At 46.7% G+C, this 45,059-nt stretch carries 36 protein-coding genes; 20 read left to right on the forward strand and 16 right to left on the reverse strand.

The features are described 5' to 3' along the window. From QUA70_RS20030 to QUA70_RS20040, 3 genes are all read left to right on the forward strand, one after another. Window positions 1–2,169, forward strand: a 2,169-nt coding sequence (locus tag QUA70_RS20030; protein ID WP_333349411.1) for a diguanylate cyclase domain-containing protein, incomplete at its 5' end; no start/stop codon positions are given. A 67-nt stretch (window positions 2,170–2,236) separates the two neighbouring features. Further along, window positions 2,237–2,731, forward strand: coding sequence for a phosphohistidine phosphatase SixA (gene sixA / locus QUA70_RS20035; RefSeq protein WP_333324393.1), 495 nt, complete (start codon window positions 2,237–2,239; stop codon window positions 2,729–2,731). A gap of 233 nt (window positions 2,732–2,964) precedes the next feature. Beyond that, window positions 2,965–4,110 (forward strand): citrate synthase, encoded by a 1,146-nt coding sequence (locus QUA70_RS20040; RefSeq protein ID WP_333324395.1) that lies wholly within the window; start codon window positions 2,965–2,967, stop codon window positions 4,108–4,110. A gap of 353 nt (window positions 4,111–4,463) precedes the next feature. On the opposite strand, the gene argZ is transcribed toward QUA70_RS20040, so the two are convergent. From argZ to QUA70_RS20055, 3 genes are all read right to left on the reverse strand, one after another. After that, window positions 4,464–6,578, reverse strand: coding sequence for a bifunctional arginine dihydrolase/ornithine cyclodeaminase (argZ, locus tag QUA70_RS20045; protein WP_333324397.1), 2,115 nt, complete (start codon window positions 6,576–6,578; stop codon window positions 4,464–4,466). Between the two features lie 377 nt (window positions 6,579–6,955). Next, window positions 6,956–10,108 (reverse strand): PAS domain-containing protein, encoded by a 3,153-nt coding sequence (locus tag QUA70_RS20050; RefSeq protein WP_333410640.1) that lies wholly within the window; start codon window positions 10,106–10,108, stop codon window positions 6,956–6,958. A gap of 571 nt (window positions 10,109–10,679) precedes the next feature. Further along, window positions 10,680–11,618, reverse strand: coding sequence for a glycosyltransferase (locus QUA70_RS20055; protein ID WP_333349415.1), 939 nt, complete (start codon window positions 11,616–11,618; stop codon window positions 10,680–10,682). A gap of 308 nt (window positions 11,619–11,926) precedes the next feature. Here QUA70_RS20055 and QUA70_RS20060 point away from each other — a divergent pair, with 308 nt between their 5' ends. Beyond that, window positions 11,927–13,135, forward strand: a complete 1,209-nt coding sequence (locus QUA70_RS20060; RefSeq protein WP_333324402.1) for an argininosuccinate synthase — start codon at window positions 11,927–11,929, stop codon at window positions 13,133–13,135. A gap of 618 nt (window positions 13,136–13,753) precedes the next feature. Here the strand turns inward: QUA70_RS20060 and QUA70_RS20065 are convergent. Both QUA70_RS20065 and QUA70_RS20070 read right to left on the reverse strand, forming a co-directional pair. Then, window positions 13,754–16,396 (reverse strand): polynucleotide kinase-phosphatase, encoded by a 2,643-nt coding sequence (locus QUA70_RS20065; protein WP_333349417.1) that lies wholly within the window; start codon window positions 16,394–16,396, stop codon window positions 13,754–13,756. Window positions 16,397–16,411: 15 nt separating this feature from the next. After that, window positions 16,412–17,890: a 3' terminal RNA ribose 2'-O-methyltransferase Hen1 gene (locus QUA70_RS20070; RefSeq protein ID WP_333349419.1), complete on the reverse strand. Its 1,479-nt coding sequence runs from the start codon at window positions 17,888–17,890 to the stop codon at window positions 16,412–16,414. A 323-nt stretch (window positions 17,891–18,213) separates the two neighbouring features. Here QUA70_RS20070 and QUA70_RS20075 point away from each other — a divergent pair, with 323 nt between their 5' ends. Together QUA70_RS20075 and QUA70_RS20080 are read left to right on the forward strand one after the other, a co-directional pair. Then, on the forward strand, window positions 18,214–19,152 hold the full coding sequence (locus QUA70_RS20075) for a serine protease (RefSeq protein WP_333349420.1): 939 nt from the start codon (window positions 18,214–18,216) through the stop codon (window positions 19,150–19,152). Between the two features lie 154 nt (window positions 19,153–19,306). After that, window positions 19,307–19,543 (forward strand): hypothetical protein, encoded by a 237-nt coding sequence (locus QUA70_RS20080; protein ID WP_333324409.1) that lies wholly within the window; start codon window positions 19,307–19,309, stop codon window positions 19,541–19,543. A 124-nt stretch (window positions 19,544–19,667) separates the two neighbouring features. Here the strand turns inward: QUA70_RS20080 and QUA70_RS20085 are convergent, their stop codons facing one another. From QUA70_RS20085 to QUA70_RS20095, 3 genes are all read right to left on the reverse strand, one after another. After that, complete coding sequence (locus QUA70_RS20085) at window positions 19,668–21,137, reverse strand: GTP-binding protein (RefSeq protein WP_333349422.1); 1,470 nt, start codon at window positions 21,135–21,137, stop codon at window positions 19,668–19,670. Between the two features lie 180 nt (window positions 21,138–21,317). Continuing rightward, window positions 21,318–21,728 (reverse strand): hypothetical protein, encoded by a 411-nt coding sequence (locus QUA70_RS20090; protein WP_333410641.1) that lies wholly within the window; start codon window positions 21,726–21,728, stop codon window positions 21,318–21,320. Window positions 21,729–21,854: 126 nt separating this feature from the next. Beyond that, window positions 21,855–23,963 (reverse strand): hypothetical protein, encoded by a 2,109-nt coding sequence (locus QUA70_RS20095; protein ID WP_333349426.1) that lies wholly within the window; start codon window positions 23,961–23,963, stop codon window positions 21,855–21,857. Window positions 23,964–24,178: 215 nt separating this feature from the next. Here QUA70_RS20095 and QUA70_RS20100 point away from each other — a divergent pair, with 215 nt between their 5' ends. Both QUA70_RS20100 and QUA70_RS20105 read left to right on the forward strand, forming a co-directional pair. Next, window positions 24,179–25,009: a type II CAAX endopeptidase family protein gene (locus tag QUA70_RS20100; protein ID WP_333349428.1), complete on the forward strand. Its 831-nt coding sequence runs from the start codon at window positions 24,179–24,181 to the stop codon at window positions 25,007–25,009. An 81-nt stretch (window positions 25,010–25,090) separates the two neighbouring features. After that, on the forward strand, window positions 25,091–25,465 hold the full coding sequence (locus QUA70_RS20105) for an S-layer protein (protein ID WP_333349430.1): 375 nt from the start codon (window positions 25,091–25,093) through the stop codon (window positions 25,463–25,465). 81 nt (window positions 25,466–25,546) lie between these two features. On the opposite strand, the gene QUA70_RS20110 is transcribed toward QUA70_RS20105, so the two are convergent. From QUA70_RS20110 to psbH, 4 genes are all read right to left on the reverse strand, one after another. After that, a complete protein-coding gene (locus tag QUA70_RS20110) occupies window positions 25,547–25,813 on the reverse strand; it encodes a DUF3146 family protein (protein ID WP_332958583.1) in 267 nt (88 codons plus the stop codon). Beyond that, window positions 25,810–26,472: an aminoacyl-tRNA hydrolase gene (pth, locus tag QUA70_RS20115; RefSeq protein WP_333349432.1), complete on the reverse strand. Its 663-nt coding sequence runs from the start codon at window positions 26,470–26,472 to the stop codon at window positions 25,810–25,812. Before pth ends, QUA70_RS20110 begins: the two co-directional genes overlap by 4 nt. Further along, entirely contained in the window at window positions 26,473–26,730 is a 258-nt protein-coding gene (locus QUA70_RS20120; protein ID WP_333349434.1) for a TatA/E family twin arginine-targeting protein translocase, read from the reverse strand. Between the two features lie 151 nt (window positions 26,731–26,881). After that, window positions 26,882–27,085, reverse strand: a complete 204-nt coding sequence (gene psbH, locus QUA70_RS20125; RefSeq protein WP_015176007.1) for a photosystem II reaction center phosphoprotein PsbH — start codon at window positions 27,083–27,085, stop codon at window positions 26,882–26,884. Between the two features lie 212 nt (window positions 27,086–27,297). On the opposite strand from psbH, the gene psbN reads away from it, so the two are divergent. The 7 genes from psbN (at window position 27,298) to QUA70_RS20160 (ending at window position 34,172) form a co-directional block, all read left to right on the forward strand. Further along, window positions 27,298–27,429 (forward strand): photosystem II reaction center protein PsbN, encoded by a 132-nt coding sequence (gene psbN / locus QUA70_RS20130; RefSeq protein WP_006633693.1) that lies wholly within the window; start codon window positions 27,298–27,300, stop codon window positions 27,427–27,429. 244 nt (window positions 27,430–27,673) lie between these two features. Continuing rightward, window positions 27,674–28,774 carry a chorismate synthase gene (gene aroC / locus QUA70_RS20135; RefSeq protein ID WP_190659307.1) on the forward strand — a complete coding sequence of 367 codons (1,101 nt, stop codon included), beginning with the start codon at window positions 27,674–27,676 and terminating at the stop codon, window positions 28,772–28,774. A gap of 1 nt (window position 28,775) precedes the next feature. Next, window positions 28,776–29,687 (forward strand): MBL fold metallo-hydrolase, encoded by a 912-nt coding sequence (locus tag QUA70_RS20140; protein ID WP_333163148.1) that lies wholly within the window; start codon window positions 28,776–28,778, stop codon window positions 29,685–29,687. A gap of 632 nt (window positions 29,688–30,319) precedes the next feature. Continuing rightward, window positions 30,320–31,243, forward strand: a complete 924-nt coding sequence (locus tag QUA70_RS20145) for a hypothetical protein (protein WP_333311473.1) — start codon at window positions 30,320–30,322, stop codon at window positions 31,241–31,243. A gap of 869 nt (window positions 31,244–32,112) precedes the next feature. Then, window positions 32,113–32,712 (forward strand): class II aldolase/adducin family protein, encoded by a 600-nt coding sequence (locus tag QUA70_RS20150; RefSeq protein WP_333349436.1) that lies wholly within the window; start codon window positions 32,113–32,115, stop codon window positions 32,710–32,712. A 262-nt stretch (window positions 32,713–32,974) separates the two neighbouring features. After that, on the forward strand, window positions 32,975–33,529 hold the full coding sequence (locus QUA70_RS20155) for an Npun_F5560 family protein (RefSeq protein ID WP_333349438.1): 555 nt from the start codon (window positions 32,975–32,977) through the stop codon (window positions 33,527–33,529). Beyond that, window positions 33,522–34,172, forward strand: a complete 651-nt coding sequence (locus QUA70_RS20160) for a hypothetical protein (protein WP_333349440.1) — start codon at window positions 33,522–33,524, stop codon at window positions 34,170–34,172. The genes QUA70_RS20155 and QUA70_RS20160 overlap by 8 nt, the downstream gene beginning before the upstream one ends. A 44-nt stretch (window positions 34,173–34,216) precedes the next feature. Here the strand turns inward: QUA70_RS20160 and QUA70_RS20165 are convergent, their stop codons facing one another. After that, on the reverse strand, window positions 34,217–34,561 hold the full coding sequence (locus QUA70_RS20165) for an STAS domain-containing protein (RefSeq protein ID WP_333349442.1): 345 nt from the start codon (window positions 34,559–34,561) through the stop codon (window positions 34,217–34,219). A gap of 355 nt (window positions 34,562–34,916) precedes the next feature. On the opposite strand from QUA70_RS20165, the gene QUA70_RS20170 reads away from it, so the two are divergent. Beyond that, window positions 34,917–35,540, forward strand: a complete 624-nt coding sequence (locus QUA70_RS20170; protein ID WP_333295025.1) for a DedA family protein — start codon at window positions 34,917–34,919, stop codon at window positions 35,538–35,540. 562 nt (window positions 35,541–36,102) lie between these two features. Here QUA70_RS20170 and QUA70_RS20175 read toward each other — a convergent pair. Together QUA70_RS20175 and QUA70_RS20180 are read right to left on the reverse strand one after the other, a co-directional pair. Further along, entirely contained in the window at window positions 36,103–37,017 is a 915-nt protein-coding gene (locus tag QUA70_RS20175; RefSeq protein ID WP_333349444.1) for a PPC domain-containing protein, read from the reverse strand. Between the two features lie 216 nt (window positions 37,018–37,233). Next, on the reverse strand, window positions 37,234–37,662 hold the full coding sequence (locus QUA70_RS20180; protein WP_333349446.1) for a hypothetical protein: 429 nt from the start codon (window positions 37,660–37,662) through the stop codon (window positions 37,234–37,236). A 148-nt stretch (window positions 37,663–37,810) separates the two neighbouring features. On the opposite strand from QUA70_RS20180, the gene QUA70_RS20185 reads away from it, so the two are divergent. Then, the gene (locus QUA70_RS20185; RefSeq protein ID WP_333349448.1) at window positions 37,811–38,596 is read left to right on the forward strand and encodes a pentapeptide repeat-containing protein; all 786 of its coding nucleotides are present in this window, start codon (window positions 37,811–37,813) and stop codon (window positions 38,594–38,596) included. 422 nt (window positions 38,597–39,018) lie between these two features. On the opposite strand, the gene purM is transcribed toward QUA70_RS20185, so the two are convergent. Beyond that, window positions 39,019–40,047: a phosphoribosylformylglycinamidine cyclo-ligase gene (gene purM, locus QUA70_RS20190; RefSeq protein WP_333349449.1), complete on the reverse strand. Its 1,029-nt coding sequence runs from the start codon at window positions 40,045–40,047 to the stop codon at window positions 39,019–39,021. A 468-nt stretch (window positions 40,048–40,515) separates the two neighbouring features. On the opposite strand from purM, the gene QUA70_RS20195 reads away from it, so the two are divergent. The 3 genes from QUA70_RS20195 to QUA70_RS20205 all read left to right on the forward strand — a co-directional run bounded on the left by QUA70_RS20195 (window position 40,516) and on the right by QUA70_RS20205 (window position 44,956). After that, on the forward strand, window positions 40,516–41,616 hold the full coding sequence (locus QUA70_RS20195; protein WP_333410642.1) for a septal ring lytic transglycosylase RlpA family protein: 1,101 nt from the start codon (window positions 40,516–40,518) through the stop codon (window positions 41,614–41,616). 195 nt (window positions 41,617–41,811) lie between these two features. Beyond that, on the forward strand, window positions 41,812–43,404 hold the full coding sequence (locus QUA70_RS20200; RefSeq protein WP_333349453.1) for a bifunctional pantoate--beta-alanine ligase/(d)CMP kinase: 1,593 nt from the start codon (window positions 41,812–41,814) through the stop codon (window positions 43,402–43,404). A 616-nt stretch (window positions 43,405–44,020) separates the two neighbouring features. Beyond that, on the forward strand, window positions 44,021–44,956 hold the full coding sequence (locus tag QUA70_RS20205; RefSeq protein ID WP_333349455.1) for a polysaccharide deacetylase family protein: 936 nt from the start codon (window positions 44,021–44,023) through the stop codon (window positions 44,954–44,956). Window positions 44,957–45,059 lie beyond the last annotated feature (103 nt).

Below are 45,059 nucleotides of genomic sequence, written 5' to 3' on the forward strand. Positions count from 1 at the left end.
AACTTATATTGCCGAGGAGAACTCGAATTCACTCATCTTTCTAAATGCTGTTTTCTCACTTTTTCAGCAAGCCCTACCTATGAAGAAAACCTGCGGATTTACCATCCCGAAAGTGCCAAACAGCTACACCTGCTAGTTCAACGAGCACTCACTCACGGGCAGCCTTATCTATTGCGGCTCAAAATCCTGCGCCCGAATGGTTCTATCCGCTATACCGAAGCGCGAGGACAAGCCGAACTTAATGCAGAGGGACAAGTCCTTCGGTTGTTTGGTACATCCCAAGACATTACGGATCTTGTCAAGGCGGAAACAGAACTCAGAGAAATGAGTACAGCTCTTGCTAATGCCGTCGAAGGCATCTCGCGGCTGGATGTTTTCGGACGCTACATCACCGTTAATCAAGCCTACGCCAATATAGCGGGTTATCAGCCTGAAGAAATGGTTGGTATGAATTGGCAGAAAACAGTTCATCCCGACGACTGCCACAGGATGATGACGGCTTATCAAAAAATGCTAGCCGAGGGCCGAGTCGAGGTTGAGGCCCGTGGTATCCGAAAAGATGGCTCGATTTTTTACAAGCAATTGGTGATGTTGGCAGCTTACGACTCGCAGGAGCGATCGATCGGGAATCACTGCTTTATGAAGGATATCACCGATCGCAAGCAAGCAGAAGCAGCATTGCAACAAGAGTTCGAGCGTCTGGCTGTGGTGATTGCCACCCAACAGGAAATCGCCATCCGCAATCCTAACCTAGATGCAGTGATGGCGGTGATTACCGATCGAACTCAAAAATTGATCGGCGCCGATGGGGCAGTGATTGAAATCCTGGAAGGGGATGAATTGGTGTATCGGGCAGCCAGCGGTATCGCCAGCGCCTATGTTGGATTACGGATCAAAGTAGGGACAAGTTTATCGGGAAAATGTATTGCGACCGGCCAAATTATGCTTTGCGATGATTCACAAACCGATGCACGGGTGGAGCAGTCTGTCTGTCAGCGCATTGGTATCCGGTCACTGGTGGTTGTTCCCTTGTTCTATCAGGAGGATCGGGTTGGCGTCTTAAAAGTTGTTTCAGCTAGACCCTGTGCCTTTACAGAGTCAGATATTCATACCTTACAACTGATGGCCGGGTTTTTGGCGGGTAGCCTGCATCTGGCTTCAGAGTTTGATGCTAAAAACATTCTCCTGAGTCAATTGCAGGAAAGTGAGGAACGGTATCGTTCTGTGATTACAAGCATGACTGAAGGCGTCATACTTCAGCTAGCAAACGGACAAATTACTACCTGTAATGCTAGTGCCGAAAGGATTATAGGGTTGACACCCGAACAAATGATGGGGCGTACATCCAGAGATTTAGAGTGGCGAATCGTTCAAGAAGATGGCTCTCCCTTCCCCAGCGAACAGCATCCGGCAATGATCACCCTACGGACGGGAAAACCCGTATCAAATGTGGTGATGGGCATTCACAAATCGGATAAAACGCTGACTTGGATTTCGATTAATTCGCAACCGCTGTTCCAAATGAATCAGTCTCAACCCTATGCAGTAGTGACGACTTTTGCTGATATTACAGAACGCAAGCGGGCCGAGGAGATGCTCAGACACCGGGCGGAACAAGAAAGATTAATTGCTACGACAGATGGGTTAACACAAGTAGCAAACCGCCGCTGTTTTGATGAGCGATTGCAGTCGGAATGGCACCGGCTAATGCAGGGGAAACAACAGCTTTCGTTGATTATGTTGGATGTAGATTATTTCAAGCGATATAACGATTGCTACGGACATCAAGCTGGGGATACTTGTTTGGTGCAAGTGGCTTCATCGGCTGCACAAGCGGTTAAACGTTCATCGGATCTGTTTGCACGTTACGGGGGCGAAGAATTTGCTGCTATCCTGCCGACTACGGATGCTGCAGGGGCGATCGCGGTTGCTGAGTCGATGCGTCAGGCAATTCGAGATTTGGCAATTCCTCACGAGCAATCTGATGTGAGCGTGATCGTTACCGTTAGCATGGGAATTGCGACTGTTATTCCCACTGCGGAAACATCACCGGATGAACTCGTTGCCCTCGCCGATCGAGCATTATATGATGCGAAACGACAAGGGCGCGATCGCTACATAAGCGCCAACCGCATGACGGCGCCTGAGGTCAATCCAGTTGTAGAATAGGCAAAAGCTAGGTAGCTCGTAGACCGCTCCTAGAAAAACGGGATAAAATTCCTGGAAGTATTGATATATGGTTATTTACCTGATCCGTCACGGTATCGCAGCCGCACCCGAAGAATATGATACAGACTCAGAACGACCGCTGACTAAAGAGGGCGATCGTAAAACCCGGAAAATTGCCCAGCGGCTGTACGAACTCGAAATTCAGTTTGACCTGATTCTCACCAGTCCCCTACTGCGGGCGCAGCAAACCGCCCAAATCCTGCAAACAGTAGGTTTGAGTTCCCAAATAGAAGAATCCCCCGCCCTCGCACCTTCAGGAGACATTGGGAACTGGCTGAAGTGGTACAAGGAGTGGCAGGAAACAGGTAGTCGCAACTTGGCCCTGGTGGGCCATCAACCAGACTTGGGCAACTGGGCAGAAACTTTGCTTTGGGGTCGATCGCAAGATGCCCTCATCCTCAAAAAAGCAGGCATCATCGGCTTAATCCTTCCCGAAATAGGCTCCCCGGTAGGCCGCAGCCAAATGTTCTGGCTGACTCCACCCAAGTTTTTACTCCCCTAGAAACCGCGAACAGGCCCGACATTAACAGGACGCGCCAGCCCTCTTAAAACGGCATTCTGGTAAGGCGAAACCGGGAAAAAGGGGCGACAATACGCAGCGGTGCGATCGGGCTCTATGTTGAAAAACTCGGTGTTTGAACCGCCATTAAAGGATTATTTGTCAAGACTGTGACACTATCTTCGTTTCTGGTAATGTACTTTTAGTAGATTGAACTCACACAAAACGGTATCGCAATGGTCGTCGGCGAATTCAAACCAGGTTTAGAAGGTGTTCCCGCCACCTTGTCCAGCATTAGCTACGTCGATGGACAAAAAGGGTTGCTGGAATATCGCGGGATTAGCATCGAGGAACTGGCACTGAAAAGTTCCTTTCTCGAAACTTCATATTTATTAATCTGGGGGGTACTTCCGACAAAGGAAGAACTAGAAGCTTTCGAGCATGAAATTCGCTATCACCGCCGGATCAAATATCGCATCCGGGACATGATGAAATGCTTTCCTGAAAGAGGACATCCAATGGACGCCCTGCAAGCTTCAGCGGCAGCCTTGGGCTTGTTCTACTCCCGCAGAGCTTTGGCTAACCCAGCATACATTAGAGAAGCTGTCGTGCGGCTGCTAGCTAAGATTCCCACAATGGTAGCAGCGTTCCAGCAAATGCGACGGGGAAATGACCCGGTGCGGCCGAGGGATGACTTGGACTACTCGGCTAACTTTCTTTATATGCTCAACGAGCAAGAACCCGATCCGCTGTTAGCTAGCATTTTTGACACTTGTCTGACTCTCCACGCCGAACATACAATTAATGCCTCTACATTTTCGGCAATGGTAACAGCTTCGACGCTGACAGACCCTTACGGAGTGATTGCTTCAGCAGTTGGCACTTTGGCGGGGCCACTGCACGGGGGAGCTAATGAAGAAGTGATTGATATGTTGGAGCAAATTGGTTCGGTAGAAAATGTGCGGGCTTTTGTCGAGAAGAGCGTTGCAAATAAGGACAAAATCATGGGCTTCGGTCACCGAGTTTACAAGGTGAAAGATCCGAGAGCAACTATTCTTCAGAGGTTAGCGGAACAGTTGTTTGAGAACTTCGGCCACGACGATTATTACGACATTGCTGTCAAGTTGGAAGAAGTGGTTGAGGAGAAATTGGGTCACAAAGGAATTTATGCAAATGTAGATTTCTATTCTGGTCTGGTTTACCGAAAAATGGGAATTCCGCTCGACTTGTTTACGCCGGTTTTTGCGATCGCCCGCGTTTCCGGCTGGCTGGCCCACTGGAAGGAACAACTAGAGGCAAACCGCATTTACCGCCCGACTCAAATATATACGGGGACTCACGGTGCTCCTTATATTGCGATCGAGGACAGGCTCCCATCCTAAAGCACAATGATCAACCCAGATATGACAATGGCGAGAGGAATTGTTTTGCTTTCGTGAAGTGTTGAATTAAAAATTGCTTTCGCGTTGGGAGTCAGGAAGCAATCTCTGTCTACCAAAAGCTGCCGTGCTGGGTTGCACCCCTCTTGTAGGTTGTGCTGTTTGTTGGCGACAATAGTAAGAAGTGACGATTTTCAGGAACTCCGGTCCTCAGGCTTGCGGGTCTGAGGCTTTTTATTGGAATATCAAAGTTGCAGCCGATTTAGGGGCGAATTCACCAAGTAGGTAAAATTGGAGGCAGAGCCTCCGCATCGGCGTTACCAGGAAGAGCCTGGTAACGAGTAGACTAGCTAAATCTAAACAGATTGAGTTACATGATGGCGGCTAGTCAATTTATCCAATTGATTCACCAACAAACTTAGGAACAATCCCACATCGGTAACAACTCCAGTAGATTCGATCGAACCCCGATCGCTCAATTTCGTCACCACCGCCGGATTAATGTCCACACACACCATCTTCACACCCGCCGGCGTCATATTTCCCACACCAATTGAGTGCAGCATAGACGACAGCATTAACACCATATCCGCACCGCGTAACAGCTCAGTATATTCTTCTTGAGCCTTAACTAAATCCATTTGCGTGTCGGGAAGTGGCCCATCATCGCGGATCGAACCTGCTAGGGAAAACGGGATATTATGCTTCACGCACTCGTACATGACACCGTTAGTAACCAGCCCGGCTTCAACAGCTTTTGCAATACTCCCGTAACGCCGCACAGTGTTAATTATTTTCAAGTGGTGCCGGTGTCCGCCACGCACAGCAACACCGCGTTTCATGTCAACCCCTAAAGAGGTTCCCATATTCGATTGTTCCATGTCGTGAACCGCGATCGCATTTCCACCTAAAAGCGCTTGTACGTAACCTTCACGAATTAAGTGCGCTAAATGTTCGCCACCGCCGGTGTGGATAACAACAGGCCCCGCCGTAACTACAACTTTGCCACCGCGATCGCGAATTTGGCGCAATTCCCACGCTACTTGTTCCACCACCAATTCTACACGGCGCTCGCTAGAAACGCTGCCAGACATAAAGCTGAATTCTTGAGAATTGCGCTGTTCCCGCGATTCCGTTTTGCGGATAGTGCGGATGCCGACCACATCAACAACGACTTTTTCTCCTACTTTTAAATCGCGCAATAATTTGCATTTAGCCACTGGGCCATCAGCAGTTTCAGTAATAGCAACGGCACCGTCCATCCGCTGATTTTGCGCTTTCACCCACTGACCATTTACCCGCACTTCCGTGGGATAAATTGTACTCACATAAAAGTCGTCCGGGCCGACACCCTCTTGCACTACGGGTTCTAAAATAGCGTCGCAAATTTCTTGTGGCGGGGGAACTGCACCCAAGTCAATCAACATTCCCATCATTTCTTCCATCACATCGTGGGAAGGAGCCGAAACTTTAACGTCGGCAGATGATGTGCTTTGCCGCTGCTCTCCTAAATTGAAATTGAGCACTTGGAAACTGCCGCCGTTTTCGATAATTAAGTCTAAAGCGCGGCTGATTAAACCAGCATCGAGCAGGTGGCCGTCCATGCGAATTGTGCGGCTTTCTACCATGACATTTGCCGATCGATCTTCTTGCACCGGTTCCGTTACCCGCAGCGTCAAACACTTACAGGCGCCCCCCGCTTTCAGAAATTCGCTCATCGGCGTTTCAATTACTTGAAAACCTGCCTTAGTAATGCGCGTTTTCAAGGCTTCGCTAACCTTGTTCATTACCACAACTTTGTCAATATTGACGGCATTGCAGGCAAAATTTGCGGCATCGGCTTCTTCAATGGCAATGCGTTTTTCCGGCGCCACTCGCATTTCAATTAAGCGGTTGGAGTAGGAGTCAAATGCTGCTGGATAGTAGAGCAAATAGCCGCCTGTCAAGGGACAAAAACAGGTGTCTAGGTGATAGAAACGTTCGTCTACTAAACGCAGCGAAAGCACTTCTATGTTGAGCCATTTTGCTAGTAACGGGTGCGAGTCGAGTTCGGAACGGAAGCCGTATCCGGCCCACAACCAGCGTCCTTCCCGATCGAGCAAAGCATCGCCAGCGCCCTCAAACGGCAAGTCTTTCGGAAGTTCGTGCACGGTGAAACCTTTGCTTTCAAACCATGCTTTGAAATAGGGTTCTTCGCCTTGGCGTTCTTTGTGATAGAAACGGCTGAGGACGAAGGTATTGCCTAAAAGTAAGCCTGCGTTGGCGGTGAAAACCATATCCGGCCAGCCTTTTTCGGGCGGTACGAGGTCTACAACGGCGTTGTCTTTGAGGACGTGGTAAAGTTTTTCCCACTGTTCGACGGCGCGATCGCGCGATGATTTGTGGACATTTCCCTCCATCCACGGATTAATCACGTAATCCACATCGTAGTGGTCAGGAGCACACATGAGGAAGCGAATTGAGTCAGTCATAATTCAGTTAAAATGTGGTAGACGCTACAGCAGACGTATGTTGACAGAGTTTGTATAATAGCAACTGTAATATTCACTACTAATTTTAGCAGCCCAACCTCTGGAGCCTCAAAAGGCTAACTCTTGATTATATCATGTTTAAGATGAGATTACACTAAATGACAGACCGTTCGCAGGAAATACGGGAGAAAATGTCAGGTTATGACGCACTCTAAAATAGGTTCTGATAGACGATTAATATGATATCCGTTGAATTGCCCCCCATCTTCCGGTCGGGGCGGGTTTACGCTCTTCTCTGGTCTATATTAAAGATTGTTGGTGAACCGGTCCCCACAAGAATTATCGTTAATTTACCGCCCATGATTTCACAGCTTATCCTAACTTTTAACTTTTAACTCTTGCGAAATCGGCAGTTCGATCGCAAATTCTGTTCCCCGGCCAACTTCGGAATAACACTCCAACTTACCACCGTGGGTGTCTTTAACAATTTGGTAACTAATCGACAATCCCAAACCCGTGCCACTGCCGATCGGTTTGGTAGTAAAAAACGGGTCAAATATTCTTGACTGAACTTCGGGACGGATACCGGGCCCGGTGTCAGAAATCCGCACACACACTTGATTTTCTCGGCTGACTTCAGTAACAATGCGAATCTGGTTAACTTTGCAAGTACAGTTTGCTGATGACTCTTCCACAGCGTCGATCGCATTCAACAACAAATTCATAAATACCTGGTTTAATTGAGCCGGATAACACTCGACTTTTGGCAGTGTGCCGTAAGTTTTAATAAGTTCAATTTCCCGACGCTTTGGCTGTGACTGAAATCTGTGCTGCAAGATAACCAAAGTGCTCTCTATCCCTTCATGAATGTCTATTACTTTGCACTCTTTTTCGTCGAGTCTCGAAAAGTTTCGCAAAGACAGCACGATCTGCTTAATTCGGTTAGCACCTTCTTCCATTGAAGCCATGATTTTTGGGAAATCTTCAGCGATAAAATCTACCTCGACTTCGGCCAGTTCTTGGGCAATTTCGGGAACTGGTTCGGAATAGTGTTGCTGATAAAGACCAAGCAATTTTACCAAATCACGAGCGTACTGTGCTGCGGGAATAATATTGCCGTAGATAAAGTTGACGGGGTTATTAATTTCGTGGGCTACTCCCGCTACCATTTGCCCGATACTTGACATTTTTTCGGCTTGAATGAGCTGAGATTGAGCCTTTTTTAAGTCAGCCACAGTTTTTTCTAACTGTTTCGATTTTTCTCGTTCTCGCTGTTCGCTAAATTGCAAATCTACTTCTGCTTGTTTGCGATCGCTAATATCAATATGCGTGCCCGTCATCCGCAAAGGATTTCCCGAAGCGTCGCGTTCCATCACCTTCGCTTGAGTTAAAATCCACTTCCACTCGCCGGCTTTGGTCAGCATCCTAAATTCCACTTCGTAAGTAGGATTTTTGCCTTCCAGGTGAGCCTTTAGCGCTGCTGTAGCCGGAGATAAATCCTCTGGATGTACCAGTTGCTCCCAGGATGGAAAACTATTTGCTATTTCCTCTACTTCATATCCCAGCATCGTTTTCCACCGCGGATTAAAATAGACTTCTCCCGTGGCAAGATTCCAATCCCACAATCCCATCGCACTGCCTTCAAATGCCAGATAAAAACGTTCTTCGCTAAGAAGCAAAGCTGCTTCGGCTTGTTTGCGATCGCTAATATCCATGACTGTTCCCAACAGTTTGATTACTTCCCCGGTTTCGTTAAAAACAGCTTCTCCCCTTCCTTCCACGTATAGGATTTGACCGCTGGGATGCAAAAATCGGAACTCTTTTTTGTAGGAAATTCCTTGTGAGATAGCGAGGGTGACAGTTTCTTGAAACAAGTCTCTGTCGTCGCGATGACACATCTTTAAAAGTTGGGCAGATGTCGGTTCAGGTGCACTTGAGTCAAGACCAAAAATGCGGAATACTTCTTCTGACCAAATACTTTTATTTGTGACGACATCAAATTCCCAACTGCCGATATGGGCAATTTTTTGGGCTGCTGCTAGACTAGCTTCGCTGTGCTGAAGTTTAAGTCGCTGTTGTTTATCTTGTTCGAGAAGATTGGCTTGAGCGATCGCAATTCCTATTTGTGCAGCCACAGTTTTCAATAATCCGATCTCATCTTGCGTCCAGTGGCGGGGGCGATCGTACTGGTGCAGGCATATCATTCCGTTGGCTTTTCCCTGATAGGAGGTGCGTATGGAGATCATCGACTTCAAACCTATTTGACAGTACAAATCTCTGACGTTTTCTAGCAGGGGTTCGGCCAAAACATCGTCAGAAACTACAGCTTGATCTTGGGACAATAAAAACTGAACGTGAGGATTGCCCTTTACGGATATTTCTAAATCTAAAAGCGATGTTGATGCGGCTTTTCTGTACTCAGCGACATTAAAAATTCGGGGAACAGGGTTTTCTGTGTAGGTGTGAATCAAGCAGCAATCGGCATTAAAAATTCGACCTATTTGGGCCGTCGCTGTTTGAAAAACTTGATCTGGATTTAAGCTGTAGCGGATTTCGAGAGTAATTGTTTCTAGCAGAAATCTTTGCTTGATTTGCCGTTCCAAAGCAGCTAAAGCTGTTTTAAGTTCGAGTTCTGCTTGTTTGCGATCGCTAATTTCAGCAGCAGTTCCCAAAATTTTCCACGGTTTGCCCTGCGCTGTTCTGGCAAACACGCTCTCCCGGCTGCAAAACCACCGATATTCACCATTCTTGTGCTGTATTCGGTATTCAAAATCAAAGCTTTCGCCATCTTTTGCTGTCTCAAATTTTTTTCTTTGTTCGGAGAATGCAGGGATATCGTCAGGGTGTATTAACTTAGGAATAAATGTGGCTGCCATCTCCTGTATTTCTTCAAACGTGTAGCCAATATCGCTATAAATTTCGCGGTTGACGTAGAGACTTCTCTCTTCTATCAAATCGTAAACGTACAATAGATTAGGATTCGTTTTAATTACTGCCGACAGCCAGTGCTGGCTTTCTCGTAGTTGTGCTTCGATCCGCTTGCGTTCTTCTATTTCAGCTTCTAGCAGCGCATTTTTGGCTAAAAGTTCCTTAGAAAGCCGACTGAGTAGCAGTTGATTTTCGACGCGAGCCACGACTTCTTCTATTTCAAACGGTTTAGTAATGTAGTCTACCGCCCCCAACGAGAAAGCTTTGACTTTATCAAAAACTTCATTTAAAGAGCTGATAAAAATCACAGGAATATCTTTGGTTTGCGGACAGGCTTTTAGCTGTTCGCAGACTTGATAGCCATCCATACCGGGCATCATGATGTCCAGCAAAATCAAATCCGGTGGACTCGATAGAGCAAAGTTGAGAGCTAATTTGCCATTTCGGGTCGGCCGCACTTTATATCCCCGCTTAGACAAAAGCTGGGATAAAAGCCGCAAGCTTTCTGGATGGTCGTCCAGCATTAAAATATTTTCTTGTAAGACAGTGTTTTGAAGTCTAAGTGTTTCTAGTCTTGGATTTTTATTGTCAGTTGTATTCACAGCAGACCCTCAAACTATTCAATTTGTATATGTGGGAATATTTTTAAGTCATTAACCGTTTGTAGCTAACACTCTCCGGTAAACCAGCACAACTATTGGGTAGATAGCACACTCCTAAATTATCTCTAATTATATCAAAAATAAGGATAGTTTGAAAATGTGTGGAGTTCTAATTATCGCAGTCGCTCAAGAAAACAGCCGAGATTCCTCAAATCACAGGCTAAGCAAGCAACTTTCATTAAAGGTAAAATTTTTACAATGTCTAGAACCGGGTTTCGCCTGCCTTTACCTGGTGGCTCGCTATTGTGTTTTCTAAGCAAATATCCTTAGTCGAAATGACAACTAAAACACCGCCTGACCAGTGGTGTCAACTTAAGACTAAAATCCTTTGTTTATCTGGTTTGTATCCAAGTCTTGAGTCCCGTAAATCCCCTTCCTTAAGCAAAGCTAGGAGGATTTAGGCATAAGTGTCAACCAGTATACCGTTACTACATTTGAGCTTAAGTTGACACCAATGGGCCCTGAAACACTCCTAAAATATCTTATATTTTATTTGCACCGTCCGGCTGATTTATGGTATCTTTGTCTCGGCCTGCAATTCCCCACAAGCGGCGTACACGGCTTTCACGTTATACCAATTCAGAAAAATCCGAGCAATTTCTAAAGCTAACTGCGGCTTGCCTTGGTCAATCAACCACTGCAAAAAAGGAGTCATCGTTCGCTCGTTCAGCATCCCACCCAATGATAAAACTCCCCACAGGATTTGGTGCAAAAAAGTCATTTGAATCATCATCCGCACTTCCCAATTAGGGTGCTTTTGATAAAACAAAACTCCCATTCTCCCGCGCTGAATTTCTCGGTCAATCATGCCCGGAATTTGCTCTAAACTAAAAGGTGGATGCCAGTGATAGCCGACAGCAGCCGGACATTTAATGAGTTTTAAACCTAAATTTTTCAACCTAACTCCCAACTCTAAATCTTCCCATCCATACAGTTGAAAGCGAGTGTCAAAGAGTCCAGCAGCCAGCAGCCAGTGGCGCGCGATCGCCACATTTCCCGTAGCAAAATAAGCAGCAGAAAAATCCGTTATTTTGTAAGGTTCCGAAGTAGGATTCTCGAAATTGCAAGTATTAATCACGCTGCCGTAAGTAAAAACCGCATCAGTATCTTTGTAACCCTGTAGCAAAGCATCTGCGTGTGCTTGCAAAAAATGCTCTGTTACGACCAAATCGCTGTCAATAAAAATAATCGTATCGCCCTTAGAATCTTCAACGCCCAAATTCCGGGCAGCGGCGGGGCCTTGGTGACATTGGGCGATCGATCGCACATGAGGCAATAAGTCGGCATCTGCAGCCAACCACTCCAGCGTCCCGTCCGTCGAGCCGTCGTCCACGACTATTACTTCATACTCTCTGACAATCTCACTGAACTGCTGATTTTCCAAAGCCTGTAGACATTTTGCCAAAATCGGTTTACGATTATACGTCGGAATCACAACACTAAAAAACACGGTTTTTCCCCATCGCCACAGTTACCGTATCCCACGGTAGCAGATTTTTCGCAGCAACTCCCCCGGTAAATAGCCAAGTTTAGCAAAAAAAGAATATATACATCTGTACTATTTCTGACAAGAATCGATCTCAATTAGGTGCATAATGAAAAGTCGGTTAAACCTCACATTAGGCACCATTCTCAAGAACAGGCAAGATGCCTGTTCCACAAAAATGATATTTTTTTGTGGTGTGGGCATCTTGCCCGCCCTGAAAAGCTTAGTGACAAGGGTGCAAGATGTCAGTTAAATTCAGGATGTAAATAGCAATGAGTCGCGCTAAAAAAGTTGTGCTAGCATATTCCGGCGGAGTCGATACCTCCGTCTGCATTCCTTACCTCAAAAACGAGTGGGGTGTGGAAGAGGTAATTACTCTGGCTGCGGATTTGGGACAGGGAGACGAATTAGAACCGATCCGCAAAAAAGCTTTAGCATCCGGTGCTTCGGAATCTTTAGTTATTGATGCTACCGAAGAATTTGTCAAAGACTATGCGTTTCCAGCGATTCAAGCTAACGCACTTTACGAAAACCGTTATCCCCTTTCGACTGCCCTGGCTCGCCCGCTGATTGCTAAATTGTTAGTAGAAGCTGCGGAAAAATACGGTGCAGATGCGATCGCCCATGGTTGCACAGGTAAAGGAAACGATCAGGTGCGGTTCGATGTGTCGATCGGCGCGCTCAACCCCAAGATTAAGATTTTAGCACCCGCGCGGGAGTGGAAAATGAGCCGCGAGGAAACGATCGCATACGGCGAGAGATGCGGCATTCCGTCCCCGGTGAAAAAGTCTTCTCCTTACAGTATCGATCGCAACTTATTGGGAATGGCAATCGAAGCCGGAATCCTCGAAGATCCGTGGGCGGAACCGCCGGAAGAGGTGTATTTGATGACAAAGGCGATCGAACAAACTCCCGACACACCCGAATACATAGAAATCGGTTTCGAGTGCGGAAATCCTGTCAGTTTGAACGGCAAAGATTTATCACCAGTCGCCTTAATTTCCCAACTCAACGAAATAGTTGGAAACCACGGAGTCGGCCGAATTGACATGATTGAAAACCGCTTAGTCGGGATTAAATCGCGGGAAATTTACGAAACACCAGCGATTTTAGTTTTGATGCACGCGCACCGAGACTTAGAAAGTTTGACGTTGACAGCAGATGTGACGCGGTACAAGCGCGGCATCGAAGAAACCTACAGCCAAATGATTTACAACGGCCTTTGGTACAATCCTTTGAAAACTGCTTTAGACGCATTTATTCAGGACACACAAAAGCGAGTAACTGGAACCGTGCGGCTCAAACTATTCAAAGGCAATGCGACAATTGTTGGCCGCAAATCTGACAATTCTCTGTACAGTTTCGACTTGGCAACCTACGGCGCAGAGGACGAATTCGATCACAAAGCTGCCGAAGGATTTGTCTATGTTTGGGGGCTACCAACCCGCATTTGGTCGGAGAAAAATAGAGGTTATAAATAGGAGCGAATTAGGGTTAAAAACTTGATATTAACCCGCCGAATCGAATTCGGATGAAAAATTCGATGTTAACTAAGAGCAGGGTGGGCTTTGCCCACCTGTTTCGTGGATTAAAAGTGGGCGCGCATCGCTCTTTTCTACCTATGCCTGACTGAATATTTCCAAAAAATCTTGCACCAGTAGATTCGGTTGTTCGCTGCATCGGGTAGCGTCGTAATGTTTGACAAGACAGATGCCAGAATCTATCAAAAGCCGATCGCGCATTTCATCTTCTGTTGCGTTTTGATAGCAGGATTCACTGTCTATTTTCAGTATCCCGATCTTTTTTTGGTGGAAGATCGGAAAGTCAGCTTCTTGGTTTTGTCTCCCTGCGGCTGTTGTCAGTTGGAGTTGGGGGTTGAGGTTTAGGAATCCTCAAATACTAGAGTTTCTCAAGACTTACCAGCAATCCGAACTAGCACGGCTGGCGGCCGAATCAGCCTTGCGCGAGCTTGTTTCTCAACTGTTAAATTCGGGTATGAATTTAGAATAAGTGGCACAAATGATGAATTTATCGACATTGGAAGTACAGCGATTAGTAGGAGGAAATGAATGAGCGATCGCCTGCTTTCTACCTTCAAATTACAGCCTCGGATCGACAGGTTCGCTCTCCATCGCTAAAACTCCGAAAACGCACTCGTGAACTTGTCTCAAAGGAGCACCCGCAACAAATCTCTCCAATGCTTCTACACCGAGAGCAAACTCTCGCAACGCCAAAGAACGCTTGCCGGAAAGTCCGCGCGATCGCAATTTTTCTAAATGTTCCGGCAAAGAATATTCCAGACCATAAATAATTCGCAAATACTCTTTACCGCGACATTTCACCGCAGGCTGTACGAGTCCTTTGCTATTTTTCACAATAAAATCCATTGGTTTAACAACCATTCCTTCGCCTCCCGCCGCCGTCATTTTTTCCCACCATTGAATCCCCGCCAATTGGCTGTCAAAATCTGCAATTTCAACTATTTTGTATTCAGTAGCTAACAGGAATTCTGGGTCAGCTTTACAAATTTGTGAAATTTGTTCCATGTGCCAACAGTGATTTTTGTCAGTGTGAACAGTTCCCTCGGTTGCCAAGATGTGGAAAGGTGCTAATTTGAGGTCTGAGAGCGATTTCACTGGCCAGCAGTAGCGCTGGTAGGCATGAACATAGCGATCGGCTAGTTCGGCTCGCTCTTGATAGCTGGTTAGCAAAGAATTAATTTCAACTCCCCGCTGGTTTGCCTGTTCTAAGTTCTTAATCGCCTCCGCAAACCCGTGACGAGATGCTGTTCCCACGGCGGCGTATTGCTCTTTCAATAAACCTTGAGCTTTGGCTGACCAAGGCATTAATTCGCAGTCCAAACACACCCAATCGGTTTGAAATTTCTCCCAAAAGTTGCTGGCAGTGAGAGCGACATTTACCCGCGCTAAAAATTCTGTTTCTAAGGTAGAATTATCGAAAAAATGCCGTCCCGTGCGGGTGTAGCAAATGCCCATACTCTCGCTGAGAATGCCAAAGCGGCGTAAAGCTGCCGATGCGTCGCGGCAAACAATTACAACTGCACGGGAACCCATGTGCTTTTCTTCGCACACAACTGTCGATATGCCCTGCTGTTGGTAGTAGCTAAATGCTTCGGCTGGATGTTCTAAAAGTCCAGGTTCTTTGGAGGTAGCAGCGGGAGACATCGTGGGCGGCAAATAAATCAGCCATTTGGGATTGGCGGCAAACCGACTCATTACTTCTAGGGCTGCGATCGCATTTTCTTCTTTAATCGTAATGTTACTTTGCAGGCGAGTTGAAATGATGCGCTTTCCGAGTACGTCGCTAATGTCCAGTACATCATCAAACTGCTGTTGGGCGGTGAGATTCACTGCCGCGAAACCGCTATCGATCGCGGGTGAATTAATGTCTCTATTGTTAAGGGGAGTTGGGCTGTCTTGAAAGAGGATCGGTTTGGCAGGTTCGCAGTAAATTCTAGCAGCAGGAACACTGACAAATTCTCTTTCGGGATACCGCAAAGCTGTTAGTTTGCCTCCGAAAACGCAGCCCGTGTCAATATCAACAGTATTGTTCAACCATTCTGTTTCTGGAACGGGGGTGTGTCCGTAAACAACTGCTGCCTGACCTCGATATTCGGCGGCCCAATTGTAGCGGACGGGCAAGCCGAATTCATCGATTTCGCCAGTTGTTTCTCCGTACAAGGCGAAATCTCGAATGCGGCCCGATGCGCGTCCCTGAAATTCAGCTTTCATCCCGGCGTGGGCGACGACTAATTTTCCCCCATCGAGGACGTAATGCCCAATCAAACTATCTAAAAATTGCCTAATTTCTCGTACTGCTGATTCGCGCAATTCATCCGGTAAAGCGGCAATTTCTGCTAAGGTTTGTTCGAGTCCGTGGTTGATTTTGACATTTTTGCCGTTGAGTTTTCGCAGCAGTTTGATGTCGTGATTTCCAGGCACGCACAAAGCTGTTTCTGCGAGTACCATATTTCGCACGAGTTTGAGGGTGTCGAGAATGCGCGGGCCCCGATCGACCAAATCGCCCAAAAACACGGCTTTACGGCTCTCCGGGTGCGCGTAGGTGGGAAAATTCCCCAAATCCGATTCGCTGGATTTTTCGATAATTTGATAGCCCAACTGTTGCAGCAATTGTTCCAATTCGTCGCAGCATCCGTGAACGTCGCCGATGATGTCAAAAGGGCCGGAGTCGCCTTTGCGATTGTTCCACAAAGGTTGTCTCTCGACTTCCACCGCGTCGATTTCCTCTGGGGAACGGAGGACGTAAACGTACCGAAATCCTTCCCTATCTAGAGATTTGAGCGATCGCTTTAAATTCTGAACGTGGTGGCGAATTACATGATTTCCGAAATTGCGGTTTGCACGTTGTTGATTGCGATCGCCACACAATTTTTCGGGTAAATCTAGCACAATAGCAACCAAAAAGCAATGGTATTTTCGGGCTAATTCCAACAAAGATTTGCGGCTTTCCGGCTGAACGTTGGTGGCATCAATCACAGTTAGCTTACCCGCGGCCAGACGTTTAGCAGCGATTAAATGCAATACTTCAAAAGCATCAGCGGTAGCCGCTTGATTGTTTTCGTCGTCGGAAACCAGACCGCGGCAGTAATCCGAGGAAATGATTTCTGTAGGTAGGAAATGTTGGTGGGCAAAGGTAGATTTGCCGGAACCGGATGCACCAATTAGAACGACTAGGGATAGTTCTGGAATGGTAATTTTCATTGTTTAATAATATTATTATTCATCAAGCAGGACATCATCATTTTGCTCTGCCATTTTTGCAAACGCTTCCTCCCAGCCTGCACGCGGTTTTAGGCCTGCACGAATGGTGAATATTGCCATTTGCGTAGGCGAACCTACTTCTAAATCTTCGGTTCCCACACAACGAAACTCTACCCCACAGCCAAACCGTTCGGCAACCCCTTTCGCCCAAGTTTGAAATTCGGCCCTTGTCCACTCAAAGCGGTGATCCCGGTGGCGAAATTGGCCCGCTGGCAAGTTTTCAAAGCGAACATTATATTCAATATTTGGAGTTGTGACGATCGCACTTTTGGGTCGGATAAATTCAAACAAAACCCGCTCAAAAGCAGCTAACCGTTCTAAATCCAGATGTTCGATCACTTCAATTACCGCCGCCGCATCAAAATCAGTCAAGCGGCTGTCCCGATAAATCAGCGAACTTTGAATTAGTTGAATGCGAGATTGTTGCGCGGGAGACAATCGATCGATTTGCAAACGTTCCCTGGCAATTTCTAATGCACGAAAGGACACATCGACGCCTGTAATTTGTTCGATCGAGCTTTCTTTCAAAAGCAGTTTCAGCAGTTTTCCCTCACCGCAGCCCAAATCAACCACTCGCTTAGCACCACTTTGCTTTAAAACCTCCGTCACAGCTTCCAAACGCTGTTCGTTCAGGCTAATTCGCTGTTCTAAAACTTCCTCTTCTAAAGCCTGAGAAACTTCCCGATCCTCCGGGTCAATATTATCTTCTTCTGTTAACTGTGCCACAGCAATGCGCGTCAGACGGCGCTGGCGTTTCAGATAGCGGTTGGCAATTTGTTCGCGGGCGGGATGCGCGTTCAACCAACCTTCGCCGTGACGCAATAACTTCTCAATTTCATCATCGCCCACCCAATAATGTTTGTCGTCATCCAACACGGGAATTAGCACGTAAAGATGGCTTAACAAATCCGCCAAACGAACTGTATTTTGCAGTTCCACAGACAAGTAAGGACTCGCGCCCCACTGGGGAAATTGCTCGTCAAGAATCAGGGGTTTTGCTGCGACTTGATAGCCCAGCGGCTCAAACATTTGCCGCAGGAACTTCTCGCCACCGCGACAGGGCAAAACCGGCAGATTAACTGTCAAAGGAATTGCTGTTGCTGCGAGTTCTGGGCGGTCTTTGCAGCGACCGGATAGAGCTGTACTAAAGACTTTGGCGAGGGCGACACTGAGAAAAGAAGAGGCAACGTAGGGGCGATCGTTCACGTATTGTTCGAGAGGGCGATCGCCTGATTTCGACTTGCCCCGCACCAAACCAACCGGATCGACATCCAAGAGTAAAGCCGCCGTGCACCTTTCTGCATTTGCCTCTGGATAAAACACGCTGGCTTGCCCGAAAGTCATCGGAAAGGATTGATGGCGATCGGGATGTTTGTGCAGCAAATAACCTAAATCTGTAGCAGGAACGCGAGTTGTAGAAATGGTTAATAACATAATATTGTACCTCATTTATTTGAGGAAGGCTATACTGAAAGTCTTAATCGTTAAGCATTATACTTCTGAATCCTGACTCCGGCTATATAACTATCAACTTTGCCAAGAAAGCTACAAACTTTGGCAACTAAGGGTAATTTGTTGCAAAGTCTTCATAATCCTATACGCGGATCCTCGTATTGTTTCCTAAGTTTATTTTGAGGAGTATTAGATCAGTTACGGGATGATTTTATCTGGTTGTGAACGAGAGTTTAGAACTTACACTCATCAATTCATCCCCTGATTTAGCAACTCCCCAATTTCTTATCCAAAAGGAGATTAATATGTCGAACCATGAAAGCGTCTCATCCGAAAGTATACAGAACACAGAAGCAGAAGGACACCAAGCGGTTTCAAGTGAGCCTCAGTCACAAGAAATGGCAGATGATCTAGTTGTCGCCGAGTTCGCAGGAACTGCTGGTATAGGCGAGATTGAGTCAGTAGCTGGTTTCGATCCTTCTCGAGCATTACGAGAAGGCACTGAAGCAGAAGAAGTACCAATTACAAAAGAACTCGAAGCATTGCAAGATGCTGCCACTTTGGAATTTTTAGAACCAGAAACAGTCTGCGGTCAAGACGATCGCGTTCGGATTTCACCTGCTACTAATCTCCCTTGGCGATGGATATGCCAACTCCTGATTACATTCCCTGGGGGACAGTTTATTGGCACAGGATGGTTTATTGGCCCACGAACCGTGATGACGGCAGGACACTGCGTTTACAGCAAAGGTGCTGGAGGATGGGCGCAGAAGATTGAAGTCATTCCTGGCATGGATAGTGCCAGTCGTCCTTTCGGATCGCAGGTTGGTACTGCCTTCCGCAGTGTAAAAGGCTGGACAGACAGCGCGGATCCTAACTTTGACTATGGGGCGATTATTCTGCCGAATAATGACCTAGGTAATCGGGTTGGCTACTTTGGGTTTGCGAATGTAGCAGACAGCGGACTAAAAAACCTCACAGTGAATAATTCTGGCTATCCAGGTGACAAGCCATTTGGCACTCAGTGGTTCAATGCTGGTAGTATCACTCAAGTTACCGATCGTAAAATCTATTACATGGTTGACACCTATGGTGGACAAAGTGGTAGCCCAGTATGGCGTTTCTTGAATGGCGAACGACATGGGGTTGGCATCCATGCTTATGGTGGCTGTCCTAACTCAGCTACTAGAATTATTAAACCAGTATTTGACAATATGCTGGCTTGGCGAAATCTCGGGTTCTAGTGGGGAACTTGATTAGAGATATCCAGAAATTCCCGATCGCTCTTAAGATAGTTAACTGTTGACTGTTAACAGTTGACAGTTAACTAGATGTGAGAATTCCGATCAAGCGCCGATTTGATATCATAAGTTGGCGAAAGTATGTACTTAAACAGCTATGGAAATTGAAGGCAAGATTATGACGGTTATGGAAAGCTGGCCTTTGCAGTTGACAGTGCAGACTCAGACAGCTCTCTATCATGTTGTACTTCGTTCAGACACTCAAATTACTCAGCAGGGAAAAGAGGTCAATCCAGGTAGCTTACGCCCTGATTTACCAGTTAGGATCGGAGGTCAAGTCTCTAGTTCAAATCCTCTGGCTATGAATGCTGAGGCGATCGAGGTTTTGGAATAGCTTTGTTGTATGGTGCAGGTGCGATCGCAATCAGTAGCAGCAAGAGTTCTTGGCCACCAAGGAAAGTTAAACCACGGATCGAGTCTTGTTCTCGGTTGAGATTGCTCCTTCTTCCTTCTTCTCGCTAAGATTTCTGTTTTTCCACACTTCCCAAATCCAACTTAGCCCGCAACTCTTCCTTAATCCGATTTAAAATAGAATCCTCATCCAAAGAAGACAAAATCTTGCTCACCACAGCCTTTGGCCCGTCATCTCCCCAAGAAGCACCATTAGCCAAATAAGCCTTAGTAACTTGACCGATTCCGTAGGAAGAAACCCCCGCGATCGCAGCTTGCGTCACCGCCACAGACAAATAAGGCCCTAAAGCCAGACCCCCCGTCGCCGGCGTCGCCAAACCCAACAATCCCTTCAAAGAACTCAAACCAAAATTAGCCAACAATTCACCCGCAGTAATTCCCCCCATACTAATCGCAATCTTTTGCAGCAATTCCACCGCGCCGGCTTCCGTCATCGCAATGCCGTAAACTTTAGATAAAGTTAATATCATCACCACATCAATTACTGCACCACTAAGAATATCAACTACAGTAATTGGATTAAGTGCGATCGCCACCGCTTTAGTCATTACCCCGTTCCAGATAATTCGATTAGCCGCGTCATCTCGAATTTCCATTTTTCGCTGCACTAACTGCTCGTTAATATCCCCCGCACAGAGCATCGTATTCAGCGCGACCAAAGATTTGCCTTCTCGGTCTAAAATCTCCAAAATCTTTAATTTTAAATCTTGCACTTGTGGCAAACTGCGAGTCATTTGCACGCCCATACTTCCGTCAGGACGGCGCACCGCCCTCGCCGTCAAAGGCGAAGCTGCCGCCATCACAATTTCATCGGGAGACAACAATTCTCTCACGCGGTCATCTCGAATTTTATGATAAATTGCCAGCCTGTCTGCATCAGGATACTGGTCAATTTTATTAAACACTAATAACATCGGTTTTCCGGCTTCCCGCAACTGCGAAAGTGCTGCGTATTCGACCTTTGTAATGTCGCCAGCAACTACAAACAAAATCAAATCTGCTTGTTTAGCAACGCGGCGGGCTAAAAGTTCGCGAGTTTCGCCGTCAACTTCATCTATTCCCGGAGTATCGATTAATTCAACTTGCGACAAACGGTAAATAACTGGCGAAAGTCGTAGCGTAGCGGGGCGTAAGCCATCGGGCAAATTCTCATCAATACCGTCTCCGACATCCCACTGCCCGATGGTCGTCGTGCGAGTCACCCCGTGAGTCGGGCCAGTTTCAAACACATTTTGACCTAGCAGCGCGTTCAAAACCGAAGATTTTCCCCTTCCCACCATCCCAAACACAGCGATTTGCACGCAAGCGCGCTCTAGCTTGTCGAGCATTTTCTCCAACCCGCCAATTTCCGGTTCCAGTCCAGTTCGCTCTTGAAGTGTCAAGTCGAGATTTTCTACTATATCTCGCAGAGCATCTTTAGCGTGGCGCAGGTTGAGTTCTGCCTGAATGTCTGCGAAGCTTAAAATTGTGTCATCTAATTCTCGATCGACATTGGAAAAATCCGAGGCTTCAGTCATTGTTACCTTGTTTTATAGCTTTGTTTTATCTAAATTTGCAACCGATACAATGCCATTGTAGCTGTTTCTGTCGGCTTCGTACAGCCCGCACCAGTTGGCAGCGCCCAAAAATCGGTTTTTGACAATTAGGAAATAACCGCAAGATGTCAATGTTTAATTTCCTGTGGAATCGGCGAGTTGCTAAAGCATCGGCATCTCTTCCTTTGATGCTCGCAACTCCATTTTCCCGCCAACAATCCAGACATCAACAAAAGGAGTCTCTTGCACCCGCACTTCCTTTGTTTCCGTCTCACCACCCTCCACCGCAACCTTCAACTTAACTGTGGATTCCTCCACAGAAATTTCCACGGCATCCGCGAAGGAAATCGTCAAATCCGTACTCACCCCAGACTTACGATAGACTTCCTTTTCATTCACTTCTACAGTCACGGTGTTATTGCTGAAACCGTCGCGAAGTTTGACAGATAAACGCATAGTGGTACTCGCTTGGTATTTGTAAGAGGTAAAAATCTCGGCTTGGGCGCGATCGGGTACGCAGGTAGACCCGATCGCCAAAATTGCCAACAAAATTATCAGGTGTCGAACCAACAACAGACTTATCCTTAATGCTGTGAGGTTTTTGTCGGTAGTGTTTTGTACAAACTAACAAAAATTGCTTTACTTATTTAGTTTAGAATAAAGTAAAGCAATCTTCAGGGTGATTCACCAATTTAATGTTTACTTCTTGTCGGCCGATCGCACTGTCTTGACTTCCATTGCTGAGATTTGGCTCAACGTTTTGTTGACCGCATCCTCATCCCCGCTTTTAGCCTGAACCTCAGCTAAACACGAAAGAGACATCTGTGCCGAAACAGGATCGAGAATCTTGGAATCGGCGACTGCTGTCAGCAACTTGGCGCTTTCCTCCAACTTCGCTGGGCGTACAATCACCCGGTTTTCACGATCGTCCGTGATCGTTTTAAACTCACGGCTAGCGTTGATACCCTGCACCATCCGAACATAGTTTGCCATCGCGTGTTTCGGATATTTTGCTAGAACTTCCTCAAAAGCATCGTTACCGCTTCGCAATGACTCGTCATCCGAACCCAGCAGATAAAGCAAAGAACCCTGTTCGTCGCCCATAAACAGAGCGGCCAGTTCTTCCTCAATTGGCGTCACAGGATAGCGAACGCGAATAGTCAGGATATCCGAGAATACCTCGGAACCGTCCAAAGCTCCATAGACCGCCCGTACCCGGTAATTTCCGGGTTGATCGAAATAGAGTCCGTCTTTGCCATAGCCGATATACGCGCTTTCAGGAATCACATCATCGCGGGCGATCGTACTTTCTCGCTGACCAACTAAATGATCGATTAGCGGTTCATAAGTAACGACTGCGCCGCTAGGCTTGCGAATCACGATTTTGACCAAGCCGCAATTCGGATGCAGCCAAGTATGCACCCGGCGCCCGCCTGCAGACGTCGTTCCCAGCATTAATTCCAGTACCACAGGCTCACCAAGCGCGAAGCTTTTTTGGTTGGTTGAGATCCTGAAAGTCAGTCCCGACTCATCGCGAATTGGATCGGCCATCACTTCCTGACCCAGACCAGAGCCGATAGCAAAGTCGTTTCCACCCACAATAATATTGTTGCGGAACGCATGGCGGAGATGGATGACCTCCTCATTGTCGAACTGAAACGCAAATTGGCTCCAGTAGGTAGCCTCGCCACCCGGCGCTGGGTAATTAAAAGGATAGTTCATCCAAGACAACGCCTGGGGGCGATTCGTACCGGGGGGCGTCGCCAAGGATTTTTGCCACGAGTGCAGCAAGTTAAAACTATGCCCCAGCTCGTGAACGTAGGTATAGAGCTGCAACCGCAGTTTTTCGGCAGTTTCTCCGCCTATACCTTGATGAAATACGGCGCAGCCTTGCCGCTGCTTCCCTTGCTGGTCAAACATGATGCCGAACAGCCCAGGGCCGATGTCGTGGAGTTGAGCAACTACCTGCCAAACAGCCCACTGTGGCAAATCCTGCCACAAGGTGAAGTGTTTCTGCATCGAAGCGTGCAGTTCGGAGTTGCTCCATTTAGCGCCAGCACCAGCTTCATCGATGTTGATGACGTTGTTTCCTGCTGTTGCGATCATCTCGATCCCAGCTTCTGCATAGGAACTGACGACGCTGAGGTTGCGCGCTGGCCCCCCCGACGGCAGCGAGCCGGTGTTGTAGCTGCTGAATACGGGAGTGACAACATCCGAAACCCGGTCTGTTTCGAGTCGCAGACTGCGGAAATAGACAGACTCAAAGGCGCAAATATAAGTTGCTCCGGCGACTCCGCCATTTGTGAAAAATTGTACCGTTGCTGGCGCCTGTGGCTGGAAGATGAACTTTCGCTGGATTGTCACCTCAATTACCGGAGATCCGGCGGCAAAGGTAAAACTTCCGAGGCCCTTGACGACGACTTGAGAGGCTGTCACGGCGATCGTCGGCGCATCGACTATAAAGGAGCCAAAATAGGTGGTTGTACCGCCGCTAATTTGGAAGAAGTCGCCGCTTAACCGCTTCATCGGTCGAGTGCGATCAACGTCTACCCGGAGTTCAAGTTGAAAGCTGCCTAATGTACCGCGGTAGCGCCCGCTGACGGGTCGTTTGGCGATCGGAAATGGGCTCGGTGCGATCGGTAGCGGTGGGATGCTAGGTATTGGTGCGGTTTCGCCCTGGATGGGATGCGTTGGATCGCTAATTCCCGCCTCTATTGCGGCGATCGCGGCGATGTCATCAACTGACATTTCTCCAAACGAAAAATCACTACTGATTACATCGATACTTGTAGGATCTTGCTGAGACATTTTTATTTATCCTTTCATATTGTGATACTCCATATATAAATGGCAGTGTTGGCGAGTGCACAGTCGCTTTTTCGAGTGACACTTATTTGTGCTACACCATTTGAGTGTCACTCATTGAAGCGACAGTGTTGTTGACTGTTTCACTCATGCGTCCGACCCATGTTATGTTTATTTTTACTAAAAATTAACCTCTCTCAGCAAGTAACGTGTAACCAATGACTACCCGGAGCAAAATAGCCACATATCCATTTCTTTTACGCAGCGCAATTTTTCTGTTAATTTTGCTTTCAGTCTGGTTGCCATTAGCAGCACCAATTTATCTCTTAGTTAAAGATAGTAACCTAGCAACTATTCTGACAATGGGATTGTTGTTTACTGAGTTTCTGTTCCTAGTGTCGCGCTGGGGAAAAAAGGTTTACGGACAAACCCAATTACTCAAAAGTTACGGTTTAATCAATACCCGAAAAAACGGTTTTGAGCTTTTAATCGGATTGGCGATCGGGCTTTTGCTCACTTTCAGCTTATTTGCGGTGCAAGGGCTGTTCGGCTTAGTCGCGTGGCAAAATTCTGATAATTTGCCTAGAATCATCGCAGAAGGGCTGTTAAGCGCCCTTGGAGTCGGTTTTGCGGAGGAGTTGGTATTCCGTGGTTGGTTGCTGGACGAGTTGCAGCGGGATTACAATTATAAAATATCTCTGTGGGCCAATAGCCTGGTGTTTGCCCTATCTCATTTTATCAAACCTGTCGCGGCAATGCTGGGGAGTTGGCCGCAGTTTCCGGGGTTGTTGTTGCTGGGTTTGATTCTGGTTTGGGGAAAAAGATCGCGCCAAAATCGCCTCGGTTTGTCGATCGGGCTTCATGCAGGTTTAGTCTGGGGATATTACATGATTAACATCGGGCAGTTAGTGCGATATTCGGCATCTGTTCCCGACTGGGTGACAGGAGTTAACGGCAATCCGCTAGCTGGGGCGATCGGGCTATTGTTTTTGAGTGTCTTGGCCTTGGGAATGCGAAAAATGTCTGAACATTCCAAAGGTTTCGAGTAAGGACGAAGAGTCCTTATTTGCCACAACTTTGAGGACTAAAGTCCTCACTACCGCCCAACTAATTCAAAATTTTATAAACTTATGAAACTCAGCATCTTTGGCACTGCTACACTGTTAATGTATACAGGTTTGTTAGCTCCGGCAAACGCACAAAATACCGCACAAGTCAAGCCCAATAATTCTTTAGTTCAAGTGCAGCCAACGCCAGAACAAGTTCTCAATGCTTGCGTGCAGAATCAGGTTGAAACCCTGCCAAATGCTTTTACCGATGTACCTTCCAATCACTGGGCTTACAAAGCTGTTTTGACAATGTATTATTGCGGGGCTTACCGAGAAGGGATGCCACCTGCTTTAATTAAAGAATCACTGGAATCGGGACCTCCTATTAGAGAAAGTTTGCCTTACCGAGCACCATTTCCCAATTTCCCATTAGAGCCTTTTCCCGTGATTAATTAAAGAATTACTGGAAGCGGGATATCCTACTAGAGGAAGTTTTTATTCCCGATTACCTTTGCCGCATTTCCCATTACCAAGATTTTAAAACTCAGCCCGAACCGTAAACGAATAATCGCCACCTGGTTCTAATTGATAATCCCATTTTTCCAGGAAACGGTGCAGCGGTTCCTGAATCAATGCCCTACCCTGAGAAGGCTCAAGTATCAGTGTTTTTTCTGACGTGAAACGCCACTGAAACTGCCACTCAAAATTGCCCGCAGTCACTTCACCCTCAATCGTGCCTTTTTGCCAAGATTGACCCGTAACCCGGACATATGCAGTTGTTTCAGGCAAACGTCTCGAACTCACCTTTTTGTTTCCGCGTTTGTTTCTGCAATTGTGCGACTATTGTAAAGGCTCATGGCTTTTTCTACTCCTTGGTGCAGACTTAGTTCCACAGCTTCTACAACCAGTTTAAGCACTTTCTCTACTAACTGACTTTCCTCTGAGGAAAATTTTCCTAACACGAAGGAAATGGTATCTTTCTCATTTTTAGCAGCATCGTTTTGAGGTTTGCCGATGCCAATCCGCAAGCGGGGAAATTTGTCTGTGCCTAAATGAGAAATTGTCGATTTCATGCCGTTGTGTCCGCCGGCCGAACCGGCAAGTCGCATTCTCAATTTCCCGATCGGCAAATCCATATCATCGTATACTATTAATACCGACTCTGCAGGTATTTTGTACCAATCCGTCGCCGCCCGAATCGCTTGACCCGACAAATTCATGTAAGTAAGCGGTTTCAGCAAGCGGATTTTCTGTCCCCGCGGCCAGTTTCCCTCGCCAAATATGCCTTGAAATTTGCGATTTTCCGACAGGGAAATCTGCCAAGATTTAGCCAAGGCATCGACAGCATTAAAACCGATGTTGTGTCGGGTGCGATCGTATTTAGGTTCGGGATTGCCCAACCCAACTATTAGCTGGGGAATCACTAACTCCGCTGGTGTTTCCGACTTCTGAGTGTTGTTCATTTAACTGTCTGTGCTATCTTCCTTGGGAGTAGCCGCTGCGAGTTTTTCAGTTTCCGGTTTGCTACTTGCTACTGCTTCTTCTAACTGCTTAGCTTCTCGCGTGAACTCCGACTCAAAATCCCGCGAAGCATCTTGAAAGCCCCGAATTGCCTTTCCCATACTCCGACCGATTTCAGGTAGTTTTTTGGGCCCAAATACCAATAGGGCGATCGTAAAAATAACTGCCATTTCCGGCAAACCAATGCCAAAAATATTCATGGTTTTTCTCCTGCAATCTATTTAATTAGTTACTGTTTAATGAGGGAGCGAGCAACTTGAAAGGGTAAGGGAAAATGGGGCAACTTAACTTTTGCCCTTTCTCCTCTACCCTCAATTTTTACTTTTAGCCTTACTGTTTCGCGCTCAATTTTTAGCGGCCTAAGCTCGACCAATCCATATCCACACTCTCCAGAATCAGCGAAGAGTTGTAGATTTGCAAAATAATCAACAAGAACACGAAAAACAGTCCAATGAAAACGCTCATCAACAGCGTGGTGCCCCAACCCGGAGCGACCTTGCCGTATTCCGAGTTAAGGGGTTTGAGTATATCTCCTAACCAAGTCCGTTGTGCCATAAGTCACCTGCAATGAATCTCTACAGAGAAGTTTGACATATTTTCACCGCTAATTGCGATCGCAATTTCTCAGAAATGCTGCAGGGGGACTCGGAAAATGGGGAGTGGGGGTTGGCAACCATACCGTACAGCGCCTAAAATCACTAGAGTTTCAGACGGATTGTTATTTTTTGTAATATTATAGAGTGGAGCACTCATAATCGATCAAAAATATGGAACCCGCAGCAGTTCTCGGCATTTCACTGGGCGTGTGTCTGGTGGCAATCACCGGATTCTCGATCTACACCGCTTTCGGTCCCCCTTCTAAGGAATTGAGAGATCCTTTTGAAGAACACGAAGACTAAAGAAGAAGGAAGGCACAACACGGATTCGGACACGGATACACTGATGAATTTAAGTGTGTTTCCAGATATCTCTTATTCTCTGTCTCTCCCTCTCTCCCTGGTAGATATTCTTCTAGGGGTGGGAAGGGAGTGATTCTGTGAGGCGATCGCCTGTGTCCTTCTGGTCAATGGTATATTTTTCAGAAATACAGTAAATCTCTATTCCATTTAAGCTAAAAATTATTAGGTTTCAGGCTAAAGCATCATGGGGAATACATTTGGGCATTTATTTCGGATCTCGACATTTGGGGAATCTCACGGCGGCGGTGTCGGAGTAGTAATTGATGGTTGCCCGCCCCTAGTATCGATCGACGCATCGGAAATTCAAGCCGAACTCGATCGCCGCCGCCCCGGCCAAAGCAAAATTACGACACCTCGCAAAGAAGCAGATACCTGCGAAATTCTGTCGGGGGTGTTTGAAGGCAAAACTTTGGGAACGCCGATCGCAATTTTAGTCCGCAATCAAGACACTCGCCCCCAAGATTACGGCGAAATGGCAACAACTTACCGCCCTTCCCACGCTGATGCTACCTACGATGCCAAGTACGGAATTCGTAACTGGCAAGGCGGCGGTCGATCGTCCGCGAGAGAGACAATAGGTAGAGTAGCAGCAGGGGCGATCGCTAAAAAAATTCTTAAACAAGCAGCAGGAGTCGAAATAGTCGGCTACGTCAAACGCATCAAAGACTTAGAATGTGTCGCCGACCCGGACACTGTTACCTTAGAACAAGTAGAAAGCAACATCGTCCGCTGTCCTGATGCCGAATGTGCCGAAAGAATGATTGAACTGATCGAAAAAGTTCGCGATAGCGGAGATTCGATCGGCGGTGTAGTCGAATGCGTCGCCCGCAATGTACCCAAAGGGCTGGGAATGCCCGTATTCGACAAACTAGAAGCCGACTTAGCCAAAGCGATCATGTCCTTGCCCGCCAGCAAAGGTTTTGAAATTGGTTCCGGGTTTGCCGGGACTCTGCTCAAGGGCAGCGAACATAATGATGAATACTATACTGATGATAAGGGTGTAATTCGTACAGTGACGAATCGCTCTGGCGGAATTCAGGGTGGCATTGCTAACGGCGAAAATATCATTTTGCGGGCGGCATTCAAGCCAACTGCGACAATTCGCCAGCAGCAGCGTACAGTTACCCGAGAGGGCGAAGAAACCCTGCTGGCTGCCAAGGGACGGCACGACCCTTGCGTTTTGCCAAGAGCTGTGCCAATGGTGGAAGCGATGGTAGCTTTAGTTTTGTGCGATCATCTGCTGCGCCATCACGGACAATGTGGAACCTTAAAGCCTGAATTTTAAAATGGAAATCAGCTTGTCCTCTGTAGCGGCAACTCCCGTTGATTGCCCTCAACCCTCCGAATCAATAAAAGGTATAGATGATTTTGTAGTACAGTTCTGGGGCGTGCGGGGCAGTGTTCCGACACCCGGACAGGAAACTGTTCGCTACGGCGGCAATACTTCTTGCTTGGAAATGCGAGTCGCGGGCAAACGCTTGATTTTTGACGGCGGAACAGGCTTGCGGATGCTGGGAGACCAGTTGGTGCAAGAAATGCCTGTGCAAGCTTATATGTTTTTTACTCACTATCACTGGGATCACATTCAAGGTTTCCCGCTGTTCGCCCCAGCTTTCATCCGCGGCAATAGCTTTGATATTTATGGGGCGACTCCGCCGGATGGAGATTGCATGAAAAGGCACTTCGTCGAACGGGTGCTCCACTCGAATTCGCCGGTGCCGCTGATGGGTTTGCAGGCAGATTTGAATTTCTACGAACTCAATCACAACCAGACGATGATGCTGGACGATATTGAGATTAGGACGGGTTCTCTGAATCACCCGAATACTGCTATGGGATATCGGGTGACTTGGCAGGGACGATCAGTTGTTTATTGTTCGGATACTGAACATTTTCCCGATCGGCTAGATGAGAATGTCTACAATTTAGCCCTCGACGCTGATGTGCTGATTTACGACGCGATGTACACAGACGAGGAATATCACAACCCCAAGTCTCCGAAGGTGGGTTGGGGACACTCGACTTGGCAGGAAGCGGTGAGAATGGCTAAGGAGGCGCGGGTGAAACGAGTGGTGATTTTTCACCATGATCCGGCTCACACTGACGATTTTCTCGATCGCATCGCCGAAGATGTGCAAATCGCTTTTCCGAAGGCTGTCATGGCCCGCGAGGGTCTTATTTTGCCGATCGGCTTCTGAACCTTCGCCTCTGACGGTCGATCGAACCATCAATCGATCGAACCATAATTGTTATGTGAATATGTGGATCTGGGGCGAAACCAGCTCCACAATTTTTTTTAATACGCAGCAAACTCTTAACTGCATGGTATAATTCTTGCTTGTTAAGTTTTTAGCCAGATTATTTAAGGTTTTTTTTATTCTTCAACCGCGTCCGCAAGACGCCAAGACGTAAGATAATTGGAGGATTGCCAAGGGTGAAAAGGAGACTGTTTTGAATGTCAACAAACACGGGGAGGCGAGGATATCGCACGCCTGAGTGCTAGTCTGAGGCCAGTAGACTTCCAGAAGCCTTGTTACAGATTAATTATTAAGGACAAAAACTGAAGTTATAGCTCGGATCAAATAAAAGCGCGATCGGTTTTTTCGGCTCATGAATATTGACAACTCTCAAAAGCTAATAGCTTTTAGGTACAAACTGAGAAAATTTTCAGCAGTCAATTTGACTAACCAGAAAGAAACGATCGCTCTTGAGTTTGGCAGTAGCTGCGGCAAGCGAATGTTATGACTTGACTATCAAAATGGGAAATTTACGTTTTAGATCTTCAGCACATCAATACAGATGGATTGCCTTAGGCAGTTTTGCTGTAATTATGGGTATTTCAGGCGCCCTGGCCTACCGCCTCGCCCCGCCCCCCGGATTCATGGCTCAAGGCACTCTTACTTCTAATAATCCGCCAGTCAAATTTTCGACCACGGGCACGACAATTCTCAAGCAGGGAGAGCAACTCACCCCGGAGGTTCTCCTAGCAGATAATGTGGTCAAAGCAGTGGCAGATGCAGTTAAGCTGTCGCCCCAGCAAGTTCGACAAAATGCTAGTGTCAAGATTTCTAAGCCGGAACAACCCCTACAAATTGTGGTTGGGTATCGCTCTCTCGATCAGGAGCAAGCAATCCAAACGGCGGATATGTTGATGAAGGGCATGGTTGAAAAAAGCCGCCTGATTAACAGATATCGGTGGCAATCAGTCAATCAGTCGCTCAACCAACGCTTGGCACAAGTCACTCAAGACCTGAAACAAGCTCAGCAAAAACTCGACCAATACGAAAGAGAGCGCGCTCGCCTGTTGCAGCAAATGAAGCTTCAGCAAGACTTTTACAACAAAACTCAGCTTGCAATGGCGGATACGCAAGCGTCGGAAAAAGAAATGGTTAGCAGTTTGGCCGCCGCTACAGTGCCGCAAATTGTGGCGACGCCCACGAGTGATCCGACAGTGCCTCTGATTTTGGGAATTGGCTTGCTGTTGGCAATTTTAGTCAGCCGCGGTTTGATTCCTTCGGTGGCGGATTGGAAGTACAAAGCAGCTTTTCAACGAGAAGAGAGCGAAAGGCTCCAAAGTGCTTTGTACCGACTGATCAAAGAAGGCCGCGGCGAAATAACTCTGGTGCGGTTTGCGATGGAAACGCGGCTATCGCCGGATGTCGCTCAGCGTTTTTTGAACCAACAAGCTGAAGTTTTTAATGCCAATTGCGAAATTAAAGACGACGGCAGCATTTTGTATCACTTCCACATTTAAAGGGCTGGGGGCGATCGCACTTCACAGAAAAATTTAGCCGATCGGGCCCTCACTGCTCGATCGGCTTGTTTTTTTCTTAATAGGACTTATATCCGGTTCGGTCGATCGACTATCCCCCTTTAGGTAGGCGCGGGTTTACGGGATCTATAACTTATACTACTACTACAGCTTTGGGTAAACCCGCCGACGCGAGCTGGCGTGGCCGTGATTTTAGCCGACATGATATTACCCTCAACCCGGTTTCTTAGCTTGTAGGATGCCCCGGAGCTAAAAATTGCTCGATCAACATAGGTGTTGACAGATGTGTTGACTAACGTAGAACACCCGAAGATTGGACAAGTTCGTCCCAGACTGGCTAAGAAATATTTTTTTTGTTCCGCTTGCTTCTTGCTTCAATATAGATATAATCATAAAAAATAAGTAAATATACGGTTGCTTTTTACCGGAGTTAGCGGATTAAGGCGTACTTGATCCATAAATATTTATTAAGGTAGAGCTAAACTCAGTAGAAACGCTGTAGTATAGAGCAATAACCGATTCAGGGAGGTTATGTAGTTTCACATCAGAAACTCGATCGGGCAAAAGCCTGGAATTAAACTCCCCGAATGAAAGCGTACATTTTCATATTGAACTTTTGTAATCACCTAGAGGCTAAATCATGATTTTTGCAATAATTGGTTCTTCTTTCCTAGCTTACTTTTTGCTAATGTCGGTCGCTAATTACGGCGACACTGGAATGTAGATTAGTTAAGGCACTTATGCACCGAGACAGAAGGCAGCAAGCAAAAAAAAGCAGTTTGACAACTTCGATTAAGTCTCAGCTTGGGCCATGTCTGTCGTGTCAGAGTCGTGTCTGATCGGACAAAAAAATGGATGAAGGAGTCGTTAAGTACCGCTGTGACTGGGAAGAAGCAGACCCTGTAGCTGCCCGGAACATAGCAGATTTGATGGACTGGCGCGATCGGCTCCACGCTTGGGGATTAATTGGCGTCTACGAAAATGGCATAGGGTTTGGCAACGTCAGCGTCAGGCTCGGCAATTCTTGCCAATTCGTGATTTCGGGAACCCAGACTGCACACTTGAGAACTCTGGGACCAGAATCATACTGTACTGTTACCGAATTTAACTTAGAACAAAATTTCCTCGGATGCCGGGGCCCCGTACAAGCTTCGTCGGAGTCCCTGACTCACGGGGCCCTGTACCTTCAGAGAGAGGATGTGGGCGGGATAATTCACGTCCATAATCCTAAGCTATGGCAGCAACTGCTGTTTAAGATTCCTACTACTAGAAAAGAAATACCTTACGGCACTCCCCAGATGGCCTTAGAAATGTTTAGACTTTTTGAGGAGGAGAAGTTGGCAGAGCGCCAAATTCTGGCCATGGCCGGTCACGAGGACGGCATTATATGTTTTGGCAGCACCGTGGACGAAGCGGGCCAAGTGCTTTCGGCTGTGATTGGTTACACATGATATCTTGCACTATTCTCAGAAAAAGCTAAGAAACCTGGTTTATTGACAAAAAACCTAGGATTTTACCTGTGTCTATGCCAAAAAACTAAGGTGATGACGTAGATGCCTGATTTGAGTTAGACTGAGCTTTACTCTTGACATCTTGCCGCTGGCTCGATTTAGCCTAATGGGTTCAAAACTTTTGAAGTGCCTCTTGCCTCTGCGGTAAGGGAAAGATATTTTTAAAGAGAAACAAATTATATAACAAAAGCTGAGAGTCATCGTGAATCAAACTAAACTTGTAAGCTCCAAAGAATTGCAATCAGAGGTATCTCGTCTCACCGAAGAGCTGCAAATGCGCGACCAATTGGTGCAGCAGTTGTCTCAAGAACTTTTCAGACTGGTGAAGGGCAATTCTAATTTTGTGCCGGCGCCGGAAGTTTCCGATCGCCACCAAGCTCAAATGCAGGCAATGCGGGAACAACTCCAAGCTGTTGAAGAACAGGTGGGTTTTTATCAGGAACAAATCGCCGAGCGGGATGCTGAGGTTTACCAACTGCGGCAGTCAGTGCAAGAATTGACGGATCGCTCTCGGATGCTGGAACAGGTGGTTCAGGAATTGCCAGGGGTTTACCGCCAGAAGTTTGCCGAGCGCATCGAGCCAATTAAGGAAAAGTTGGATCAATTGCAAAAGGAAAACCGCCAGTTGCACACTGAGTTGCAAAGCGTAACTTACCGTCTCGCTGTGCGGAGCCGCAAGGCTAAGGGCCTGGATCTGCCGAGCGTAGATGAAACGGACGATCGAGGAATTCAAATGCCGAGCTTTGGCAATGTCTAAGGTTTTGATTGTGGCGGGTGGTGAGAAAGATCCGGCCACAAGTCTCAAGGCGGCGATCGCTCAATCTAATCCTTTAAGTGAAGTCAATATCTGTGGGGTTTCTGAACTCTATTCTGGCCCGATCGCTCTGGGTGGGGCGATCGTTTGTCCTTTGACGCTGGATGTGCCAGAAAATCTGGTTTTTCCGGGTCAGGATGTGTATCGATTTTGCCGCAATGTTTCGGCGGCGCGCGATCGAGTGGCTGAGGAGTTGCTTTTTCCCGTCGGCGAGGGCAATTTTTGGCTGCCTGTGGTGTTGACGGCAAAGGGGCCACTGTATGCTGAGGCGATCGGTGCGGAATCTGGCAAGTTGTCTGGCGAGTTGAGTTACTCTCAACCGGTGCATTTGTCGGATGTTTGGCGGCAGCAGTTGTATGAGTTGGCTTACCGCTTGCTGAATCTTTTAAATGCGCCGCCGGCGACTTATTTGATGCAGTTCGGGTTTGTAGGGGAAAGGATTTGTTTCGATCGACTTTGGCCTTTTCCGGCTGCACCTGCGATCGCTTCTGTCGGCGTTCAAGTGCCGGATTTATTTCTTTGTCATTGGTATTGCTTGACAAATAAACCTATTTATGATATAGAAATTAACTGTGCGGTTGCTTGAAGTCTCTTGCAAACTTGAGATTTAAACGCGGGCTCTCATTTTAATCAAGCAACTAAAGCCGGAGTTTCACGGGAGATAATTTGGTCGAAACTGTCGAAAATTTCAAAGAGTTGGTCTAGTTGAGTAATTTCAAAAATTAGCTTGACTGTGGCTGAGAGGTTGCAGATGACGAGGCGGCATCCCCGGTGGCGGGCGGCGTTGAGTCCGCCGACTAAGGCGCAGATCCCGGAACTGTCGATGAAATCTACGGCGGCCATATCTATTACCCAGAGTTTGTGGCGATCAGGCACAATCTCGGCTAGCTGTTGCTGGAGGAGGCTGCCGGCTTGGGAGTCGAGGCAGTTGTGAGGTTGAAGGACGATGGGTTGGTTGAAGTTGGGAAATTCCATAGCAGTTATCCTACGATCGTAAAGTATGAATAAGTGAATTTATTTGCTGACTCTGTTGAGAGACTCAGGGCATTTCAGCGTATGTTTTAGGATGGGCGATCATCGCCATTGTGGGAATCCGTGGGGAGAGCCGTTGTGATAAATTTATTTAGTAGGAAACTGGCTAGCGATCGCGCGGAACGCAACCGCAACAATTGTCTATTCCTCTAGTATGCCTGAAAGGGTAATTTTTAGTTGGACCAGCGATCGCGACAACAGTGTGTTCTTCATCACAGCGAAAGATTGCACTATTGGCTGAATCGAGCCAATATATAAATGTATTGAGCTTTGCAAAAGTTTACGAAGGCAGTATCGAATGTCTTTTGAGTTTTTATCGTTAGAGACTATTCAGCAGTTTGCGCGTGATTACGGCTACTGGGCAGTATTTCTGGGAATTCTGCTGGAAAATCTGGGAGTTCCTCTTCCAGGCGAGACAATTACGATTGCTGGCGGGTTTTTAGCTGGCAGCGGGGAACTGAATTACTGGTTTGTGCTCGGCAGTGCGATCGCTGGTGCTACTTTGGGCGGGAATTTTGGTTATGCGATCGGCAGGTACGGCGGCTGGCCACTGCTGTTGAAGCTGGGACAATTTTTCCGCTTTCGAGAAGAACAACTGTTTGACCTAAAAGAACAGTTTAGCAAAAATGCAGCTAAGGCCGTATTTTTGGGCCGTTTCATCGCATTGCTGCGAATTTTTGCTAGCCCCCTAGCAGGTATTGCAGAAATGCCTTTTTGGAAATTTTCGCTGTTCAATGTTCTGGGTGCTGCAAGCTGGGCATCTGTAATGGTGAGTTTATCCTACTTCTTGGGACAAGTTGTGTCTTTAGAGAAATTGGTAGCTTGGGCTGCTCAATTTGCGGTATTTGCTTTGCTGTTAGCAGTTGCTTGGATTGCAATTCCTATTTGGTTGGAGGCGCGGAGTTTGGACAAGACTAAGTAAGATTAGTGGTTAGACTTTTTGCAAGAGTTCTAGATTTTCTGTTTTTAACCGCAGATACACGCAAATGAACGCAGATATTATCTATTTTTGCAAAAAGTCTAATGATTGGCGATCACCTATTAATAAGTCAGGACTTCTGTCCTCAAAATCATCAAGTTTGTAGCGATAGTTTCTGCCATCAGAATCATCAAGTTTGTAGTGAGTAATTATGTCATGAATAGGGAAAATATTAGTCAACAAAGACTAAAGTCCTTACTACCAAATATTTTTATTGGTAATTAACATAACATCATATAAAAAAGTGGAAGTCTTATCTCCCACAACTGAGGCTTTTGACAGAGCAGATAAATTTGCGGCTTATCGATCGCTATCAATTCTACAAGAATAGGTATTAATCGGTCAACAAGGGATGAATGTGGATTGCTACCGTCGCGATGTGGCCGAACGTTGGGGTTTTTATCCCTACCGTGAGGGGCACTGTCTGGAGTTGGCTAGTATGAATTTTCAGTGTCCAATCTCTGCTGAGTATTAGGATGTTCCTGCATTGAGTTAAATAGTAAGTTTATGGAGCCGACATAGTAAGAGTGTAATGGGTTTCTCTAGCTTGGAACCGCACAACAACAATGTAATAACCAGCTCCCAACTCTTGTTTTTTAATTAGTCCTGGCGTTGAGTTGGAAGCAGATGTATATCCATAGTTTGTTCCAATTACTCCACCTTTTTCTGATGAGTATAAATACATTTCTACTTCGCTAGTTACGCCATCTAAAGATAGACTAATGCTGCTAGGATTGTCTAGTTGAAAACCGTAAAACTTTTCTCGTTTTTTTAAACTAACAATGCCATTTTTGGGAATTGTCTTTTGCTCCAAAAAACCAACATTTTCAACTTGACTTGTATCGTTAACAATTTGAAGTGAGTATTTGGTCTCTCTAGTTTTTAATTTCACAACAACAATGTAGCTACCCTCCTCCAATTGTTTTTTAATCTTTGCTGATTGAGACTTATAAGCAGAGGTATATCCATAATTAGCTTCAATTATTCCTGTGCCATCTTTATCGGAATATAGATACATTTCTACTGTGCTATTCACGTCATCTAAGAACAGGCTTATATTACTGGGATTAGCTATAGTAAAACGGTAACGTATTTCTCGATTATTAGAGCTAAGATTACCAACAAACGGGCAAAAATCCTCCAAAAAACCAAGGTTAACGGTATTGCCATTTTGCTCTGCTTTGCAAGGATTCTGATCGGCAGGAATTTCTACAGGGGAAGGTGGGGGTGATGCTATCGATGAAGTTTCCTTTATAGGGAAAGGATTAAGGGCAGGCGATGGATAAGACTCAGCATTTGATTTAGTAGGAGGAGGTGTTGTTTGTGTTGGAAGTGGAAAACGAAGTGACGAACCTACTATTACCAGTGCTATAATTGCTAATATAACCACACCAAATAAACCAATTACTAATTGCCCCATTTTTTTATCACTACCTTTTTATTTTTTTTATAACGCGTGATTTCATTCAGTAGAATGAGGAGGTGTTGTTTGTGTTGGAAGTGACAAACTGAGTGGTGCAGCTACTATTACCAGTGCTATAATTCCTAATATAACCAGACCAAATAAACCAATTACTAACTTGGTTATATCGTCATCACGATCTTTTGGGATTTTTTGGCTATCGGGTGGATTCAGTCAGTTGAAGTTAATTCCACCATAAACATTCCCATTAATATGAGTTTTCATTTCTTTAATTTCCTCTGCTATCTTCCCAAAGTTCTGGACACTTGGTGGCTGAGACTGAAGTGCATTCGTCAAAGCTTTAACGGCTTCAGCCAGTTTTGCATCTTTACCTACTTCCTTGACTGCTTTAGCGATTTCCGGGTCTTCCGTGGCTTCTTGTAACTCACGAACAGCTTTGCTATAATCTAAGGGCTGCTGTTGAGAGAATTCTATAGCCGTTGCTGTACTTAGTGACTTGCTTTTAAGCAGTGATAGCAACTTATCAGCTTTCTCAACGACTAGCTCACCTAGCTTTTCAGTAGCCTTCTCTGTGGCTGTCTCCGTGGCTTTGACTAATACTAAAGTTGCGATCGCCCCGGCTGTCATTGTTACAGGTTCCATATAAAATTCCTTAGTTTTTTAAACTATAACGACTTAATAGCAGCTTCAACAGTGAGAAAAAGTAATCAAAAAGTAAGATTAGCTCCCTGTTGCGGTACAATCTGTACCAATCCTACCTTAACGCTCCGCTAGTAAGGGACTTTAACACATGACCGTTGACGAAGCCATAACGATCGCAGAAACAGCCCTCAACTACGATCGCCTCAACAAAGTTCAAGAGATAGTGTTTCGTCCATCCTGGGAAGGACGGTCTTATAAAGAAATTGCAGCCAGCACTGAATATGAATATGATTATATCAAATATGCTGGTGCTAAACTATGGAAACTACTTTCAAAAGCACTAGAAGAAAAAGTCAAAAAAGATAATCTCAAGTCTGTCTTAAAGCGATACTTACGGCGAACTCAAGTGAATTTACAGCGAAATCTGACCATCGAAGTCAACCTCAGCGGTGCAAATCTCAGCGGAGCAAACTTAAGTGGAGCTAGATTATTCGCAAACTTAAATGAAGCTGATTATGGTCAAGCTGATTTAGATAAAACAATAAATGCTGATACTGAAACTGAATTATCGGACTCTGAAAACGAAATTAACTGGAATGGTTTTCGCCTTCACTCCGACGCACAAGTGAAAATTGCCGAAATACTCGATCGCACTTCCACCCTCTTCATCCCCAACTCCCAACTCCGACTCGCAACACCCGCAGGGAGACAAAACCAACAAGCTGACTTTCTGATATTCCACCAAAACAAGCTAGGGATACTGAAAATTGACAGTGGATCATCCCATCAAAGCGCAACAGAAGATGAAATGTGCCAGCTTTTCATAGATTCTGGCATCAGTCTTGTCAAACATTACCATGCTACCCGATGCAGCGAACAACCGGATATAGTTGTGCAGGATTTTTTGGAAATATTGAGCCAGGTACAAGCCTGATAAGGTGTTTTTTATTTAAACTGTGATACAAACATTACCTTGGTTTTTGATATTTTCTCCCTTTAATAATTGACTATCCTTCATTTCAGAGTTGATGTAATAAATAGTATAGCTCTTCAATTAATTTAAACGTTAGGCGTAAAATTTTACACTAATTCACGTAAATAATTTTGAACTATAACGTATTGAAAGGCACAATAGCTTATTTCACTTTCATTTAAAATTGTAGCAACGAGTCATCTGTTGTGAATTCCTTTTTCTCTTTCTTCCTCTGTCTGCTCTGCGTCCTCTGCGGTTACTTTCAAAATTATAAATTTAACCGCAGATATACACAGATGAAGGCAGATTGAGATTGTCTGTTATTGCACAAAGCAAAGCTAAGCAATCTTCAGCCCCTGCGATTGCTTCTTACTAATTACCCATTACCCATTATCCATGATCAATTCTCCTTTCCCCTCAATCACTTCCCCGATCGCCCAAGCACCAATTCCCTGAGAGTCAAACCATTTAACAGCCTGTTCTACTTCCCTGGAATCGAGCAACAGCACAAACCCAATCCCCATATTAAAAGTATTGAACATATCTGCTGTGGCAACTTGGCCCGCTTCAGCAATCCATTGGAAAATTGGCAAATTTGGCCAGCTATTGCTGTCAATTCTGACAGATTGATTAACTCCCAAACAGCGGGGCAAATTTTCCGGCAAACCGCCGCCCGTAATGTGAGCCATGCCGTGAATTTCTAGACCGCTCTTAATTGCTTCGAGGACTGGTTTAACATAAATTTTAGTCGGAGTTAGCAGCACTTCTCCTAAAGTTTTGCCACCTAACTTTTCGGGTTGGGAATGCCAGTCAAAACCCCGATCGCCTGCAATTTTTCTCACCAAACTAAAACCGTTGCTGTGCACGCCCGAACTTGCGAGCCCCACAGCCACATCTCCCACCTGCACCCGCGAACCGTCCAACAATTTGCTCTTTTCGACAATTCCCACACAAAACCCCGCCAAATCGTACTCACCCGCTTGGTAAAAACCGGGCATTTCTGCCGTTTCCCCTCCGAGCAAAGCACAGCCCGCTTGCTTGCAACCGTCAGCAATGCCGGCCACCACCGCAGCTAATTGTTCGGGATTTAACTTTCCCGTGGCTAAATAATCGAGAAAAAAGAGGGGTTCGGCCCCGGATGTCAGCACGTCGTTGACGCACATCGCCACCAAGTCGATACCTACCGTGTCGTGCCGATCGAGATTGTGGGCCAATTTCAACTTAGTCCCAACACCGTCAGTACCCGAAACCATCACCGGCTCTTTTAAACCCTCCGGGACGCTGAAAAAACCGCTAAACCCGCCGAATCCGCCCAAAACACCCGATCGGTGCGTGCTCTTAACCATACTCCCGATGCGCGAGACAAAAGCTCTGCCCGCCTCAACATCCACACCTGCTTCTCGATAATCCATAAGTCCGCCAAATCGATTTCTTCTAATTTTTAGTTTATTCCCATAACAGTTGACAAACAGCTTTTTTCACACTAGCCATTCGGCAGCCCACAAAATACACTAAATTTTTGTAAATTTTTGTAAATTTTTCCGTAATGACTGAAACGGCTGTAAGCACTGGAACTAAAGGATTTTATGATAGAGGGTTTTGAGAAAATTTGATGGAGATTTGGTGAAAATCGCGATCGCAGCGATCCCCAACCACAAAAGTTTGTGGTAGTCTGTTGCAGTTCGTGAACAAAACACAAATTGCGGATCGAGTACGAGTTGTCAAGTGTCAGGGAAGTTTCCGCCATTTTTTTTTGCGGAAGCATTAAAGCAAAAACGCACCCGGATACTTTGCTTTGACTCACGGGGGAATGGCGAAGGGCAAGAGAGAAATCCTTGACGCCCGCCGCCAAATGGCCAATCCTCCAATCTCGGTTGGCAATGGCTATTCACAAAAATGGACGTATGAAGGAAAAATTTGTTGGTGGTCTACTCGCTGTCCTGTTAGTTCCTGTGGTAGGAACGGCATCCTCTTGTCACGCACAAGCAACAGGTGCCGACAAGCAAAACTCTCAGGTTTCCGAGCAAGTAATTGCCACCCAACCGTCCCGGCAGTTAAACGCTACTCGGGTCGAAGCGCAAAAAGTCGGACAGTATCAGTATCAAGCAAGAGCTGAAATTGCCCGAGACGCCATCGCCAAAATTCAGCCCCACGACTTAGGCGGGCGACAAGCAGCGACAGTCTACGTGCGAAACATTCCAGTCATCACCTTTCTGAACGCGAATCCGGAAACAAACACGCCTTTGAGAGAAACTGGCAATAGCCAAGCCAGTGCTAGCAGTCCGTCAAAAGTAGCGGGCGCAAAAGAAAATCCCAAAGTCGGAAACATTGCCAGCAACGACCGCATCCAAGAACCCGATCCAGTTTGGCGGGCATCAAGCTTAGCAGCAAGACTCAATCAGCTAGCCCGCAACAACATCGATCCGAACAGCATTACCGTTAAGTGGGAAAAAGGCGATCGCTACATTATCCAGGCAAACGGCGAGGACTTGGTAAACATCAACGCCGAAACCATCCTCCCCGACACCACCAGCGACTTTAGCCGAGACGCCCTGCAAGCAACCAATCGCCTCCGCCGACTTCTGGGCAACGCCGCACCCCTGGAAGAAGTCGCAGGCCAACCCCAACCAGAACCCCCCGTGCTGTCTATGGGCCCAGTTCAAGTGCGCCTCAGCGGCTGGGCTTCCTGGTACGGCCCAGGATTTAACGGCAACCTCAGCGCCAGCGGCGAGCGTTTCAACCAAAATGATTTGACCGCAGCCCACCCAAATTTGCCTTTTGGAACGAGAGTCATGGTGAGAAATCTCGACAACGGCCGTACCGTAGTCGTCCGCATTAATGACCGCGGCCCCTATGTGGGCGATCGGCTCATTGACTTGTCCGCCGGCGCCGCCAGCGTACTGGGAATGATCAGCAGTGGCGTTGCCAGAGTGGAAATCGAAGTGATCGAACCGCCGCAGCAAACAACTGTTGGACGCTGAAGGCTACTCTCAGGCAGAATACAAAAGTTATCCGAAGTGTAGAAGGCAGAAAGTAGAATAAAACTGACATCTTGCACCATTATTTGTGGAAGAGGCCCGAAAGCCTGTTCTTGAGGATGGTGCAAGATGTCAAGTCGAACAAATTCTGACAAATAAACTCTGCATTCTGCCGAATGCCTTCAGGAGATTCTACCGGTGCGCCTGTTTACTACCATTGCAGCACTTCGCTGCTACTTAAATTTACAAAAGTCTGCTGCACCTCATTTGACAGTCGGTTTGGTGCCGACGATGGGAGCTTTGCACGCAGGGCATCTGAGCTTGATCCAGCGGGCAAGGCAAGAAAATGCGATCGCCCTGGTTAGCATTTTTGTCAACCCGCTGCAATTTGGGCCGACAGAAGATTTTCAAGATTATCCTCGGAATTTCGAGCAAGACCGAGTGTTGTGCGAACAAGCTGGGGTTGATGCCATATTTGCTCCCTCAGCAACTGAAATGTTCGGCAACCAAGCGGTCGAGCGCACAGAAACAGAGCAAACCGCCCAAAAACAGATAGAGATTCACCTTTCATCCTTAACTCAAGTAGTGCCGCCACCAGCGATGACATCGGTTTTGTGCGGCAAAGCAAGGCCCGGTCATTTTCAGGGAGTCGCGGCAATTGTTACTAAACTTTTGAGTTTGGTGCAGCCGACAAAAGCTTATTTCGGTCAAAAAGACGCCCAGCAGCTAGCAATTATTCGGAAGCTGGTCTTGGATTTTAACTTGCCTGTAGAGATTGTCGCTTGTCCGATCGTCCGCGAAGAGTCGGGACTGGCAATGAGTTCTCGCAATCAGTATTTAACAGCAGAGCAAAAACAGCAAGCCTCCGTACTCTACCGCGCGCTGCAACAAGCCTCGGAAACTTTTTCTTCAGGCGACCGCACCGCAGCAGCCACACTCGCAGCAGCCCGCGCAGCAGTCGCAGAAGAACCCGCAGTAAAGCTCGAATACGCCGAACTCGTCGATCCCGACACTTTGACGCCCTTGCAGGTTGTGGAAACAGCGGGACTTTTAGCCGTGGCAGCCAGAGTCGGCTCTACTCGCTTGATTGACAATATAATTCTCAGGAACCGCCGACCAATTGTGGCGATCGACGGCCCGGCGGGGGCCGGCAAATCTACCGTAACTCGCCTTGCAGCAACAGCTTTGAACTTGTTTTATCTGGATACCGGCGCGATGTATCGGGCGCTGACTTGGCTGGCATTGAAAACAGACACGCCGATTTCCGACGAATGCGCGATCGCCGAATTAATCAGTTCCAGTTATTTGGAATACAACCTCGATCCCGCATCAAAGATGTTGAAGATTAACGGCGAAGACGTAACCGAGGCAATTCGCAGTTTGGAAGTGACATCCCGCGTCTCGGAAATGGCGGCGATTCCCGCGGTGCGACAGTTTCTGCTGGAGGAACAGCGGCGCTGCGGCACAAAAGGCGGAATTATAGCAGAAGGTCGTGATATCGGCACTAACGTGTTTCCCGATGCGGAACTGAAGATTTTTTTGACGGCTTCGGTACAAGAGCGATCGCGCAGGCGGCTGTTAGAGCTTAAAGATACCGATCGGGCTAATATTAGCTTGACCCAATTGGAACAAGACATCGCCCTGCGGGACGAAAAGGACAGCACCCGCGAGGTTGCACCTTTGCGTAAAGCGGCCGATGCTGTGGAAATTCAAACAGACAATCTGACTGTTGCTGAAGTTATCGATCGGATTGTCGGCTTGTACAACGAGAGAATCGGCCATAAAAGTTAATTTTACGACGCTGGGGGCGCGCGATCGCCCTCATATCAAATCCGGTTAACCTCACATCTTGCACTATTATCAAGAACAGGCAAGATGCCTGTTCCACAAAGAGTAGATTTTCTTGTGGAACAGGCATCTTGCATGTTCCTAAACAGCTTATTGACAATAGGGCAACATCTCAGGTTAACCTCACATCTTGCACTATTATCAAGAACAGGCAAGATGCCTGTTCCACAAAGAGTGAATTTTCTTGTGGAACAGGCATCTTGCCTGTTCCTAAACAGCTTATTGACAATACTGCAACATCTCAGGTTAAACCAACTTGCAGTGTCGGTAGAGACGCGGGCCGATGCTGGCTGAGTCCCTAAGAATATCGTGCCATTAATCCGAGAGCACCGTCCCCCTGACTGGGGAAAAAGTTCAACCATCCCGCGTTTTCATGGGTTAGGGGATTTCTGGCGCACAAATCTTAAATTTTTTTATCCGGACGGACTTCCCCACGATCGGTTATTTCCAGTAGCATTTTTACGGACTGTCCAATTTAAGATTATCCTCTTAAGTGGATTAACTTGATATCAACATAAAATCTCAAATTAACTGTACAACGTGTGAAGGAGAGAATGACGTGAAAAAATTGAAACTGCTGTGGAGGCGGCGAAAAACTTTAATCGTTGCTTTTATGGCAGCAACAGGAAGTTTTTTGCTGGGTGTGACATGGCCGATTAACTTGCGGGCCAGTCAGCCATTGCAACCGATTCAGGCGCAAGTCTTGGCCGTATCCCAGTCCCAAGAACAACCGCCGATGTCCAATATTAATAAGTTCTCCGAGGCGATCGCCAATCGAGTAGAATTTTCCCAACAGTCTCTAGCCCAAGTGCAGGCAATCCGATTTCAATCAGCCGTACCGGATCAGTTTCAAGGTACAACCATTCGTCACGCGAAACTCAACTCCCAGCACAAGGCGATCGCCCTGACATTTGACGACGGCCCCTGGCCGAAAACAACTACACAAATCTTAGATATTCTCAAGGAAAATAATATTAAGGCTACATTCTTCTGGGTAGGAAAATACCTGAAAAATTCTCCCGAAATTGGCCAACAGGTCGCAGCAGCCGGTCACGCGATCGGCAATCACACTTGGAACCATGAATACCTTCAGTATAACGAAGACGGTGCCGCTCGCGAGATCGATCGCACTTCATCCTTAATTGAGGACTTGACCGGCATCCAAACATCGATGTTCCGCCCGCCAGGAGGCATTTTAAACAATGGATTGACAGCTTACGCTCAAAAGAAAAATTATGCAGTTGTGATGTGGTCTGCTGATTCTTTTGATTGGCGCACCCTTACGGAATCTTTGATAGACAACGTGATGAGGCAGGCAAATTCTGGCGGCATTGTGCTGATGCACGACGGCGGCGGCAATCGAGCCAGAACTGTAAAAGCTTTACCTGATATTATTGCTCGATTGAGAAATGAAGGGTACAGTTTCGTAACAGTTCCCGAGTTATTGCAGATGCAAGAACAAGACTTACAACAACAGGAAACAGCACAAAAATAAAAATTTGGAAAAGTGGGACTTTACACCCCGCATTCCGCAGATATTTAAGCAGAGGTAAAGCAAGATAGATTCGGCAACAATAAACTCCCAAACGATTGCCGTG

Origin of the sequence: Microcoleus sp. LAD1_D5, assembly GCF_036702115.1 — a bacterium.
In the GTDB taxonomy this organism is placed as follows: domain Bacteria; phylum Cyanobacteriota; class Cyanobacteriia; order Cyanobacteriales; family Microcoleaceae; genus Microcoleus.

Bases quoted from the DNA above. Each gene is read 5' to 3' on its own strand.
- sixA (WP_333324393.1), top strand. From the start codon at position 2,237: ATGGTTATTTACCTGATCCGTCACGGTATCGCAGCCGCACCCGAAGAA.
- QUA70_RS20040 (WP_333324395.1), top strand. From the start codon at position 2,965: ATGGTCGTCGGCGAATTCAAACCAGGTTTAGAAGGTGTTCCCGCCACC.
- argZ (WP_333324397.1), bottom strand. From the start codon at position 6,578: ATGACTGACTCAATTCGCTTCCTCATGTGTGCTCCTGACCACTACGAT.
- QUA70_RS20060 (WP_333324402.1), top strand. From the start codon at position 11,927: ATGAGTCGCGCTAAAAAAGTTGTGCTAGCATATTCCGGCGGAGTCGAT.
- QUA70_RS20065 (WP_333349417.1), bottom strand. From the start codon at position 16,396: ATGAAAATTACCATTCCAGAACTATCCCTAGTCGTTCTAATTGGTGCA.
- QUA70_RS20070 (WP_333349419.1), bottom strand. From the start codon at position 17,890: ATGTTATTAACCATTTCTACAACTCGCGTTCCTGCTACAGATTTAGGT.
- QUA70_RS20075 (WP_333349420.1), top strand. From the start codon at position 18,214: ATGTCGAACCATGAAAGCGTCTCATCCGAAAGTATACAGAACACAGAA.
- QUA70_RS20080 (WP_333324409.1), top strand. From the start codon at position 19,307: ATGGAAATTGAAGGCAAGATTATGACGGTTATGGAAAGCTGGCCTTTG.
- QUA70_RS20085 (WP_333349422.1), bottom strand. From the start codon at position 21,137: ATGACTGAAGCCTCGGATTTTTCCAATGTCGATCGAGAATTAGATGAC.
- QUA70_RS20095 (WP_333349426.1), bottom strand. From the start codon at position 23,963: ATGTCTCAGCAAGATCCTACAAGTATCGATGTAATCAGTAGTGATTTT.
- QUA70_RS20100 (WP_333349428.1), top strand. From the start codon at position 24,179: ATGACTACCCGGAGCAAAATAGCCACATATCCATTTCTTTTACGCAGC.
- QUA70_RS20105 (WP_333349430.1), top strand. From the start codon at position 25,091: ATGAAACTCAGCATCTTTGGCACTGCTACACTGTTAATGTATACAGGT.
- pth (WP_333349432.1), bottom strand. From the start codon at position 26,472: ATGAACAACACTCAGAAGTCGGAAACACCAGCGGAGTTAGTGATTCCC.
- QUA70_RS20120 (WP_333349434.1), bottom strand. From the start codon at position 26,730: ATGAATATTTTTGGCATTGGTTTGCCGGAAATGGCAGTTATTTTTACG.
- psbH (WP_015176007.1), bottom strand. From the start codon at position 27,085: ATGGCACAACGGACTTGGTTAGGAGATATACTCAAACCCCTTAACTCG.
- psbN (WP_006633693.1), top strand. From the start codon at position 27,298: ATGGAACCCGCAGCAGTTCTCGGCATTTCACTGGGCGTGTGTCTGGTG.
- aroC (WP_190659307.1), top strand. From the start codon at position 27,674: ATGGGGAATACATTTGGGCATTTATTTCGGATCTCGACATTTGGGGAA.
- QUA70_RS20140 (WP_333163148.1), top strand. From the start codon at position 28,776: ATGGAAATCAGCTTGTCCTCTGTAGCGGCAACTCCCGTTGATTGCCCT.
- QUA70_RS20145 (WP_333311473.1), top strand. From the start codon at position 30,320: ATGGGTATTTCAGGCGCCCTGGCCTACCGCCTCGCCCCGCCCCCCGGA.
- QUA70_RS20150 (WP_333349436.1), top strand. From the start codon at position 32,113: ATGGATGAAGGAGTCGTTAAGTACCGCTGTGACTGGGAAGAAGCAGAC.
- QUA70_RS20160 (WP_333349440.1), top strand. From the start codon at position 33,522: ATGTCTAAGGTTTTGATTGTGGCGGGTGGTGAGAAAGATCCGGCCACA.
- QUA70_RS20165 (WP_333349442.1), bottom strand. From the start codon at position 34,561: ATGGAATTTCCCAACTTCAACCAACCCATCGTCCTTCAACCTCACAAC.
- QUA70_RS20170 (WP_333295025.1), top strand. From the start codon at position 34,917: ATGTCTTTTGAGTTTTTATCGTTAGAGACTATTCAGCAGTTTGCGCGT.
- QUA70_RS20175 (WP_333349444.1), bottom strand. From the start codon at position 37,017: ATGGGGCAATTAGTAATTGGTTTATTTGGTGTGGTTATATTAGCAATT.
- QUA70_RS20180 (WP_333349446.1), bottom strand. From the start codon at position 37,662: ATGGAACCTGTAACAATGACAGCCGGGGCGATCGCAACTTTAGTATTA.
- QUA70_RS20185 (WP_333349448.1), top strand. From the start codon at position 37,811: ATGACCGTTGACGAAGCCATAACGATCGCAGAAACAGCCCTCAACTAC.
- purM (WP_333349449.1), bottom strand. From the start codon at position 40,047: ATGGATTATCGAGAAGCAGGTGTGGATGTTGAGGCGGGCAGAGCTTTT.
- QUA70_RS20195 (WP_333410642.1), top strand. From the start codon at position 40,516: ATGGCTATTCACAAAAATGGACGTATGAAGGAAAAATTTGTTGGTGGT.